We start from the raw sequence: 55,524 nt of genomic DNA, 5'->3' as shown, positions 1-55,524 counted from the left end.
CGCCCGGCTGCCCACGCGCTGCCGGCCCTGCCTCGCCCCCCGTTGGACGCCCCGGAAAGCCCGCCCATGACCGCCTCCATGCCGCACGTGATGAACACCTACGGCCGCCTTCCCGTGGCCCTGTCGCATGGCCAGGGCTGCCGGGTGTGGGACACCACCGGCAAGCGCTACCTCGACGGCCTGGGCGGCATCGCGGTGAACACGCTCGGCCACGCTCACCCGCGGCTGGTGCCGGCCCTGCAGGCGCAGATCGCGCGCATGATCCACTGCTCCAACTACTACGAGAGCCCGCTGCAGGAACAGCTGGCGGCGCAGTTGTGTGCCCTGTCGGGGCTGTCCTCGGCCTTCTTCTGCAACTCCGGGCTGGAGGCCAACGAAGCGGCGCTGAAGATCGCCCGCAAGTACGGCCACGACCGCGGCATCGCCCGCCCCGAGGTGGTGGTGTTCGAGAAGGCCTTCCACGGCCGGTCCATCGCCACCCTGTCGGCCACGGGCAACCCCAAGGTGCAGGCCGGCTTCGAGCCGCTGGTCGAGGGTTTCGTGCGGGTGCCGCTGAACGACATCCAGGCCATGCGCGAGGTGGCGGCCACCCGCCCGGACGTGGTGGCGGTGTTCCTGGAGACCATCCAGGGCGAGGGCGGCATCCACGCGGCGCGCGCCGACTACCTGCGCGCGGTGCGCGCGCTGTGCGACGAGCGCGGCTGGCTGCTCATGCTCGACGAGGTGCAGTGCGGCATCGGCCGCACCGGCAAGTGGTTCGCGCACCAGTGGGCCGGCATCCTGCCCGACGTGATGCCGCTGGCCAAGGGCCTGGGTTCCGGGGTGCCCGTGGGGGCGGTGGTGGTGGGCGAGCGGGCGAAGGACGTGCTGGGCCCCGGCAACCACGGCACCACCTTCGGCGGCAACCCGCTGGCCATGCGGGCCGGCATCGAGACGCTGGCCATCATGGAGGCCGACGGCCTGCTGGACAACGCCGCCACCGTGGGCGCGCGCCTGAAGGCCGGGCTCGAGCGCGAGCTGGGCGGCCTGCCGGGCGTGGTGGAGGTCCGCGGCGCCGGCCTGATGATCGGCGTGGAGCTGGACCGCCCCTGCGGCGTGCTGCTCACGCGGGCGCTGGAGGCCGGGCTGCTGTTGTCGGTGACCGCGGACAAGGTCATCCGCCTGGTGCCGCCGCTCATCCTGACCGCTGACGAGGCCGACGAGATCGTCGCTTTGCTGTGCCCGCTGGTGAAGGCCTTCCTGGCCGAGCCGGCGGCCTGACGCACGCGCCTGGCGCCTGCCCCGAACCCGACCCGATGCAACCCGGCCATTCGCTCATGAAGCACTACCTGCAGTTCAAGGATCTCCGCGCCCAGGAGTACGCCTACCTGTTCGAGCGGGCGCGCGTGATCAAGCAGCGCTTCAAGAACTACGAGAAGTACCAGCCGCTGGTCGACCGCACGCTGGCCATGATCTTCGAGAAGGCCAGCACCCGCACCCGCGTGAGCTTCGAGGCCGGCATGTACCAGATGGGCGGCTCGGTGGTGCACCTGACCACCGGCGACAGCCAGCTCGGCCGCGCGGAGCCGATCGAGGACTCCGCCCGCGTCATCAGCCGCATGGTCGACCTGGTGATGATCCGCACCTTCGAGCAGACGAAGATCGAGCGCTTCGCCGCGCACTCGCGGGTGCCCGTGATCAACGGCCTGACCAACGAATTCCATCCCTGCCAGATCCTGGCCGACCTGTTCACGTTCCTGGAGCACCGTGCGCCCGTGAACGCCCAGGGCTACGACCTGGGCGGCCTGAAGGGCAAGGTGGTGGCCTGGGTGGGCGACGGCAACAACATGGCCAACACCTGGCTGCAGGCCGCGGAGATCCTGGGCTTCACCGTGCACGTGAGCACGCCCAGCGGCTACGAGGTGGACCCGAAGGTGGCCGGCATCCGCGACACCGGTTGCTTCAAGGTCTTCGCCGACCCGCTGGAGGCCTGCCGCGGCGCCCACCTCGTGACCACCGACGTGTGGACGAGCATGGGCTACGAGGCGGAGAACGAGGCCCGGCTCAAGGCGTTCGCGCGCTGGTGCGTGGACGCGCCGATGATGGCCGTGGCGCAGCCGGACGCGCTGTTCATGCACTGCCTGCCGGCCCACCGTGGCGAGGAGGTGGCCGCCGAGGTCATCGACGGCCCGCAATCGGTGGTCTGGGACGAGGCCGAGAACCGCATGCACGTGCAGAAGGCCCTCATGGAATATCTGGTGCTGGGCCGCATCGGCCGCTGAAGCCCGTCATCGGATCAGTATGGCGTCAGGCGCGGATGAGACGCTGGCGCCAGGAGACACAGGGCACATGAAGCTCGCATTGATCACCGACCTGCATGCCAACCGCGAGGCCGTGCAGGCGGTGCTGGACCATGCCCGCGCGCAGGGCGCCGGGCGCCATGCCTTCCTGGGCGACTACGTCGGCTACGGGGCCGATCCGGCCTGGGTGGTGGACACCGTCATGGCCTACGTGGCCGAGGGCGCCATCGCCGTCGGCGGCAACCACGACGCGGGTGCCGCCCAGGGCCCCTCGCCCACCATGCGGCCCGACGCGCGCCGGGTGATCGAGTGGACCCAGGCGCAACTTGACGAAAAGCAACTGGCCTGGTTGCGCGGCTTGCCGCTGTCGCACACCGAGGGCAACATGCTTTTCGTGCACGCCAACGCCTTCGCGCCGGCCGAATGGGAGTACATCCAGGGCCGGCTGGAGGCGGTGCGCAGCCTGCACGCCACGCCCTGCCACTACACCTTCTGCGGCCACATGCACGAGCCGAAGCTGTTCCACCTGTCGGGCACCGGCAAGGCCGGCGACTTCGTCCCCACGCCGGGCGTGCCCATTCCCGTGCCGCCCCACCGGCAATGGCTGGTGATCCCGGGCTCCGCCGGGCAGCCGCGCGACGGCAACCCGGCCGCGTGCTACGCCATGCTGGACACCGACGAGCAGGCCCTGACCTTCCACCGCGTGCCCTACGACCACGAGACGGCGGCCGACAAGATCCGGCGCGCCGGGCTGCCCGCGGTGCTGGCGGACCGGCTCGCGCATGGAGAGTAATTCCTTCGCCTGGGGCAGCCGCGGCGACGGTGCCGCCCTGCCCTCGCCCCTGGCCGCCGGCCAGGTGATCGACGGCTTCCGGCTCGACGAGGCACTGCACACCGGCGGCATGGCCACGCTGTGGCGCGTGACGCGGCTGCAGCCCGACATGAGCCCCGCGCCGGCCGAATTCCCGCTCATCATGAAGGTGCCGCGCATCAAGGGCGGCGAGGACCCGGCCACGATCGTCGGCTTCGAGGTCGAGCGGATGATCATGCCCATGCTGTCCGGCACGCATGTGCCGCGCTTCGTGGCCAAGGGCGACTTCACCCGCCAGCCCTACATCGTGATGGAGCACATCCCGGGGCCCTCGCTGCGGCCCCGGCTCGACGACGCCCCGCTGTCGCTGGACGAGGTGGTGGAGATCGGCTCGCGCGTGGCCACCGCCCTGCACGACCTGCACCGCCAGCATGTGGTGCACCTGGACATCAAGCCCAGCAACATCCTGTTCCGGCCCGATGGCACCGCGGTGCTGATCGACTTCGGCCTGTCGCGCCACGACCACCTGCCCGACCTGCTCGACGAGGAGTTCACCCTGCCCATGGGCACGGGGCCCTACATGTCGCCCGAGCAGGTGCAGTTCGTGCGCAACGACCCGCGCAGCGACCTGTTCGCGCTCGGCGTGATGCTGTACCACCTGACCACCGGCGAGCGCCCCTTCGGCGCGCCCAACTCGGTGCACGGCCTGCGCAAGCGGCTGTACATCGATCCGGTGCCACCGCGCGCGCTGCGGCCCGATTGCCCGCCCTGGCTGCAGGAGGTGATCCTGAAGTGCCTGGAGGTGAAGCCGGAGAACCGCTACCCCAGCGCCGCGCAGCTGTCGCTCGACCTGCAGAACCCCGCCCAGGTGCCGCTGACACGCCGGGCCGAGCGCCTGCAGCGCTCCAGCGCGTTCAAGCGTGCCAAGAAGTGGTTCTTCGCCCTCGGCTCCGAGCCGGACGCGCGGCCGGTGACCGCCACCGAGCTGGTCAAGAAGAGTCCCATCATCCTGGCCGCGGTGGACGTGGAATCGGCCAGCCGCCGGCTGCTGGACGAACTGCGCGAGACGGTGCGCCGCATCGTGCTCACCGAGCCGGGTGCGCGCCTGGCCTGCGTCAGCGTGATGCGCACGGCGCGCATCGGCATGGACGAGCTCACCGACGACCAGGGCCGCAGCGTGCACGTGAAGCAGCTGGTCGGGCTGAAGCACTGGGCACGGCCCATCAGCAAGTCGCTCAACCTGGACGAAGGCCGGCTCACCTTCCATGTGCTGGAAGCGCCCGACGCGGCCACGGCCATCGTGGACTTCGCCCGCCGCAACCAGATCGACCACATCGTGATGGGCGCGCGTGGCAACTCCGCCCTGCGCCGTTACCTCGGCAGCGTGTCCTCGCAGGTGGTGGCCGAGTCCGACTGCACCGTCACGGTGGTGCGCGCCGCGGGTCCGGACGCCCCGGGCGACGACAGCACGCTGGGCGGCGACAGCACGCTGGGCCCGGCGGCGTGAGCACCGCGGCCGCGGCGTCCAACCCCTGCATCGGCTGCGGCGCCTGCTGCGCCAGCTTCCGGGTGGACTTCGCCCGGGACGAGCTGCTCAGCGAGGGCGGCAGCGTGCCGGACGGCCTGGCCGTGGACGTGACCGACACCACCTGCCGCCTGCGCGGCACGGACCACGCGCAGCCGCGCTGCGCCGCCCTCACCGGCCGCGTGGGCGTGGACGCCCGCTGCGGCATCCATGAGTGGCGGCCATCGCCGTGCCGCGAGTTCGGGCTGCTCAGCCCGCACGGCCGCGGCGACGACGCCTGCGACCGGGCGCGTGCCCGGCATGGCCTGGGGCCGCTGGGCTAGGGCCTGCGCTCAGAGCGAACGGGCGGGATCGGCGCCCCAGCCGCGCAGGGCCCGCGCGGCGTGCCGGGCACCCTGCTCGGTGCGGGGGTGGACGACCACGGCCCACTGGTGGCGGTGCAGCGCGTCTTCCACGCGGCGGATCACGCGCCCATGGTCCGGGCGCAGGGTGATGAAGCCGGCCCACATCCCGCCGCTGAACAGGCCCATGACCCCCAGGAACAGCAGCGTGAAGCCCGGCGAGGCGGCGGCGGCCGTCCACTGCGCGATCAGCAGCGCCCCGATGGCGAGGCCACCGGCCAGGCCGAGCAGGCCCAGCGTGAGGTGGCTGCGCAGCGCGGTCGACCAGATGCCGCGGGTTTCCGGCTCCAGCACCTTGTCCACATGCCGGGCGTGGGGGCTCAGCACGGCTACCGGGCCATCGGCCTGCCGGTCGGCGCGCAGCTGATCGGCGGCGGCGTGGGCATCGAAGCGGCTGGCGAAATCGGCGGCGACGACGGTGAGCGAACGCTCCCCGAACAGCAGGCGGGTGGCGGGTGAGGCAGTCATGGGGCGGCTCCGGCAGATCGGAAGATGCCTCCATTGCAGCGCCGCGGGCACGCGCCGCCCACCGGACGGGGCCGGGGCTGCGCGTGGGACGATGCCGACGGGCCGGGGCCGTCGGCAGGCGCCTACTGCACCGGGTAGCCGGCCAGCCGCGCGGGGTCGGGGATGCGGATGTCGCGCTTGTCGATGGCGATCAGGCCCTCGGCCTCCAGCTCGTGCAGCACGCGCGAGAAGTACTCGGGCGTGAGCGACAGCCGCGAGGCGATCGTCGCCTTGCTCACCGGCAGCGACACGCGCATCTCGCGCGCCGGCGGGCGCGCGTCGCGGCCGGGCGGCAGCGCGCCGGCGGCGGCCAGGGTCATCTCGGCGGCGTCGTCCGCGTCCTCGGGCAGGTCCCGCAGCAGGTAGCCGATGACGCGCTGCATGCCGCTGTGCAGCGCGTAGGCCTGCACGTCGTGGATCAGCCCGTGCAGGCGCCGCGAGATGCCGGCCAGCATGCGCAGCGCGAAGCGCGAATCGCGTTCGATTTCAGCCAGCACCGCCTGCTTGCTCACGCTGAGCAGCAGCGTGTCGGCCAGCGCCTGGGCGTTCACGATGTAGGGCTTGCCGGTGAACATCAGCGCCTCGGCGAAGGTGTTGCCCGGGCCGATCAGCTCGATGACCTTCTCCTGCCCGGCCGGCGAGATGGCGAACAGCTTCACCTGGCCCACCACGGTGACGTGGAACTCCTCGCACGGCTCGCCCAGGCGGAACACGTCCTCGCCGCGTGTCAGGCGGCGCAGCCGGCAGCCCTCGGCCAGGCGCTTCAGTTCGTCCGGAGACATCTCCTGGAACAGGGGCAGCACCGACAGGTAGCGGGGCACATCGAAATTTCTGGCCTCCATGCGGGCTCCTCCTGGCGGGGCGGGGGTATCGAACGCCGCGGATTGTGCGCACCGGGCCGGGGCGACGGATTGACCCCTGTCAAGCCAGCTCACGGGCGGGTCAGCGCCGCGTACACGCCCGCCAGGCGCCGTGCCAGATCTCGCGGCTGGTGCACCAGCGCATAACCCTGCTGGCCGAACAGCAGGGGCAGGTAGTCGTGTGCATCCTGGTCGATGGTCACGGCGAACGGGGTGCAGCCGGCGGACCGGGCCTCCTGCAGCGCATGGCGGGTGTCCTCCAGGCCGTAGCGGCCCTCGTACACGTCCAGGTCGTTGGGCTTGCCGTCGGTCAGCAGCAGCAGCAGGCGCTGGCGCTCCGGGCGCTCGGCCAGCCGCGCGGTGGCGTGCCGGATGGCGGCGCCCATGCGCGTGTAGTAGCCCGGCCGCACGGCGCCGACGCGGGCGCGCGCCAGCTCGCCCCAGGGCTCGTCGAAGCCCTTGAGGTGCTGGATGCGCACGTGCTGGCGGCGCACCGAGCTGAAGCCCAGCATCTCGAAGCGGTCGCCACCGGCCGCCAGCGCCTCGCCGAACACGTACAGCGCGTCGCGGATCACCTCGATGACGCGCAGCGCGTGGCCGCGCCCGCCGATGTGGGCGTCGGTCGACAGCGACAGGTCGGCCAGCAGCAGCGTGGCCAGGCTGCGTTCGTCGTGCACGCGGCGCTGCCACACGGCGGGCGATTCGCTGCGCTGGCTGGCGCCCTCGGTGGCATGGCGCACCCAGGCGTCCAGGTCCAGCTCCTCGCCGTCGGGCTGGGCGTGGCGGCGGGCGGGGGCGGCACGCAGCAGCTCCAGCCGGCGCCGCACCTGGCGCGCCGTCACCTTCAACGCCGCGGGCGGCACGAAACCGGCGGCCTCGCGCGCCACCAGGCGCTGTACGGCGCAGTGCGCGGGCAGCAGGCGTTGCTGGCGCCAGTCCCATTCGGGCAGGTGCTCGCCCGGGCCGAGCGGCAGGTCGTCCGCCGCGGCGCTGGGCAGGTCGAGGTCGAAGCGCACGCGGGCGGCGGGGCGGGCGCCCTTCGCGTCCGCCACCGCGAGCGTGTCCATGTCCCGCGCAGCCGCCAGCGCGTTGCCGTCGTCGTCGTCGTCGTCGGCGCGCTGCACCTTGGTGAACTCACCCCAGGAGAGGATGGACTCGGCGCGGAAGAACATCATCAGGGGCGCCGCGTGGCGCTCGTCCTTCACGCGCTCCGCGTGGCGACGGGTGCCGTCCTCGGGCACGTCGCGCGCCGGCGCACCCTCGGCCTGCGCGGGCTCACCGTCCCGCCGGCCGGCCGCGACGTCGCCGGCCACGGGGCGCCCGGCGTCCATCCAGAGCCAGACGGGCGCGGCATCGGCGGGCAGCCAGCGATCGTCGCCCGCGGCGGGCGGCTGGCCGCGCAGCGTGGCCTGCACGCGCTGCTCGGCCAGGGCGGCGTCGCGCTTGAGCCGCGCCGGGTCGGGCCGCAGCGCCAGCTGCGCGGCCAGCAGCCGCGCGTGGCGCTCGCGCAGCCCGGGAAAGGCCGCCAGCGCATCGGCGGTGGCCACCCGGTTGTCGGCCAGCCAGCCGGCGCCAGGCTGCCAGTGGGCCGCCAGCGCGGCCAGCCACAGGTACAGGTCGCGGTTCAGGGCCCGGTCGGGGAACACGGCCAGCCGCGGCGGCAGGGCCAGCACGTCGGGCTGCAGCTCGGGCCGGGCCGCCCGCAGGCCGCTGCCGCCCACACGCTGCAGCCAGCCGCGCGGGCCGCCGATGGCACGCTCGGCCACCGGCGCCACGCGCACGGCGGCGGCGCCGCCCCCGGCTCGGAACAGCATGGCCAGCGGCCGCTGCATCTCCTCCAGGCGCACCACGGCGGCGGGGTCCACCCGCTCGCTGAACCGGGTGATCACGCGGTGCCATTGCTGGCCGACCCACTCTTCCATCGTCAGGCCCTCCGGCGCTCGCCGTCCGGACGCACCGGGAAGGCAAGCACGTTGTCGGCGGAGGCATCCGCCGGCCGTTCACGGCGCGCCCGCAGCGTCTCGCGCAGCGCGTCGGCGCCCACCGCCCAGTGCAGCAGCGGTTCGCGCTGCTGGGCCTGCTGGGAATGGTCGCAGGCGTCGACGCACAGGCCGCATTGCACGCAGGAGAACTTGCGCCGCTTCATCTGGCGCGGGTTCAGGTGCATGGGGCACGCATGGTCGCAGGCGTTGCCACGCGGCGCGTCGCAGGTGCGGCAGTCGCTGGGCCGGGCACGTGCCAGGCCGAGGGTGAGCGCGCGGCGCAGCGCCGAGCGGGGCGGCGCCTCGCCACCGCGGGGAAAGCCCACCACCCGCCCGTGCGGGTTGGCCATCCACACCAGGCTCTGGAACAGGCCCACCGCGCAGCCGAAGCGGCAGAAGAAGTGCCGCGCCAGGCCGAACTCCGCCGCGAACACCAGCGTGCCGATGCCGATGAAGCGCGCCTGGTTGGGCGTGAGCGTGCCGGCCACCAGGTTGCCCCAGATCTGCGCCGGCGGCAGCAGGTAGGTCAGCAGCGTGATGGCCCAGAGGAAGCCGAAGCCCAGGCACAGCGCGGCGAACACCGGCCACCAGCGCCGCTGCGGCACGCGGCCGGCCACCGGCGTGGCCTGGCGGTCCCACAGGCTGGTGCGGCCGCAGGCGCGCTGCAGCGTGTCGTTGAGCAGCTCCACCAGGGAGAAGTGCGGGCACAGCCAGCCGCAGTACATGCGGCCGTACTTCCACGCCACGCCGAGGAACACGGCGATCACCGCGATGGCGGGCAGGAAGGCGCGCCACAGCATGTTCGCCGCCATCTCGCCGGCGCCGATCTGGCCGGCACGGAAGGCATCGATGCCGAGCGTCCAGCGCTGGCCCAGGAACCACAGCTGCGCCTCGTTGAGGTCGAAGCGCAGCAGGTCCAGCGCAGGGGCCAGCAGGAACAGCGCGAAGAACGCGACTTGAAAGGTGCGGCGGCGGCGTTGCATCAGTGAGGAGTCAGGAGTCAGGAGTCAGGCAACAACACCACCGCCGCGAAAACGTCAGGGACCGGGACACATGCCGGTCATGGGGAAGCGAGCACCGCGTGCACCACCTCGTCCAGCGCCTCGGCGGTGGGCGCGTCGTCGGTGAGGGCGTCCACGATGGCCGCGCGGCAGGCCGCATGCAGCGGCACGCCGGACACCACGAGGCGGGCCGCCATCACCAGCAGGCGGGTGCTGGCGGTCTCCTCGAGGTCGTGGTCGGTCAGGCGCCGCAGCGCCTCGCCCAGGCGCACCAGCGAGCCGGCCAGCGCCGGCGAGGCGCCGGCCTCGGCCTGCAGCACCGCCAGCTCCACCGCCGGGGCGGGGTAGCCGAAGTTCAGCGCCACGAAACGCTGGCGGGTGCTGGGCTTCAGGCTCTTGAGCAGGCTCTGGTAGCCCGGGTTGTAGGACACCACCAGCATGAACTCGGGTGGGGCGGCCAGCTGCTCGCCGGTGCGCTCGATGGGCAGCACGCGGCGGTCGTCGGCCAGGGGGTGCAGCACCACGGTGGTGTCCTTGCGCGCCTCCACCACCTCGTCGAGGTAGCAGATGGCGCCCTGGCGCACCGCCCGGGTGATGGGGCCGTCCACCCACACCGTGCCCTGCGGCCCGATGAGGTGGCGGCCCACGAGGTCGGCTGCCGAGAGGTCGTCATGGCAGCTCACGGTGACGAGCGGGCGCTGCAGACGGGCCGCCATGTGCTCCACGAAGCGGGTCTTGCCGCAGCCGGTGGGCCCCTTGATGAGCAGCGGCAGGCGTTGCCGGTACGCGTGCTCGAACAGGGCCACCTCGCCGGCCTGCTCCGCGTAGTACGGTGCAGGCGTCAGTCGGGTCGTCTCGCTGTGGTCCATGGCGGCTCCTTGCATGTGCCCGCGGCGTCAGGCGCGCTGGGCAGGTTGCGTCTTCAGGTAGCCACCGCCGGCGGGGGCCGCCGCCTCGTCGGCTTCGGTCACCGGCTCGCCGCCGATGAAGAAGCTGGCGAAGTACAGCAGCTGGCCGACCAGGAACACCACGCCACCGGCCACGCGGGTCCAGTAGAAGAAGCGCAGCTGGTCCTGGGTCGCCATGAAGCCCATGGCGCCTTCGGTGGGCATGCGTTGCAGCCAGACCTGCAGGATGCCGGCGCCGGTGAGGGCGAGCACCATGATGGCCATGCCGATCGTCATGATCCAGAAGCTCCACATTTCCGCGGCCTGGGCCTTCTTGCTGTTGGCCAGGCGGCCGCGCAGCGTGGGCATGGCGTAGCTGATCAGCGTGATGACGACCAGCACGTAGGCACCGTAGAAGGCCAGGTGGCCGTGGGCCGCCGTGATCTGCGAGCCGTGGGTGTAGTAGTTCACCGGGCTGAGCGTGTGGATGAAGCCCCACAGGCCGGCGCCGAGGAAGCCCATCACCGAGGTACCCACGGCCCAGAGGACCGCGGCCTGGTTGGGGTGTTCACGGCGGCGACGCTGCACCATGTTGAAGGCGAACACCGTCATCATGAAGAAGGGGATGGGCTCCAGCGCGCTGAAGATGCTGCCGATCCACTGCCAGTAGCCGGGCAGGCCGATGAAGTAGAAGTGGTGGCCGGTGCCCAGGATGCCGGTCATCAGCGCGAAGGCGATGATCACGTACAGCCACTTGTCGATCACCTCGCGGTCCACGCCGGTCGTCTTGACGAGCACATAGGCCAGCAGCGCACCGAGGATCAGCTCCCACACGCCTTCGACCCAGAGGTGGACGACGAACCACCAGTACATCTTGTCGCGCACCAGGTTGTGCGGGTTGACGAAGCTGAACAGGAAGAAGATCGCCAGGCCCCACAGGCCCATCAGCAGCACCAGCGAGATCGCCGTCTTGCGGCCCTTCAGGACCGTCATGCTGATGTTGTAGAGGAAGCCGAGGGCCACCACCACGATGCCCAGCTTGGTGGGCAGCGGCTGCTCGAGGAACTCGCGCCCCATCGTCTGCAGCAGCTCGTTGCCCGTGAGCTCGGCCAGCTTGGCATAGGGCACGGCGAGGTAGCCCACGATGGTGAGCGCACCGGCCACGAGGAAGATCCAGAACAGCGCGATCGCCAGCTTGGGCGAGTGCAGCTCGGTCTCGGCCTCGTCAGGCACCATGTAGTACGCCGCGCCCATGAAGCCGAACAGCAGCCAGACGATCAGCAGGTTGGTGTGGACCATGCGGGCCTGGTTGAACGGCACGTACGGGAACAGGAAGTCCCCGATGACGTACTGCAGGCCCAGGCCGATGCCGAAGATGATCTGCCCGGCGAACAGCGCCAGTGCAGCGATGAAATAGAGCTTGGCGACCGCCTGGCTCTTGTACTTGAGAACGGGGGTGTGCATCGTCTCGCTCCTCAGCCTTCGATGTTCGGCGGCCACTTCTCAGTGTTGATCTGGCTCGTCCACTTGAGGAACTCCACCAGGTCATCGAGCTCTTGGTCGTTGAGGTTGAACTGCGGCATCTGGCGGCGGCCCGGCGAGTGCGTGGGCTGGGCCTTCATCCAGGCCTTGATGAAATCGCCGCCGCGGCGCGGGTAGACGTTGCCCAGCTCCGGCGCGAAGTACGCGCCTTCGCCCAGCAGGGTGTGGCAACCGATGCAGTTGCGCGTCTCCCAGATCTTCTTGCCCGCCACCACCGCCGGGGTGATGGCCTGCGCGTTGGAGCGCTCGGGAATGCGCCGCTCGGTGTGGAACACCAGCGCGGCAAAGAGCAGTGCAAAGAACACTGACCCGCCGTAGAACATGTTGCGGGCCATCTGCTTGGTGAACCCGCTGCTGACCTGGCTCATGAAGAAGCCCTCCTATCCTCGTGAAGAGATGTGCATATCCTCGTATTCCGGTCGGATACTTTCCTTGAACCGGTTCAAGGAACCCGCCGCGGACCCGGCGGGACTGACATTCGTCAAAGCCGGAACACACCCACCGCCTGCACGAGGCGGCCCGCCTGGTCCTCCAGGCTGCTGCTGGCGGCCGCGCTCTGCTCCACCAGCGCGGCGTTCTGCTGGGTCACCTGGTCGAGCTGGGTGACGGCCGCGTTCACCTGCTCGATGCCGCGCGTCTGCTCCTGCGCGGCATGGCTGATCTGCGCGATCAGCGTGCTCACCTCGCGCACCTGGTCCACCACGCGCTGCATGGCCTGGCCCGCCTCGCGGGCCTGCGCATGGCCGCCCTCGATGCGCTCCACGCTGCCCTGGATGAGCGACTTGATCTGCCGCGCGGAGGTCGCGCTGCGCTGCGCCAGGCCGCGCACCTCCTCGGCCACCACCGCGAAGCCGCGGCCGTGCTCGCCGGCGCGCGCGGCCTCCACCGACGCGTTCAGCGCCAGGATGTTGGTCTGGAAGGCGATGCCCTCGATCACGGCCACGATCTCGGTGATCTCGCGGCTGGACGCGGCGATCTCGCCCATGGTGTGCACCACCCGGCCCACGGCCTCGCCGCCCTGGCCGGCCACGGCGCAGGTCTGCTCGGCCTGGGCGCGCGCCGTGTCGGCGGAGTCCGCGTTGTGGCGCACCGTGCCGGCCAGCTGCTCCATGGAGGCGGCCGTCTGCTGCAGGTTGGCGGCCTGCTCCTCCGTGCGCTGGGACAGGTCCGTGGTGCCGCTGGCGATCTCGGTGGCGCCGGTGGCGATGCTCTGGCTGCTCGCCCGCACCTGGCCCACCAGGCTGGCGAGCTGGCCGGTCATGCGCTGCAGGGCCCCCATCAGCCGGGCCGTCTCGTCCCTGCCCTCCACCTCGACGCGCGTGCTCAGGTCGCCCTGGGCCACCGCTTCGGCCACCTGCACGGCACGGGCCAGCGGCCGGGTGATCGACCGGGCGAGCAGCCAGGCCAGCGCCAGGCCCGCCACGATGGCCGCCAGCGCGGCGCCCAGCAGCGTCTGGCGCATGGCGTCGATGCGCTGCAGCACGCCGGCGCCGCTGTCGCGGGCCACCGTGGACTGCAGCGTGTTCAGCGCGTCCACCTCGGCCTGCAGCGCGTCGATCGCGGGCAGCGTCTGGGTCTTGAGCAGGCGGGTCGCCCCCTCCCGGTCGCCAGCCTGCAGCAGGCGGTCGACGTCGGTGAACGACTTCACATAGGCGGCGCGCAAGGGCTTGATGCGCTCGAGCATCTGGCGCGCGTCGGGGCGCCGCACCAGTTCGTCCAGCACGGCGAGCGACTCGGTGACCACCTTCTTGTTGCCGTCGATCTTGCCGCGCAGGTGCTGCACCTGCTCGGGCGTGTCGGCGAAGAACAGCTCCATGGTGCGCCGGGCATTGGCGCGCGTGGTGGCGGTGATGCGGCTGGCCGCCTCGGCCTTGGCCCAGTCCTGCGTGACGATCGCGTCGACGTCGGCGCGCATGCCGCGCAGCTGCGCGAGGCTCAACCCCACGACGCCGGCGATGATGGCCAGCAAGATGCCGAAGCCCAGCGCGAGGCGCAGGCCCAGACTCATACGATGAACCAGATGCATGGGACTCCTCCTGATGTGTCGATGCACTCTCCGATGCATCGGCACGGGGGAACCCGGGATTCAGCCGGCCCCGACCCCGCGCTTGACAATCCGCAAACGCGGGGCCGGGTGGCCGCTCAGTGGGAGGTGCCCTCGCTGCGCGTGATCTTGTTCCACACGTTGTACTTGCCCACCGGCTTGCGCATGGGCAGTCGCTTCACCTCCTTGAGGGTCTGGGCGTCGTACACCACCAGCGCGCCGTCCATCTCCCACACGCTGGCCAGGGCGTAGCGGCCGTCGCGCGTGAACTCGATGTGCGCCAGCGTCTTGCCCGGCTCGCGCAGGCTGGCCACGGGCTGCAGAGTGGCCTTGTCGATCACCGTCAGCGTGTCCTTGGCCTTGGGCGACATCATCGAGTCGGCCCAGGCATAGCGGCTGGCCTCGTGGCTGCGCAGGAAGAAGCCCGGCCCGGGCGTCGGGATGGTGGCCACCGGCCGGAAGTCCGCCAGGTCGATCACGTCGATGCCGCTGCCCTTGAGGTTGGGGCTGGCCAGCACGGTGCGGCCCTGCCAGGTGAAGGCGATGCCCGAGCCCAGGTGCGGCATGCCGGCCAGGCCCAGGTCGGCCACCTTGCGGCGGGCGTCCAGGTTGATCACCTGCGCGCTCACCGCGTCGCCGCGCGCGCCGCTGGCCGGGCGCGTGGCGCCCAGCACATGCCGGTAGGGCGGGTCGAAGAAGAAGTCGTCCAGCGGGCCGTCCAGCGCGGTGCGCAGCGGCGTGCTGGCCCGCCCGGCGGCCAGGGCCGAGCGCGGCCCGTAGGGCAGCTCCCACAGCTCGGCGGTGTCCTTCAGGGCCACGACGAAGCTCTGGCGCGGTGCGGCGTCGTACACGGCCGACACGCGCGAGCTCTCGCTGCCTCGGGCGTTGGTGGCCGGCAGCGTCTGCACGAGCCGCAGGTCGCTGTCGAACAGCACCACCGTGTGCGGCAGGTAGTTGGCGGCCGCCACGAAACGGCCGTCGGCGCTGACGGCGATGTTGCGCATGTTGAGGCCGGCGCGCACTTCCGCCACCACCTTCAGCCGCCAGAGGTCGTACTTGGTGATCCAGCCGTCGCGCGAGCCGAAGAACACATGGCGCCCGTCCGGCGTGAACTTCGGTCCGCCGTGCAGCGCATAGCGGCTGGCGAAGCGGTGGATGACCTCGAAGCGGTCGCCGTCGAGCAGCGACACATGGTGGTCGCCGCCCTCCACCACCACGAACAGGTTCATGGGGTCGGCGCCCCAGGCCGGCCGCACCGGCTCGTTCGCCGGCAGCGGCGTGGCGATGCGCGAGGCGCGGATGTCGGCATCGCTCCAGCGGGGCTGGGGCAGCACCGGCGTGCGCACGTAGGCGGCCAGCGCGGCCACCTCGGGCTCGCTGAGCACGCCGCCGAAGCCGGGCATCTGGGTGGCGTCGCGGCCACGGGCGATGGTGGCCAGCGCGTCCGCGGGCTTCAGGCGCTCCAGGCTCTCGGGCAGCAGCGCCGGGCCCATGCCGCCGGTGCGCTGGGCGCCATGGCAGGCCGCACAGTGCTGGCGGTACAGCGCCGCGGCGTCCACGGGGGCCGCGGCGGCGGAGGCGGCCGGTTCGGCCGGCACCGGCAGCGAGCGCGCCTGCGCCAGGTCCACCCCCATCCACACCATGGAGGCGGCCAGGGCCAGCTTGGCCACGGTGGCAAGGCGTTCACGCATGGCTGGGCTCCTCGTGGGGCAGGCCGCTCTCCGCCCGGCCCGGGCCGATCTCCTCGTCGCTCAGGTAGCAGCCCGGGTCTTCCGCCCAGGGGTTGCCGGTGGTCTGCTCGGCACGCACGCGCGTGTTGCCGCCGCAGATGCGCAGCCAGCGGCAGCCGGCGCAGCGGCCTTCCACCGGGCGGGGCTGCTGCTTCAGGCCGGCCATCAGCGGGTCGGAGGTGTCGGCCCAGATGGCCGAGAAGGGGCGCTCGCGCACGTTGCCCAGGCGGTGGTGCCACCACATGGTGTCGGGGTGCACGTCGCCCACGTTGTCGATGTTGGCCACGTGCAGGCCCGAGGCGTTGCCGCCCCAGGCCATCAGGCGCTGCTCGAGCGCCGGGGCCCACTGCGGCCAGCGGGCCGCCACCCACTGCAGCAGGTAGACGCCGTCGGCGTCGTTGTTGCCGCTCACGTACTCCTCGTCGCGGCCGTCGCGTGCGGCCTCCCAGGCGCGCTCGAACAGCGTGTCCAGCGCGGCGCGGGTGGCGTCGTGGTGGGCGTCCTTGCGGCGGTGCACGTTGCCGCGGCCGGCGTAGTTGAGGTGCGAGAAGTAGAACTTGGCGATGCCCTCGTCGCGCATCAGGCCAAGCAGGGCCTCGAAGTCGTGGCCGTTGACCTGCGTCATGGTGAAGCGCAGGCCCGTCTTCACCCCGCGCTCGGCCAGCAGCTTCAGCGCGCCCAGGCTGCGGTCGAAGGCGCCGGTCAGGCGGCGGAACTTGTCGTGCGTCTCGCGCAGGCCGTCCAGGCTGATGCCCACGTAGTCGAAGCGCGCGGCGGCGATGCGCTCGGCCAGCGGCGCGTCGATGAGCGTGCCGTTGGTGGACAGGCCGACGTAGAAGCCCATGTCCCGCGCCCGCGCGGCGATCTCGAACAGGTCGGGCCGCAGCAGCGGCTCGCCACCGGACAGGATGAGCACCGGCACGCGGAAGCGCTTCAGGTCGTCCATCACCGTGAACACCTCGGGCGTGGACAGCTCGCCCGGGTAGTCATGGTCCGCCGAGAAGGCGTAGCAGTGGGTGCAGGTGAGGTTGCAGCGGCGGATGAGGTTCCAGATCACCACCGGGCCGGGCGGGCCCGAGGGGGCCCGCTCGCGCGCGGTGGGCCAGGCGCCGTCGCGCTCGGCGGCGGCGAGTTCGCGCAGGTAGTGGCTGATGCGCAGCATGGCGGTCTTTCGGTGGGGTGGGCGTCGGCGAGCGCAGGGGCACTCAGGTCAGGCGCAGGCCGGTCTTCTTCAGCACGGCGGTGGAGTACAGGATCTCGTGTCCGCGGCAGGCGTCGCCCAGCAGCGCGGCCACCCGGGTGGCCTGCTGCTCGACCTCGGCGCGCTCGCGGCCATGCAGCATGACGAACAGGTTGTAGGGCCAGTCGGGCAGGTGGCGCGGGCGGCGGTAGCAGTGGCTGACGCCCGGCAGCGCGGCGATGGCCTCGCCGAGCGCGTCCACGCGCGCATCGTCCACGTCCCACACGCTCATGCCGTTCGCGGTGAAGCCGAGCTTCACGTGGTGCGGCACGGCGCCGATGCGGCGCACCACGCCGCTGGCGAGCATCGCGGCCAGGCGCTCGCGCACCTCGTCGCCGGAGATGCCCAGCACGGCGCCGATCGCCTCGTACGGCCGGGCCACGAGCGGCAGGCCCGCCTGGGTGGCGGCCACCAGGGCGCGGTCGAGTTCACTCAGCGGCATCGTGCGCCTCCATCGTTGCGGGCGTGGCGGCGGGCCACAGGGGCAGCCGCAGTTCCACCAGAAATTCGCGTTCCTTGGGGAAGGCCCACACCGGCAGGCCGGTGTCCGCCTCGATGCGCGCCAGCGCGGCGTCCGCCGCCTGCGGCGTCTCGGCCGCGACCACGAACCACATGTTCAGCCGGTGCTCGCGGCGGTAGTTGTGGGCCACCTCCGGCAGGGCGTTGACCTGCTCGGTGACCGCGGCGAAGCGCTCCTCGGGCACGGCCATGGCCGCCAGCACGAAGCGGCCGCCCGCGCGCTCGATCTGGTAGAGCGGCCCGAAGCGCGTGAGCAGCCCTTGCGCGAGCAGCTGGCGCAGGTGCTCGATGACCCGGTCCTCGCTCCAGCCCAGCGCCTGGCCCACGGCCGCGAAGGGCCGGTCCACCAGCGGAAAGCCACCGTGCAGGTGCGCCACGAGGCGGGCGTCGTCAGACGAAAGCATGCAATGTCTCCCTGGCGGGCACCGGCAGGCGGAACCGCCGGCCTCCCGTCTGTTTGTAGCGCCGCGTCGAGAACAGCACGGCACGCGGCAGTCCCGTGAGGCCGGCGGCCGCCGTGGCCCGCTCCACGGTGGCCAGCGTCTCCTCGCGGTGCCGGCCGTGCGCCATGGCGTAGAGGTTGTAGGGCCAGCCCGGCGCACGCGCCCGGCAGTACACGAGGTTCAGCCCCGGTACGCCGGCCAGCGCCAGGCCGCGCGCGTCGACCTCGTCGTCGGGCACGTCGAACACCGTCATCGCGTTGGCCGACCAGCCCAGCTCGTGGTGCCGCACCACCACGCCGAAGCGGCTGAGCGTGCCGCGGTCCAGCCAGCCGGACAGCGTGGCCAGCACCGCGTCCACCGGCCGGCCCAGGGCCTCGGCCCAGGCGTCGTAGGGACAGACCACCAGCGGCAGCCCCTCTTCGGCCAGCGCGGCCAGCGGCAGGTCGGCGTCGGCCAGGGGCGCCGCGCGGCGCCGGGCCGGCGTGCCCGCCGTGGCCGCCTCGGGCGCCAGGCGCAGGTCGAAGCCCAGGTCGATGCGGTACGGGCGCCGCATGGGCAGGCGCAGGGCCGGCACGCCGGTGGCCGCCTCCAGCTCACGCAGGGCCTGCTCCACGCCGGGCACGTCGCCGCCGGTCAGCACGAACCACAGGTTGAAGCGGTGCTCGCGGGCGTAGTTGTGGTTCACGCCCGGGTGGGCCGACACGGTGGCCGCCACGGCGTCCAGCCGCTCGGGCGGCACCGCCATGGCGCACAGCAGCGCGGCGCCGCCCGCGCCCGGGGCGAACACCGCGCCGATGCGGCTGATCGCGCCGTCGTGCTGCAGGCGGGCGCACTGGGCCAGCACTTCCGCGGGGGACAGGCCGCTGCGTGCGGCCACGACGTCGAAGGGCCGCCGCACGAGCGGGAAGTCGCGCTGCCAGGCGTTCAGCAGGTCGATCACCGTCGCGCCCTCAGAAGCCCACCCGGTGGGCGCGCGAGGTGAAGAAGATGCCGCTGGGCGCATCCACCGCCAGCGTGGCGGTGGTGGCCAGGCTGCGCGTGTCGATGACGCTGACGCGGTTGTCGTCGCGTGCACTCAGCCACACCGCCTCGCCGCGGGGCGTGAACTCCATGTGCAGGATGGCCTTGCCCGGCTGCAGCGTGGCCACCACCTGGCGGCTCGGGGTGTCGATCACCTGCACGCGATCGTAGTCGGGCAGGGCGAAATTCACCCACACCTGGCGGCCGTCCGGCCGCGCCATCACGAACACCGGCTGGCCGGCCACCGGGATGCGGCCCACCTCCTGCCAGCTCTCGGTGTCCACCACCAGCACCTCGTGGCGGCCGATGGCGGGCAGGTAGGCGTGGCGGCCGGCCACCGCCCAGCCGCGCAGGTGCGGCATCTTGTAGACCGGCAGCGCCGCCTGGCCCTTGCCATAGCCGCCCAGGATGCGGCGCACCACCGGCTTGTCGGCCCACAGGTCCACGCAGGCCAGGCCGTCCTCGCCGAACAGGCCGGCGATGTAATGACGGCCGTCGGGCGTGACCAGTGCGTCGTAGGGCTGGCGGCCGATGCCGTCCAGCCGCGTGACGCGCGGGCGGGCCAGGTCCGAGCAGTCGGCGATCCAGATCGCGTCGGCGTCGAACAGGCTGTAGGCGAACCGCCGGCCCGGCAGGTCCACCAGACCGACCACGCGCGACAGGCGGCCGGGCTCGAACTCGGCCGGCAGGTCGGCCCGCAGCGTCAGGGTCTGCGCGTCGAACACCTTCACGCCGCCGGGCGTGTAGTTCTGCGCGGCCACCAGCGTGCCGTCGGCGCTGATGGCACCGCCGATGGAGTTGCCCGCCTGCTGCACGCGCTGCACGACGCGGGCGGTGAGCAGGTCGACCTGGGTCAGCGCGCCGTCGCGGCCGAACACATAGGCGAAGCGGGTGTCGCGCGAGAAGACCACCGAGGCGTGCGACAAGTCGCCCAGGCCGGTGATCTCCGCCAGCACGCGCGGCTGGCTGGTGTTCACCAGGCTCAAAGCGCCGCGGGCGCGCTGCACCACCACGCCGAGGTCGCCGGTGCCCATCAAGGCCGGCAGGGGGCTGGGCAGCGGCGCCGGGGCGGCGGCGCTGTCGGCCACGGCCCGGGCGGAGGTGGCGCAGGCGATCGGGGCGGCGGCCGCGGCGGCGAGCCAGTGGCGGCGTTTCATCGGGGGGTCCTTTCCTCGGGCATGCCCTGGGCCAGCGTGTGCGCGATCCAGCGCGCCTCGGCCTCGGTGAGCAGGCCACGCCAGGGCGGCATCGGCGTGCCGGGGCGGCCATGCACGATGACCGCGGTCATGGAATCGAGCGGCTTGTCGGCCAGCGCCTGCGGCGTGAGCGCGGGGCCCAGGCCGCCGGTGAGCTGCATGCCGTGGCAGGCGCCGCAGTCCTGCCGCACCATGCGCACCAGCTGCTGCTGGCGGGCGGCGGGGGGCGCCGCCGGGGCGGCCGGCACGGCCTCGGTGGCCGGGGCCGTGCTGGCCGCAGCGGCGGCCAGGGTGGCCTGGCACAGCAGCCAGGCGGCGGGAAGAAGCAGGTGGCGCGTTCTCATGGCAGTGCAGCCATGGTCGGCGCCCAGGGGGTGGAGCGTCCTTGAACCAGTTCAAGCGGCCCGCGGTGGGGCCGCCTCTGCCCGGGGCCTCCCCCTCACTCGGCGGTGTGCGCCAGGGGCAGGCGGCGGCGCTGGCCGCCCTCGGCCGGCTCGACCAGCCACAGCGCGTCGCCGGCGGGGTCGAAGCGCGGCTGGGCCTCGTGGCGCAGCCCGTCGGGCCAGGCCCAGCGGCGCGCCACGCGGCGCGCGTCCAGGCTCCAGGCCTGCACCTGCGGCGCCTGGCCGGGCGTGGCGGCTGCGATGACGACCGCGAGCAGCGCGCCCGCCTCGTCCGCCGCCCAGGCGCGCACCGGCCCGGGCAGGGCAATGCGGCGCCGGTGCAGGAAACCCCGCACGGGCACGCCCTCGCCGAAGCGGTAGTCGTGCACCAGGCCGTCGTAGCGGTCCTCGGCGTGGGGGTCGAGCGAGATGTCCCAGAGCTCGGGCAGGTCGCCCGGCACCACCACCAGCGCCTGGCGGGCCGGCCAGTGCAGCCACTGCACCGCGCCGCCGGCCAGGCGCCCGTCGGCCGCGGCCAGGGGCCAGCGCTGCAGCACGGCGCCGTCGCGGCCCTGCAGGCGCAGCTCGGGCGGCGCGCCCGCATGCACCTCGGCGCGCACGCCGCCCGGCAGGGCCACCGCCTGCACGGGCGCAGCGGACGAGGCGAACGCGGCGCCCGCGGCGCACCACAGCCCGGCGACGCACAGCCACGGGGCGACGACGCGGGCCACGCTCATGGCGTGACCTCGACCACGCCCTGCATGTCGGGGTGCGGCCCGCAGAGGTAGGGGTAGCGGCCCGGCTTGTCGAAGCGGCGCTCGTAGTGCTCGTCGGGCAGGAACCGCTCGCTCTCGAAGCCTCCCGGCCCCGTGAACAGCACCGAATGGCTGGTGCGCTTCTCGCGGTTCACCCAGCGCACCACCGTCCCCGCCTTCACCACCACGCTCGCCGGCTCGAAGCGCATGTGCTCCACCACCACCGTGACCACCGGATCGGCCGCCGACACGGCGCCTGCGATGAGTGCACACGCGAGCGTCGATGCACACCGACCGAACCAAGCGGCCACCGTGGATCCGGCTCCGCCGGTCCACTGGTGGCGCCCCCCTGGGGGGGAGCGCCGCAGGCGCTTCGGGGGGGTCACAGCTTATTTGCGGTGATGTCGGCCTTGGCATCCAGGCCCAGCGTGTAGCCCAGCGACACATGGTGGAAGCGGCCGCTGGTGTGGTCGTCGTGGATGGCGAAGCCGAAGTTCACCACCTTGCCCGGCGCCAGCGCGATGTCGCCGTCACCGCCGGCGAGCTTGCGGGTGAACACCACCGTCCACTGCCCGCCCTTGTTCTCGCCCTTCACGTCGACCAGCGCCTTGCCGCCTTCCATGACGCGCTTCTCCGCGACATGGCCGTCGACCTTGCCGCCCTTGCTCGTCCACTGCACCAGGTCGTAGTACTTGCCGGAGGCCACGGAGCCGCCGGGCACGTACTTGGTCTTCTGGTCGTCCTTGCCCTCGGGCATGGTGCGCGAGTCGGTGTGGCAGGTCTCCCAGCAGCCCGACAGCGCCGCGCGGTCCACCTTGTTGTCCTCCAGCATGAAGGCCAGCTTGACGGCGTTGTCCTTGTCCATCTTGGGCGCGCCACCGGGGGGCTGCTTCCAACTGAAGCGCAGGTACAGGTTGGCGCCGTCGTGGGAGGCCTGCACGCTCACGGGGATCGCGCCTTCCTTGCCCGCGATGGGCTTGGGCTCGTTCTTCTGCCCGCTGGCGATCTTCTTGCCCATGTCGCCCGTCTCGTCGTGGTGACAGCTGGCGCAGGACTCGCCCTTCTTCAGCGCACGCGCACCGCCGTGCTCGGTGCCCTTGGTCACCCACTCGATGGGGGAGGCGCCAGGGTAGAAGACGGTGATGGTCTTGGCCGGCACCTTGCCCCAGTCGGGCGCGGCCGCCTGGGCGGTGCCGTGGGCCCAGAGCAGGCCGCCCGCGGCGGCGAGGGCTGCCACGCGCAGGGCGCGGTCGGCCACGGTGTCGATGGAGTTCACGCGGTTGGCTTTCATGGTCATTCCTCTTCTTCCATGCCCTGGGGCTTGTGGTGGGCGATTCCCTTGTGGCAGTCGATGCAGGTCTCGTTGTTCTTCTGCGCCAGCTCGTGCGACTTGCGTGCACGGGGCTTCTGCGCTTCCGAGTTCATCGACTTGAAGTCGTGGCAGTTGCGGCACTCGAGCGAGTCGTTGGCCTTCATGCGGGCCCACTCGCGCTTGGCCAGGGTGAGGCGCTTTTCCTCGAACTTCTCGGGCGTGTCGATGGTGCCGGTGATCTTGCCCCACACCTCGCGCGAGGCCTGGATCTTGCGCAGCATCTTGGGCCCCCACTCCTTCGGCACGTGGCAGTCGGGGCACGTGGCCCGCACGCCCGTGCGGTTGGTGTAGTGGATCGTGTTCTCGGCGTATTCCTTGTAGACGTTGTTCTTCATCTCGTGGCACGAGATGCAGAACGCCTCCTTGTTGGTCATCTCGACCGCCGTGTTGAAGCCGCCCCACAGCACGATGCCCGCCACCACGCCCACGATGAGCAGGCTGAGGAGCGACATCTGGCTGGGGCGCTTGAGTGCGCGCCACAGGCGACCGATGGGGCCGGGTTGCTTGTTCGGATCGGCCACGGTGGGCTCCTCGCGTCGTCAGTATCGAAAGGGGGGCGGGCAGCGCCACCCAACGTGTGGCGCCGCCCGTCACGTCATCAATAGATGTCGTGCTGCGTGTTGAAGACGTTGAACTTGCCCGTCGGCGTCACGATCGCGGGATCGGTGATCACCTTCTTGAGCTTCAGCGTCTTGTCGTCGTAGACCACGATGGCCGACTGGTCGGTCTTGCCGCCCCACAGGCTGATCCACACCTCGTCACCCGCCTCGTTGTATTCGGGGTGGGTGGCGCGGCGCAGCGCCTTGGTCTCCGGCAGGCCGGAGTCCTTGGCCACGTCGAGCTTGACCGGGGTCTTGCCCAGGTCCTTCAGGTCGTACACGTAGACGGCCTCGGCGTTCTCACGCTCGGGGTTCATCGGCATGTCGGCCCACAGGTGCGTGGACTTCGGGTGCGTCTTGACGAACAGGTTGCCGGCGCCCGCGGTCTTCAGCTCCTGCACCACCTTCCAGTTGTGCTGCTTGTACTTGGCGAACTTCTTGTCCTCGCTCGGCGTGGAGATCAGCGTGATCGCCGCGTCGCCCAGGTGGCCCGTGGCCCACACCGGCCCGAACTGCGGGTGCACGAAGTTGGCACCGCGGCCCGGGTGCGGGATCTTCTTGGTGTCCACCAGCGCGGCGAGCTTGCCGGTCTTGGTGTCCACCGCGGCGATCTTGTGGCTCGCGTTGGCCGCCACCAGGAAGTAGCGCTTGCTCATGTCCCAGCCACCGTCGTGGAGGAACTTCGCCGACTCGATCGTCGTGGTCTTGAGGTTCTTGATGTCGGAGTAGTCGACCAGCATGATCTGGCCGGTCTCCTTCACGTTCACCACCCACTCGGGCTTGATCAGCGAGGCGACGATCGAGGCCACGCGCGGCTCGGGGTGGTACTCGCCGTCCACCGTGTTGCCGCGGGTCGAGACGATCTTCATCGGCTTGAGCGTCTCGCCGTCCATGATCGAGAACTGGGGCGGCCAGTACGTGCCACCGATCAGGTACTTGTCCTCGAAGCCCTTGAACTTGGACGTGTCCACCGAGCGCGCGTCGGCACCCAGCTTCACCGTCGCCACCGTCTTGGGCGTCTCGAACCACAGGTCGATCAGCGTCACCAGGCCGTCGCGGCCCACGGTGTACACGTAGCGACCGGAGGCGGACAGGCGGGAGATGTGCACCGCGTAGCCGGTGTCCAGGATCTTCCAGATCTGCTTGGTGTCGCCGTCCACCAGCGCCAGCTTGCCCGCGTCACGCAGGGTGATGGCGAAGATGTTCTTCAGGTTGACCTTGCTCTGCTGGGCCTTGGGCCGCTCGCTCACGGGCACCAGCAGCTTCCAGCTGGCTTCCATGTCCTTGAGGCTGAACTCCGGCGGCACGTCCGGCGTGCGCTGGATGTAGCGCGCCATGACGTTGATCTCGTCCTTGGTGAGGATGTCGTCGTAGTTCACCATGCCACCCTCGGTGCCGAGGGCGATGATCTTCTCCAGGCGCGCGGTACCCAGCTTCAGCGTGCCGCCTTCCTGGGTGGAGCCGTCGGCGGCCTTCTTCGACCAGTGCGGCTCCAGGTTCTTGCCGGTGGCGCCCTTGCGCAGCACGCCGTGGCAGCCCGCGCAACGCTCGAAGTAGATCTTCTTGCCGAGCTCCACCTCGGCGGGCGTCATCTCGGGGGACGCGGCGGCCTGTTGGGCCTGTGCGCCCACTGCCGTCACGGCCAGCAGGGCCGCGGCCAGTCGGGACAAGTTCGGGATCCTCATCGGTACTCTCCATGTGGCGGGCCGCCCCTCGTTGGGCGCCCTGGCAGCTCGTGTCCACCGGCAACCACATGTCGCCTTCCAAGGTGGGCTCGGCGTGGCTGCGTAGGTCGCGCATCGAGCGGAGCCCATGGTTCCGTGCGGGGCCCCGGGCGTCCTTGAACTGGTTCAAGGACGGTCCAGGGGGCCTGCCCGGAACATGGCGACCATCGGTTGAAGGCCAATGGAGGCTTGTGATGCGCAGTTGGGAGAGCTACGGGCCGCAGGCCACCTTGTCCGCGGGCCTGCCGCCCGCGCATGACGAACCGGCGTCCCCTGCGCGCGTGACCCTGGTGGGCGCCGGCCCGGGCGACCCCGAGCTGCTGACCATGAAGGCCTGGCGGGCGCTGCAGTCGGCCCGGCTGGTGCTGTACGACCACCTGGTGGACAAGGCCGTGCTGGCCCACGTGCCCGAAGGCGCCGACCTCATCTACGTGGGCAAGGAATCCGCGCACCACACGCTGTCGCAGGAGGCCATCATCAGCCTCATGGTGCGGCTGGCCCGCTCGGGCCGCGCGGTGCTGCGCCTGAAGGGCGGCGACGGCTACATCTTCGGCCGCGGCGGCGAGGAGGCCGAGGCCCTGGCCGCGGCCGGCGTGCCCTTCGAGGTCATCCCGGGCATCACCGCGGCGCAGGGCATCGCGGCCTCGGTGGGCATCCCGCTGACGCACCGCGACCATGCCGACACGCTGGTGCTGGTCACCGGCCACCGCCGCAACGACGGCGAGCTCGACCTCGACTGGCCCACGCTCGCGCGCCCGCGCCAGACGGTGGTGGTGTACATGGGCGTGGCCACGCTGCCGCTGATCAGCGCGCGCCTGATCGCCCACGGCATGTCGCCCGACACGCCGGCGGCGCTGATCGAGCGCGGCACGCTGCCCGGCGAGCGCTGCGTCACCGGCACCATCGCCACCCTGCCTGTGCTGGCGCAGGTGGAACGGGTGAAGTCCCCTGCCCTGCTGATGATCGGCCCGGTGGTGGCGCTGCACGAGGTGCTGGCGCGGCCGGTGGCCACCGCGCAGTTGCTGGCGGCGCAGTAGTCGGCTGGCACCCGCCAGCCACGAAAAAGGGGCGCCCTGCCGGGCGCCCCTTGGCTTTGACGACGGAAAGGGACAGTCGGCCGGCTCAGTCCGCCTGGCGGCGCAGGAAGGCCGGGATCTCGATCTCGTCCATGCCGTTGCTCGACAGCGCCTCCACCTTGGCCGCCGCCTGGGTGCGGCCCGTGCGCCAGACGCTGGGCGTGGCGAACTGGTGGTAGTCGTTCTGCGGCGCGGCCGCGGCGGCCATGCCCGTGGCGCCCAGCGGCGCCGTGCCGGCCACCGGGGTGTTCAGCAGGGGCAGGTTGTCGGTGCCGGTGCGCAGCACGGGCTGGGCCTGGGTCTGCACCACCGTCAGCGGGGCCTGGGCGCGGCGGGCCGACGACAGGCCGGTGGCGATCACCGTGACGCGCAGCTGGTCGCCCAGGCTCTCGTCGTAGGCCGTGCCGAAGATGACGTGGGCGTCCTCCGCGGCGTAGCGCTTGATGGTGTTCATCGCGTTGCGGCTCTCGCTGAGCTTGAAGTTCGCCTTGCTCGCCGCGATGAGCACCAGCACGCCGCGTGCTCCGGACAGGTCGATGCCCTCCAGCAGCGGGCAGGCCACGGCGGCCTCGGCGGCCTTGGTGGCGCGGTCGGGGCCCGAGGCCTGGGCCGTGCCCATCATGGCCTTGCCGGGCTCGCTCATCACCGTCTTCACGTCCTCGAAGTCCACGTTCACGAGGCCCGGGATGTGGATGATGTCGCTGATGCCGCCCACGGCGTTCTTCAGCACGTCGTTGGCGTGGGCGAAGGCCTGGTCCTGCGTGACGTCGTCACCCAGCACCTCGAGCAGCTTCTCGTTGAGCACCACGATCAGCGAGTCGACGTTGGCCTCGAGCTCGGCCACGCCGGCATCCGCCTGCTTGCAGCGGCGGCCGCCTTCGAAGTCGAAGGGCTTGGTCACCACGCCGACGGTCAGGATGCCCATCTCCTTGGCCACGCGGGCGATCACCGGCGCCGCGCCGGTGCCCGTGCCGCCGCCCATGCCGGCGGTGATGAACAGCATGTGGGCGCCGGAGATGGATTCGCGGATGCGGTCCACCGCCTCTTCGGCGGCCGACTTGCCCACGTCGGGCTTGGAGCCCGCGCCCAGGCCGCTGGCCCCGAGCTGCACCAGCTGCGCCGCGCTGCTGCGGTTGAGCGCCTGGGCGTCGGTGTTGGCGCAGATGAACTGCACGCCCTGCACCCCTTGCGCGATCATGTGATCGACCGCGTTGCCGCCGCCGCCGCCCACGCCGATCACCTTGATCTGCGTGCCTTGGTCGAATTCCTCGATCATCTCGATGGGCATGTGAACCTCCGTCGTCTGTTGCAGTTGCCGTACTGTGTGGGTGTCCCAAGATCCGGGCCCTCGTCGGTGGGGCCCTTCGTCGAACGCGTGTGAAACCTAGAAGTTGCCGAGCAGCCAGTCCTTGGCCTTGCCGAACAGGGTCTTGACCGAGCCGGCCTGCTGGGCGGCCTTGTAGCCGCGGGTGTGCGCCAGGCGGGCCTCCTCCAGCAGGCCCATGACGGCCGCCGAGCGCGGGTTGGCCACCATGTCGAACAGCGCGCCCGAGTAGGTGGGCAGGCCCTTGCGCACGGGCTTCAGGAAGATGTCCTCGCCCAGCTCCACCATGCCGGGCATCACGGCCGTGCCGCCGGTGATCACGATGCCCGAGGACAGCAGCTCCTCGTAGCCCGAATCGCGGATCACCTGGTGCACCAGCGAGTAGATCTCCTCGACGCGCGGCTCGATCACGCCGGCCAGCGCCTGGCGGCCCAGCATGCGCGGCACGCGGTCGCCCAGGCCCGGCACCTCGACCTGCTCGGACGGGTCGGCCAGCAGCTGCTTGGCCACGCCGTACTCCACCTTGATCTCCTCGGCGTCCTTGGTGGGCGTGCGCAGCGCCATCGCGATGTCGCTGGTGATCAGGTCGCCGGCGATGGGGATGACGGCCGTGTGGCGGATGGAGCCGCCGGTGTAGATGGCCACGTCGGTGGTGCCCGCGCCGATGTCGACCACGGCCACCCCCAGGTCCTTCTCGTCGTCGGTCAGCACGGCGGCGGCCGAGGCGGTGGGGGCCAGGCACAGCTGCTCCACCTCCAGCCCGCAGCGGCGCACGCACTTGACGATGTTCTCGGCCGCGCTCTGGGCGCCGGTGGCGATGTGCACCTTCACCTCGAGCCGGCTGCCGCTCATGCCGATCGGCTCCTTGACCTCGTGGCCGTCGATCACGAACTCCTGCGATTCCACCAGCAGCAGCCGCTGGTCGTTCGGGATGTTGATGGCCTTGGCCGTCTCGATGACCCGGGCCACGTCGTTGGGCGTGACCTCGCGGTTGTCGCGCACGATCACCATGCCGGTGGAGTTCTGGCCGCGGATGTGGCTGCCGGTGATGCCGGTGTAGACGCTGGTGATCTTGCAGGCCGCCATCATCTCGGCCTCCTTCAGCGCCTGCTGGATGCTCTGCACCGTGGCGTCGATGTTGACCACCACGCCGCGCTTGAGCCCGTGCGAGCTGGCCACCCCCAGCCCGGCCACGCGCAGCTCGCCCGTGGGCATGACCTCGGCCACGACCGCCATCACCTTGGCGGTGCCGATGTCGAGCCCGACGACGAGATCCTTGTATTCCTTGGCCATCTGGCTGTCCCTCTAAGGCTGGGCCTCGCCCGCGGCGGCCGACGCCAGCGGACCCTTCATCGTCAATGCGTAGCCGTCGCCGTGCCGCAGGTCGGCATGGCTCCAGCCGCGCCGCTGCCGCGCCGCCACCTGCGTGACGGTGCGGGCGAACCGCGCCACCCGGGCGTGCAGCTCGGCCTCGCTGCCCCGGCCCAGCTCCAGGCTGGCGCCGTTGTCCAGCTCCAGCGTCCACGAGCCCCGGCGCGACACCGCCAGCCGCGTGACGCCCAGGTCGAGCGGGCGCAGCACCGGCACCAGCGCCCGGTGCAGCGCCAGTGCCGTGGCGGCGGTGGCGTCGTCCGGCCCGGCGAACTCGGGCAGCAGTTCCTCGTCCACGTCTCCCAGGTTGGCCTCGAAGACCTCGCCATGCGAGTTGACGAGCCGGTCGTTGCCCTCGTCGCCCTTCCACACGGCCACCGGGTGGTGCTCCTCCAGCACCACCACGAGGCGGTTCGGGAACACGCGCCGCACCACCGCATGGCGCACCCAGGGCACGTCCTCGAAGGCGCGGCGGGCGCCCTGCAGGTCGAGCGTGAAGTAGTTGCCCGTCAGGCGCGGCGCGGCGATGGCGCGCAGCGTGGCCGCGTTGTTGCGGGTGACCTCGCCCTCCAGCCGGATGCTGCGGAAGGCGAAGGCCGGCTGCCGGGCCAGCCACGCCAGCGCCGCCGCCACCACCACCGCGCCCGCCAGGGCGACGATGGCCAGCGCCGTGGCGTTCATCACGCGCACGTCGGGGGGCAGCGGGGTGGCGACGGTGCTGGCCATGGCGATCAGGCGGCGGCCTCGGGGGCGTGCGGGCGCGCGCTGTCCAGCGTGGCGCCTGCCAGCAGGTGCAGGCACAGCCGCTCGTAGTCCATGCCGGTGGAGGCGGCCGACTTGGGCACCAGCGAGTGGCTGGTCATGCCCGGCGAGGTGTTCATCTCCAGCAGGAAGGGCTTCCTGTCGGAGGCGCGGATCATCAGGTCGGCGCGGCCCCAGCCGCGGCAGCCGAGCAGGCGATAGGCCTCCACCACGATGCGCTGGATCTCGCGCTCCTCGGCCTCGGGCAGGCCGGACGGCACCAGGTACTGGGTGTCGTCGGAGACGTACTTGTGCTCGTAGTCGTAGTTGCCGCCGGGCGCCACGATGCGGATCACCGGCAGCGCGACGGCGGCGCTGCCCTCACCCAGCACGGGGCAGGTGACTTCCTCGCCTTCGATGAATTCTTCGCACAGCACGTCGGAATCGAATTGTGCCGCGTGAGTGACCGCTTCCATCATGCCGGAATACCCGGCCACCTTGGTCACGCCGAAGGACGAGCCCTCGCGCGCGGGCTTCACGATGAGCGGCAGGCCCAGGCCGTCGGGCACCGTGCGCACCACCTCGCGGCCGTGCTGGCCGGCCGCCAGCAGCTGCCACGCCGGCGTGGGCAGGCCGGCGAAGGCCCAGATGCGCTTGGTCATCACCTTGTCCATGGCGATGGCCGAGGCCATCACGCCGGAGCCGGTGTAGGGGATGCCCAGCAGCTCCAGCGCGCCCTGCACCGTGCCGTCCTCGCCGTGGCGGCCGTGCAGCGCGATGAAGCAACGGTCGAATCCCTCGTCCTTCAGCGCCTGCAGCGGGCGCTCGGCGGGGTCGAAGGCGTGGGCGTCCACGCCTTGCGACTGCAGCGCGGCCAGCACGCCCGCGCCGGACATCAGCGACACGGGGCGCTCGGCGGAGTCACCGCCCATCAGCACCGCCACCTTGCCCAGGCCCCGGATGTCGATGGTCGTCATGCCACCACCTCCTGCGCACCGGCCACGCCGGCCGCGCCGGCCAGCTCCACCACCCGCGCCGGCACGGCGCCGATGGAGCCCGCGCCCATGGAGATGACGACGTCGCCGTCGCGGGCGAAGCCCAGGATCTCCTCGGGCAGGCTGCCCACCTCGTCCACGAACAGCGGCTCGGCCTTGCCGGCCACGCGCAGCGCACGCACCAGGGAGCGGCCATCGGCCGCCACGATCGGCGATTCGCCGGCGGCGTACACCTCCGTCAGCAGCACGGCGTCGGCCTGTCCCATCACCTTCACGAAGTCCTCGAAGCAGTCCCGGGTGCGGGTGTAGCGGTGCGGCTGGAAGGCCAGCACCAGGCGACGTCCGGGGAACGCACCGCGCGCGGCGGCGAGCACCGCCGCCATCTCCACCGGGTGGTGCCCGTAGTCGTCGATGAGGGTGAACTGCCCGCCGTCGCGCGCCGGCACGTCGCCGTAACGCTGGAAGCGGCGTCCCACGCCGTCGAAGGCGGCGAGCGCGCGGGCGATGGGCGCGTCGGGCAGCTCCAGCTCGGTGGCCACCGCGATGGCGGCCAGCGCGTTGCGCACGTTGTGCTCGCCCGGCAGGTTGAGCGTGATGGCCAGCGGCGGCATGGCCACGCCGTTGCGCCGCTCGCAGGTGAAGCGCATCTGGCCGCCGGGCAGCGCCTGCACGTCCACCGCGCGCACCTGGGCGTCCTCGCCGAAGCCGTAGGTGACCACCGGCCGCGACACCATGGGCACGATGCTGCGCACACCGGGGTCGTCGATGCAGACGATGGCCGCACCGTAGAACGGCATGCGGTGCAGGAAGTCCACGAAGGCCTGCTTGAGGCGGGCGAAGTCGTGGCCGTAGGTGTCCATGTGGTCGGCGTCGATGTTGGTCACGACGCTGAGGATGGGCATCAGGTTCAGGAAGGACGCGTCCGACTCGTCGGCCTCCACCACGATGAAGTCACCCGAGCCCAGGCGCGAATGGGCGCCGGCCGAGTTGAGCTTGCCGCCGATGACGAAGGTGGGGTCCACGCCGGCCTCGGCCAGCACGCTGGTGACCAGCGAGGTGGTGGTCGTCTTGCCGTGCGTGCCGGCGATGGCGATGCCACGCTTGAGCCGCATCAGCTCGGCCAGCATCACGGCGCGCGGCACCACCGGCACGCGGCGCGAGCGCGCGGCGATCACCTCGGGGTTGTCGCCCTTCACGGCGGTGGACACGACCACGGCCTCCGCGCCCTGCACATGCGCCGCGTCGTGGCCGATGTGCACACGGATGCCCAGCTCCGCCAGGCGGCGCGTGGTGGCGCTGTCGGCCTGGTCCGAGCCGGTGACGGCATAACCCAGGTTGTGCAGGATCTCGGCGATGCCGCTCATGCCGGCGCCGCCGACGCCCACGAAATGGATGTGCTTGACCGCGTGTTTCATCGCTGCTTCTCCGTCAGCCGTTCGATCTCGTCGGCCACGCGCGTGGCGGCCGCCGGCCGCGCCAGTGCACGCGCCTTGTCCGCCATGGCCAGCAGCTGCGGCCGGTCCAGGCGCTGCAGCAGCTCGGCCAGCGACTGCGGGCCGAGCTCGGCCTGCGGCAGGTGCACCGCCGCGCCACGCTCGGCCATCCACAGCGCGTTGTCGCGCTGGTGCGAGGTGGTGCTCACCACCAGCGGCACCAGCACGCTGGCCACGCCCGCCGCGCACAGCTCGCTCACCGTGATGGCGCCGGCGCGGCAGACCACCACGTCGCAGCCCGCCAGGCAGGCGGCCATGTCGTCGATGAAGGGCACCACTTCCGCCGTGACGCCGAGCGTGGCGTAGCGGCCGCGCACCTCGTCGTGGTGGGCCGCGCCGGTCTGGTGCAGCACCAGCGGGCGCTGCTCCAGCGGGATCTGCGCCAGCGCCGCGGGCACGTTCTCGTTGAGCACCCGGGCCCCCAGGCTGCCGCCCACCACCAGCAGGCGCAGCGGGCCCTCGCGGCCGGTGAAGCGCAGCGCCGGCGGCGCCATGCCCTCGATCTCGCGCCGCACCGGATTGCCGGTGACCAGGGCCTGCCTCACCTTGGCCGCGGCCGTGCCGTCGAAGCCGAAGGCCACCCGGTCGGCCACGGGCAGCAGCGCCCGGTTGGACAGCAGCAGCGCGGCGTCCGCGTTCACCAGCACGAGCGGCTTGCCCAGCAGCGAGGCCATCATGCCGCCCGGGAAGCACACGTAGCCGCCCATGCCGAGCACGGCGTCGGCCGAGCGGCGGCGCAGGATGCGCGCCGAGTCCCAGAAGGCCTTGAGCAGGCGCAGGCCGCCCGTCATGGCCTGCCACAGCCCCTTGCCGCGCAGGCCGCTGAAGGACAGGCGGTCCATCTCGATCCCCGACGGCGGCACGAGCCGGTTCTCCATGCCGCCTTCGGTGCCCAGCCAGGTCACCGTCCAGCCGCGCTGCTGCATCTCGTGCGCCACGGCCAGGCCGGGAATGACGTGCCCGCCCGTGCCCGCGGCCATGATGACCAGGTGCTTGCCCATGGCGGCGGCGCTCATGCGCGGCCTCCGCGCATGAGTTGCCGATTCTCTTGGTCGACGCGCAGCACGATGGCCAGGGCCACCAGGTTCATCAGCACGCCCGAGCCGCCGTAGCTGAGCAGCGGCAGCGTCAGGCCCTTGGTGGGCAGCAGGCCGAGGTTCACGCCCATGTTGATGAAGCTCTGGCCGCCGAACCACACGCCGATGCCCTGGGTCATGAGGCCCGCGAACACCCGGTCCAGGGCGATGGCCTGCCGGCCGATGTGGAAGATGCGGCGGGTGAGCCAGAAGAAGGCCACGATGACCGCCAGCACGGCCACGAAGCCCAGCTCCTCGCCGATCACGGCGAGCAGGAAATCGGTGTGGGCCTCGGGCAGGTAGCTCAGCTTCTCGATGGACTGGCCCAGGCCCTGGCCGAACCACTCGCCGCGGCCGAAGGCGATGAGCGAGTGGGTGAGCTGGTAGGCCTTGCCCTGCGCGTAGTCAGGGTTCCAGGGGTCGAGGTAGGCGAAGATGCGCTGGCGGCGGAACTCGCTGAAGGCGATCATCAGCACGAAGGCGCCCACCAGCACCATCACGCTGAGCACGAACATCCGGCCGTTCACGCCGCCCAGGAACAGGATGGCCAGGGCGATGGCCGCGATCACCATGAAGGCGCCCATGTCGGGCTCGGCCAGCAGCAGCATGCCCACCACGCCCAGCGCCACCGCCATCGGCCACACGGCCTTGAAGAAGCGCTCCTTCACGTCCATCTTGCGCACCATGTAGCTGGCGGCGTACATGGCCATGGCCAGCTTGGCCAGCTCGCTGGGCTGGAAACTCATGAAGCCCAGCGGGATCCAGCGCCGGGCGCCGTTCACGCCCTTGCCGATGAAGGGCACCAGCACCACGATGAGCAGCGCCAGCGACACGGCGAACAGCCACGGCGCCCACTTCTCCCACACCGCGATGGGAATGCTCAGCGTGACGAGCGCCGCCACGAAGCCCACGCCGATGAACAGCGCCTGGCGCGCCAGGAAGTAGGTGGGCGGGTAGCTGGCGAACTTGGGGTTGTCGTGCAGGGCCACCGAGGCCGAATACACCATCACCAGGCCCAGGGCCAGCAGGCCGGCGACCACCCAGGCCAGGGGCTGGTCGAAGCCGGAGACGGCGGTGGGCTTGCCGCTGCCCACCGAGACCCAGTCGCGGATCGGCAGGCGGTCCACGCCGGGCGCGCGGCCCAGCCGCTCGCGCAGGCCCTGGCCGAGCGCGCCCAGGCGCTCGCGCCAGCCCGGCGTCGCGGCGACGGCGTGCGCGCCCCGGCTCATTCGAGCACCTCTCCGCGCTCCAGCGCCAGCTCGCGCACGGCGGCGGCGAACACCTCGGCGCGGTGCGCGTAGTGGCGGAACATGTCCAGGCTGGCGCAGGCGGGGCTGAGCAGCACCGCGTCGCCGGCCTGCGCCTGGGCGAAGCACCAGCGCACAGCGGCCTGCAGGCTGTCGTGCCGCTGGATGGCCACGCCGGTGGCGGCCAGCGTGGCTTCGATGGTGGCGGCGTCGCGGCCGATCGTGGCCACCGCACGGGCGTGGCGGGCCACGGGGGCGGCCAGCGGGCCGAAGTCCTGGCCCTTGCCGTCGCCGCCGAGGATGACCACGAGGCGGCCGCTGCCGAGGTCGGCACCCAGCCCTTCGAGCGCGGCCACGGTGGCGCCCACGTTGGTGCCCTTGCTGTCGTCCACCGCCTCCACGCCGCCCACGCTGCCGATGGGCTCAACGCGGTGCGGCTCGCCGCGGTACTCGCGCAGGCCGTGCAGCATGGGTGCCAGCGGGCAGCCGATGGCCGTGGCGAGCGCCAGCGCCGCCAGCGCGTTGGACGCATTGTGCCGGCCGCGGATGCGCAGCGCATCGGCGGGCATCAGCCGCTGCAGGTGGATCTCGGCCTCTTCGCCCTTGCGCAACTTCACGGTCTCGTCCGCGGGCAAGGCGCGCACCAGCCAGGCCATGCCGGCCTCGGTGACGAGGCCGAAGTCGCCGGGGCGACGCGGCGCATCGAGGCCGAAGCGCAGCACGGCGCGTGCCACCGGCTTGGCGGCCTTGCCGCGTGCGCCCTTCACGACCACCGGCGCGGGCACCATGGCCTCGACGCGCGCATCGTCGCGGTTGATGACCATGACGGCCGTCTCGCCGAAAATGCGCGCCTTGGCGGCGGCGTAGGCGTCCATGTCGCCGTGCCAGTCGAGGTGGTCCTGCGTCACGTTGAGCACCGTGGCGGCGCTGGGCTCGAAGCCCTGCACACCGTCGAGCTGGAAGCTCGACAGCTCCAGCACCCACACCTCGGGTAGCACCTCGAACACCGGCTCGGCCGGCGGCGGAGGGGGAAGCGCCGGCGCGGCGTCCTCCTCGTCGCCCTCGGCGTGCAGCCGCAGGTCGATGGCCGCCTCGCCGATGGACACGGGCAGGCCGACGTCGACACGATCTCCCGCGCCGCTGACGTCCACCGGCACATCCACCCGGTCACCGGCGGCGCCGCTCATCTCCATGGCGACGTCCACCTCGTCCGCGACGCCGGTCACGTCCACCGCCAGGTCGATGGCATCCGGCGTGTGGCCGGCGCCGTCCAGCGGCATGGGCACGGTGCGGTCGTCCAGCGGGCGGCCGTCCACCAGGGCGCCAGGCAGCGTGGGCGTGTCCTCGTCGGCCGCGTCGGGCGAGGGGGCGAGGTCCATCGGCCCCGTCGCCTCGTCGGCGGGCTCGGCCGCCGGCTCGCGGTCCAGCGCGTCGGCCAGGGTGTCGAGCATGGTCGGGCCGATGTTGCCGGCCAAGCCCACCCGCAGGCCGCAGCGCTCCACCAGGCGCGCGGTGAGGGAGGTGGTGGTGGTCTTGCCGTTGGTGCCGGTGATGGCCAGCACCTTGGGCGCGTAGCGGCGCGTGGTCTTCAGGTCGGCCAGGGCGCGGGCGAACAGATCCAGCTCGCCCTGCACCGGCAGCCCGCGCCCGCGTGCCACCGCCAGCAGCGGCGCGATGCGCGGGTCCAGCGGCGACAGGCCGGGGCTCTTGAGCAGCAGGCGCACGTCGGCGAGGTCGCCATCGCCCTGCAGGCGCACGGCGTCGAGCGCGCCGGTGAGCAGCTGCGCCTCGGGCGCGGCCAGGGCCAGTGCGGCCGCCTGGGGCGGCTGCTCGCGCGAGTCCCACACGCGCACCCGCGCGCCGTGGCGGGCGCACCAGCGTGCCATGGCCAGGCCGGAGTCACCGAGGCCCAGCACCAGCACCGACAGATCGCGCAGGAAGTTCATGGGCGAGCGTCCCTCACCGCAGCTTCAGGCTGGCCAGGCCCACCAGGCACAGCAGCATGGTGATGATCCAGAACCGGATGACGACCTGCGTCTCGTTCCAGCCCGACTTCTCGAAGTGGTGGTGCAGCGGCGCCATCAGCAGGATGCGCCGGCCCTCGCCGTACTTCTTCTTCGTGTACTTGAACCAGGCCACCTGCGCCATCACCGACAGCGCCTCGGCGACGAACACGCCGCCCATGATGCCCAGCAGGATCTCCTGGCGCGTGATGACGGCGATGGTGCCGAGCGCGCCGCCCAGCGCCAGCGCGCCCACGTCGCCCATGAACACCTGCGCGGGATGGGCGTTGAACCACAGGAAGGCCAGGCCCGCACCCGCGATGGCGGCGCAGAAGATCATCAGCTCGCCGGCGCCCGGAATGTGCGGAAACAGCAGGTAGCGCGAGTACACCGCGTTGCCCACCACGTAGGCGAAGATGCCCAGCGCGGACGCCACCAGCACCACCGGCATGATGGCCAGCCCGTCCAGCCCGTCGGTGAGGTTCACCGCATTGCTCGCGCCCACGATGACGAAATAGGTGAGCGCGATGAAGCCGAACACGCCCAGCGGGTAGCTGATGCTCTTGAAGAAGGGCAGCATGAGGTCGGCCTTGGGCGGCAGGTCGTTCGAGAAGCCGCTCTGCACCCAGCGCAGGAACAGCTCGAGCACGCGGATGTTGGAGGTCTCCGACACGCTGAAGGCCAGGTACAGCGCGGCGATGAGGCCGATGGCCGACTGCCAGAAGAACTTCTCGCGCGAGCGCATGCCCTCGGGGTCCTTCAGCACCACCTTGCGCCAGTCGTCCACCCAGCCGATGGCGCCGAAGCCGAAGGTCACCAGCATGGTGATCCAGACGAAGCGGTTGCTCCAGTCGCTCCACAGCAGGGTGGACACGCCGATGCCGATGAGGATGAGCGCGCCGCCCATGGTGGGCGTGCCGCGCTTGGCCAGGTGCGTCTGCACGCCGTACTCGCGGATGGGCTGGCCGATCTTCAGCTCGGTCAGGCGGCGGATCACCCACGGCCCGAACACCAGGCCGATCAGCAGCGCGGTCATCGCCGCCAGCACCGCCCGGAAGGTGAGGTACTGGAAGACGCGCAGGAAGCCGAACTGCTCGGGATAGAGCGATTGCAACCACTGGGCCAGGCTAAGCAGCATGGGCCACCTCCTGTGTACGGGCCAGGCTAAGCAGCATGTGGGTTCCCTCCTCCGGCCTGTCCCTGGGCCTGCAGGGCCTGCACCACGCGCTCCATGCGCATGAAACGCGAGCCCTTGACCAGCACCGACGAGAACGGCGGCGCCTCGTCCTCGGCCAGCGCCGCCAGCAGGTCGTCGACGCTGTCGAAATGGCGCGCGCCCGTGGCCACGCCGTCGGGCAGCGCGGCGTGGCGCATCAGCGCGCCCACGCACCACACGGTCTCGATGCCGGCGGCCTGCGCATGGCGGCCCACCTCGGCATGGAAGGCCGGCCCCTGGGCGCCCACCTCGCCCATGTCGCCCATCAACAGCCAGCGCGGGCGCGGCAGCTCGGCCAGCACGTCGATGGCCGCGCGCACGGAATCGGGGTTGGCGTTGTAGGTGTCGTCCACCAGCGTGCGCGGCTGGCCACGCACCAGCAGCGGACGCACCTGCGAGCGGCCCTTGACGGGGCTGAAGTGCGCCAGGCCCTGCACGATGTCCTGCAGGCCGATGCCGGCGGCGAGCGCGCAGGCCGCGGCGGCGGCGGCGTTCTTCACGTTGTGTCGGCCGGCGATGTGCAGCGGGAAGTCCACGCGCCCCACCGGCGTGTGCAGCCGCACGTCCCAGTCGTCCACGCGCCAGCGGGCGCCGGCGTGCACGTCGGCCGCGGCGGCCCGGCCGCCTGCGCCGTCGCCATCCAGGGCGAAGGTGAGCGTGCGGCGGCCCGCGGCGAGCGTGCGCCACAGCGGCGCCCATTCCTCGTCGGCCGGGAACACCGCCGTGCCGTCCGCGGGCAGCGCGGCGATCACGGCGCCGTTCTCGCGCGCCACGGCCTCCACGCTCTGCATGAACTCCTGGTGCTCGCGCTGGGCGTTGTTGACCAGGGCCACGGTGGGCCGTGCGATGGCCGCCAGCTCGGCGATCTCGCCCGGGTGGTTCATGCCCAGCTCGACCACGGCCGCCCGGTGGCCCGACTCCAGGCCCAGCACGGTGAGCGGCACGCCGATGTGGTTGTTCAGGTTGCCGGCCGTGGCCAGGCTGGCGCCGCCGTGCGCGGCGCGCAGGATGGCCGCCACCATCTGCGTGACGGTGGTCTTGCCGTTGCTGCCGGTGACGGCCACCAGCGGCAGCGTGAAGCGCTGGCGCCAGGCGCTGGCCAGGGCCTGCAGCGCCGCCAGCGGGTCGTCCACCTGCAGGCCGGGCAGGCCGGCCTCGGCGATGCCGTGCGAGGCCAGGGCGGCCACCGCGCCCGACACGCGCGCCGCGTCGAGGAAGTCGTGCGCATCGAAGCGCTCGCCCTTGAGGGCCACGAACAGGTCGCCCTGGCGCAGGGTGCGGGTGTCGGTGTGCACGCGGCAGAACACCACGTTCGGGTCGCCCACCACACAGGCCCCCGGCAGCAGGGCCGCGGCGTCGCGCAGGCGCAGCATGGGCACGGGCGCGCCGCTCATGCAGCGCTCCTGCGGGCCAGGGCCTCGGCCGCGTGGACGGCGTCGGAGAACGGCTGCTTCACGCCGTCGACCTCCTGGTAGTCCTCGTGGCCCTTGCCGGCGATGAGCACCACGTCGACCGGCGCGGCCGCGGCGATGGCGTCGGCGATGGCCTGCGCGCGGTCCAGGCGGGTGTCGGTCTTGAGCGTGGCGGCCGCCGGTGGGATGCCGGCGACGATCTGGTCCACGATGGCCTGGGGCGATTCGCGGCGCGGGTTGTCGCTGGTCACCACGACGCGATCGGCCAGGCGGGCGGCGATCTCGCCCATCAGCGGGCGCTTGGTGGCGTCGCGGTTGCCGCCGCAGCCGAACACGCACCACAGGCGGCCGCCGCGCGCCTGCGCCAGCGGGCGCAGCGCGCCGATGGCCTTCTCCAGCGCGTCCGGCGTGTGGGCGTAGTCGACCACGGCCTCCGGGGCCCCCTCGCCGGCACCGATGCGCTGCATGCGGCCCGGCACCGGCGTGACGCGCGCGGCGGCGCGGCAGGCGTCGTCCAGCGGCAGGCCGAGCGCCCGCAGCCCGCCGATGACCACCAGCAGGTTGCTCACGTTGTAGTCGCCGATCAGGCCGGTGGCCAGGGACACGCGCTGCGGCCCCTCCACCACGTCGAAGGCCAGCCCGCCGTGCTCGTAGCGCACCGCGTCAGCGTGCAGGCGGGCCTCGCCGCCCACGCACACGGTCCACAGCGCGAGGCCCTTGCCCGCCAGCTCGGCCACGAGGCGGGCGCCCTGCGGGTCGTCCACGTTGATCACCGCGGCGCGCAGGCCCGGCCAGCCGAACAGGTGGCGCTTGGCGGCCCAGTAGGCGGCCATGTCGCCGTGGTAGTCCAGGTGGTCGCGCGTGAAGTTGGTGAACAGCGCCACCTCGATGGCCGTGCCGGCCAGGCGGTGCTCCACCACGCCGATGGACGAGGCCTCGATGGCGCAGGCCGCGAAGCCCTGGTCCGCCATGCGGCGGAAGCCCTGCTGCAGCACCACCGGGTCGGGCGTCGTCAGGCCGGTGAAGGTGATGTCGGCGGTCTCGGCGCCGGGCACGGCGGCCGGGCGCGGCGGCTCGCCGATGCCCAGCGTGCCCACCACCCCGCAGCGCAGGCCGAGCTGGGTGAGGCACTGGGCCGTCCACCAGGCGGTGGAGGTCTTGCCATTGGTCCCGGTGGTGGCCACCACCTTCAGCGCGCCGCTGGGCTGGCGGTAGTAGGCGCTGGCGATCACGCCGGTGGCGGCCTTGAGCTGCGGCAGCGCCGCCACGCGCGCGTCCTCGAAGCCGAAGGCGTCCACGCCCTCCTCTTCCACCAGGCAGGTGGCGGCCCCGCGCTCGAGCGCCTGCTTCACGTGCTGGCGGCCGTCGCTGGCGTAGCCCGGCCAGGCGATGAAGGCATCGCCCGGCTGCACCTGGCGGCTGTCCGTGCGCAGGGCGCCGGTCACCCAGCTGCTCAGCCAGCGGGCAGCGGCGTCGGGGCTCTTCAGGTGCGTCAGGGGCATGGTGCGGGCGGGCGGTGTCACTGGCGCCGGATGGGCGCGGCGCCGGTGGCCTCGGCCACGGCGATCGAACGGGTGCCGGCGGTGACCGGCGGCTTCATGTCGAGATCGGGCGGCACGCCCAGCGTGCGCAGCGCCTGCTCCACGACCACCTTGAACACGGGCGCGGCCACCAGGCCGCCGAAGTACACGCCGCTGGGCTCGTCCACCATCACGGCCACGACCACGCGCGGGTTGTCGATGGGCGCGATGCCGGCGAACCAGGCGCGGTGCTTGTCGCTGTTGTAGCCGCGGCCTTCCTGCTTCTCCGCCGTGCCCGTCTTGCCGCCGGCCGAGTAGCCGATGGGCTGGGCCAGCGGGGCGGTGCCGTCGGTGCTCACCGTGCCGCGCAGCAGCTGGCGCATGGTGCGCGCCGTCTCCGGCTGGAACACGCGCACTCCCGGCAACGGCTCCTCGCCCTGGATGAGGGTGAGCGGGGCCAGTTCGCCGTCGCGCGCGATGGCGGTGTAGGCCCGCGCGATCTGCAGCAGCGACGCCGACAGGCCGTAGCCGTAGCTCATGGTGGCCTTCTCGACCGGCTTCCAGGTCTTGTGCGGCCGCAGCTTGCCCGTCGCGGCGCCGGGGAAGCCGATCTGCGGCTTGGTGCCGAAGCCCAGCGCCGCGAACATCTCGCCCATCTCCTTGGTGTCCAGCCGCTGGGCCATCTTCACCGTGCCCACGTTGCTGGACTTCTGGATGACCTGGGCCACCGACATCACCGGCCGGCCGTGGTTGCCGTCGTTCACCAGCAGCGGGCCGACGCGGAAGGGCTGCGTGTCCAGCACCGTTTCGGGACGCACCAGGCCCTTTTCGATGGCCATGGAGGCAATGAAGGGCTTCACCGTGGAGCCCGGCTCGAAGACGTCGGTGATGGCGCGGTTGCGCAGCTGGGCGCCCGTGAGGTGGCGGCGCTCGCCCGGCAGGTAGCTGGGGTAGTTGGCCAGGGCGAGGATCTCGCCGGACTGCGCGTCGAGCACCACCACGCTGCCGGCCTTGGCCTTGTGCTGCTGCACGGCGTCGCGGATGCGCTGGTAGGCCAGGGCCTGCACCTTGGAATCGATGGTCAGCTGCACGTCGCGGCCGTCGCGCGGGTCCACCGTCTCGCCGAGCTCCTCGACCACGCGGCCGAGCCGGTCGCGCAGCACCCCGCGCGATCCGCCGTGGCCCTGCAGCTGGCGCTGGAAGGCCAGCTCCACGCCCTCCTGGCCCTTGTCCTCGATGTCGGTGAAGCCCACCACGTGCGCGGCCGCCTCGTTCTCTGGGTAGCGGCGGATGTAGCCCGGCTCCAGCGTGAGGCCCTTGATCTTCAGGGCCCGCACCTGCTGCGCCACGCCGTCGTCGACCTGGCGCTTGAGCACCACGTAGGCGCCGCCGTCGGCCATGCGCGCGTCGAACTCCTTCAGCGGCATGCGCAGCAGCGACACCAGCGCGCGCTTCTGCGCGTCGCTGGCCTTGAAGTGCTGCGGGTTCACCGAGATGGTGGGCGCATTGACGCTCACCGCCAGGATCTGGCCATGGCGGTCCAGGATGCGGCCGCGGCTGGCCGGCAGCTGCAGCGTGGCGGCAAAGCGCTCCTCGCCCTTCTTCTGGAAGAACTCGGACTCGATGACCTGCACGTACAACGCCCGCCCGGCCAGCGCCAGGAAGGCCATGCCGACGGCGAACACCAGGAACTTGCTGCGCCCGGGCGGCGTCTTGGCCGCCAGCAGCGGGCTGGTGGAGTAGTTCACGCCGCGCACGGACGTGGCCCCGGCGGCACGCTGGCGCTGCACCGGCTTCACGGCTGCCCCCCCTGCCCCGCGGCCGAGGCCGGGGTCGACGCGGCGCGGCTGTCGCTCACATAGACCGTCATGTCAGGCGTGGCCAGGCGCATGGCCAGCTTCTCGCGCGCCGTGCGCTCGACCTTGAGGTGGGTGGCCTCTGTGCGGCGCTCGGCATCCAGGCGCTTGGCGTCGGCGGCGAGCTGGGTCTGCTCCGCCTTGGCGCGCTCGATCTCGACGAACAGGCGGCGCGACTCGTAGCTGGTCTTCACCAGCCACAGGCCGCTGGCCACGAGCAGCACCAGCAGGATGATCGACAGGCGCGTCACGCCGCGGCTCCCTTGGCGCTCAGCCGCTCGGCCACGCGCAGCACGGCGGAGCGGGCGCGCGGGTTGGCGGCGATCTCGGCCGCGCCCGGCTTGATGCGCGCCAGCGGCTTCAGCCGCAGCGTGCGGCGCGGCGGCGCGAACGGTGCCCGGCGGTCGATCTCCTCGCGGCTCTCGTGTGCGATCCGCGTCTTCACGATGCGGTCCTCGAGCGAGTGGAAGCTGATCACGGCCAGCCGGCCACCGGGGGCCAGCAGGTCGATCGCCGCGCTCAGGCCCTGCTCGAGCTCTTCAAGCTCGGCGTTGACGAGAATCCGTAGCGCCTGAAATGTGCGCGTTGCAGGGTCCTGGCCCGGCTCGCGGGACTTGACCGAGCGAGCCACGAGCTGGGCCAGCTCGGCCGTGGATCGAACAGGGGCCCCGCTGTCCCGGCGAGCAACAATCGCCTTTGCAATCGATGCAGCAAACCGTTCTTCGCCATAGTCACGTACCACCTGGGTGATGAGGCGCTCGTCGGCGCGCTCGAGGAAATCGGCCGCGCTCTCGCCACGGGTCGGGTCCATGCGCATGTCCAGCGGGCCGTCGAAGCGGAAGCTGAAGCCCCGCGCCGGGTCGTCGATCTGCGGCGAGCTCACGCCCAGGTCGAGCAGCACACCGTCCACCGCCGCGATGCCGCACGCCGCCAGCGACTCGCGCAGCGTGGCGAAGCTCTCGTGCACGATCTGGAAGCGCGGGTCGGTGATGGCCGCGTCGCCCGTGGTGGCCGCCGCCACGGCCTCCGGGTCCTTGTCGAAGGCCACCAGGCGCCCGCCCGGGCCCAGGCGGGCGAGCAGCGCCCGGCTGTGGCCGCCGCGGCCGAAGGTGCCGTCCACGTAGGTGCCATCGGGCCGCGTGAACACGCCGTCGATGGCCTCGTGCAACAAGACCGTGGTGTGCTGAAGCCCCTCGTCCGACGAGGACGTCGGCCGATCCCCCGAGGGGATGCGGGCCAGCTTGGGAGCGGCCCGGCGCTCGGCCCGCGCCTTGGTCGACTTCGGTGCTGACATCGGCGGCCTCAGATGACCAGCTGGCGCAGCGCGTCAGGCATGGGCTGGGCGAGGGTGGCTTCCTCGTTGGCGAGGTAGCGCTCGCGGTCCCAGATTTCCAGGCGGGCGCCCATGCCCACGAGCATGAGTTCCTTCTCGAGCCGGGCCCAGCCGCGCAGTTCGGGCGACAGCAGGATGCGCGAGGCGCTGTCCATGTCCACGTCCATGGCGCTGCCCAGGTACAGGCGGCGGAAGCCGTCGGCCTCCATGGGCAGGGCCAGGATCTTGGCGCGGAACTCCACCCAGGCCGGACGGGGGAAGAGCAGCAGGCAGCGCGAGGGGCTCTTGGTGAGCGTCATCTGGCCCTGGCACAGCGCGGCCAGCGCGTCGCGATAACGGGACGGCACGGTGACCCGGCCTTTCCCGTCCAGCGACAACGCGGACTCACCCTGAAACACAAAGTCGGACACGACAACCCACTAAATTGCACTTTCTCCCACTTTATCTCACCCCGATCCCACGGGTCAACGAAACAGGAAGAAAAATTTCAATGAAATCAGGCACTTAGCGCCGATTGCTGCAGCGCACCTCAGCAAAAAGTCATTGCGAAATAAGGACTTGTGGCGGGGTGTCAAAGTGATTGATGAGAAGCGAAAGGCGGCCTCCCGGAGCCGCCACCGGGCCAGCCGCCCGCGCCTTTCCCCGGGCACAGCAGTTGCTCCCCTGTCCGCTGGTGTGTCGGGAAGGGAGGCCAGGTCATGCCCACCCAGGGTCAGCGGTGGGGCAGCGGCCGCTGGGTAGCCAGCCGGGTCGCCGCCCGCGTCGGCGCCGTGCTGGTGGCCGCCCTGCTGCTGGCCGCCGGCCTGGCCGCCTGGAGCCTGCGCGAAGATGCGCGGCGCAACGCGCAGGCCACCGCCGAGGACCACAGCTACGCCATGGCGGCCCAGGCGGCGCACGCCTTCGCGGCCGCGGACGGCCTGGTCGCCGGTGTCGCCCGGCAGATCCACGGCCTGGCCATTCCCGACCCGAGCGCCCTGGCCGAGCGGTTCGGCCGCTATGAGGACCACCTGACGCTGGCCACCTTGCGGGCCGGCTTCCCGTCGGTGGACGCGTTGGCGGTGTTCGACGCCCAGGGCCAGCTCGTGGTGGCCGCGCGCGGCTTCCCCGTGCCGAGCATCAACGTGAGCGACCGGGAATGCTTCCAGGCGGTCCGCGGCGCCGAGGGCTCGGACCGCCACGTGGCGGCGCCGGTGCTCTCGCGCAGCACCCACATCTGGATGATCTATGTCTGCCGCCGGCTGCAGACGTCCGACGGGCGGTTCATGGGAGCGGTGATGGCCGGCCTGTCGTCGGAGTCCTTCGCCGACTTCTACGAGGCGATCCGGCTCGACCGCGCCGCGCCACAGCCCGACGTCACCGCCATGTCGCTGCTGCGCCGCGACATGACGCTGATGGCCCGTGCGCCCCACGACCCGGCCGCCCTGGGGCGACCGCTCAGCACCGAAGGCGCCTACGGCGAGCTGCCGGGCGTGCCCGCGGTGCCGGCCCGCGCCGAGGCGCCGCCGTTCCGCCCCTGGGACGCGGAGGCGGACAACAGCCGCCATGTGCAGGTGGTCGCCCGCGCGGTGGAGGGGTTCCCCGTCACCGTGGCGGTGGCCATGCACGACCGCCTCGTGTTCGCCGCCTGGCACCGCCAGGCGCGCGGCATCGGCGCGTTCGCGCTGGCGTCCGCCGGCTTCCTGCTGGCCACCTTCAGCGTGCTGGTGGGGGTGCTGCGGCGCCAGGAGCAGCGGGCAGCGGAGGTCGAGCGCCTGCGCGAACAGGCCGAGCGGGCCAGCCGGGCCAAGAGCAGCTTCCTGGCCACCGTGAGCCACGAGGTGCGCACGCCGCTCAACGGCATCCTGGGCACGGCCGACCTGCTGGTGCGTGCGCCGCTGCCACCGCGCGAGCGTGAACTGGCGGGCACCCTGCTCGCCTCCGGCCGGCACCTGATGGCCATCCTGAACGACATGCTCGATCTGACGAAGATCGAGGCCGGCGAGATGGACGTGCTGGCGGCGCCCTTCTCGCCGCAGGAGGTGCTGCAGGAGGTGCGCGCCACCTTCGAGCACACGGCCCGGCGCAAGGGCCTGGCGCTGGTGGCGGGCGTGGCGGCGGAGGTGCCGGCCAGCGTCTGCGGCGACGCCCAGCGCGTGCGGCAGGTGCTGGGCAACCTGGTGGACAACGCCATCAAGTTCACCGACCGCGGCGAGGTGACGCTGCACCTGTCGCGCGGCCCCGGCGAGCGGCTGCGCTTCGAGGTGCGCGACACGGGCGTGGGCATCCCGCCAGCGGCGCGCGCGCGGGTCTTCCAGCCCTTCGCGCAGGCCGACGGCTCCATCACCCGTCGCTTCGGCGGCACCGGGCTGGGCCTGGCGATCTGCCGGCGCCTGGTGGAGCTGATGGGCGGCGAGATCGACTTCGCCGCGCGGCCCGGCGGCGGCACCTGCTTCTGGGTGGAACTGCCGCTGCCGGCCCAGGCGGCGCCCGCGACCGGGGAGCCGGCGGTGGTCGCCCCCGAGCCGCCCCCGCCGCAGGACGGCACGGACTGGGCGTTCGTGCACAGCAGCCCGGTGCCGCTGGGCGACGCGCCCGGGCCTGCGGGCGGCACGCCGGCACCGACCACCGGCACGCCGCCGCCCGTGGCCGAGGTGCTGGTGGTGGAGGACAACGCGGTGAATGCGCTGGTGGTGGAGGCCCAGCTCGACCGGCTGGGCTGCCGCTGCGACGTGGCCGCGGACGGCGAGGAGGCCTTGCGCCGCCTGGGCAGCCGCCGCTACGACCTGGTGCTGATGGACTGCATGCTGCCCGGCATCTCGGGCTTCGAGGTGGTGCGACGCTGGCGGGCGGAGGAACTGCAGCGCGGACAGCCGCGGGTGCCGATCGTCGCGCTGACCGCCAACACCCTGGCCAGCAACGCCCAGGAAGCCCAGCAGGCGGGCATGGACGACTTCCTCACCAAGCCCTGCACGCTCGACAAGCTGGAGGCCGCCCTGCGGCGCTGGCGCGCCGCCGAGGCGCGACCCGACCCCGGCACCCCCCTTGCCCACGGGGTGCGGCACCCCTAGGAACCGACTGCCTCGCCCGCCCCCGGCTGCCCAGAATGGCAGCCCGCCTCCCCCGGCCCACGGGGCCCTCTTTCCCGCCGCCCCACCTGCCGTCCCATGCGCACGCTCTTCCTCGACAAACCCGCCCCCCGCAGCCGCTGGTGGGTCTGGGTGCTCGCCACCGCCGCGGTGGTGGAGGCCGCGGCGCTGTCGGCGTACATGCTGCGTCCGGCGCCGCCCGCCATCGAACAGGGCTACCTGGCCCCGGCCCAGCAGTGCGCGAGCCGCGGCCAGTCGGCCTACAGTGCACGCGGCGAATGGCCGCTCACCGTGGACGGCCGCGATGCCGCGACGCTCGTCAAGTCACGCTGCACGCTGGATCCGGACGCCTTCCGCGCTCCGCTGACCGCCGGGCCCTGAGGGCGGCGGCGCCGGCTCCGCCCCGTCGCGGCCTCACCCCGCGCTGTCGGGCGGGGCCTGCCATGCCGCGCGCAGCCGGCCTGCCAGCGCCTCGTCGGCACGCTGACGCCGGGCGTCCGCCGGCCCGGGCTCGGCCCACGCCGGGCGGGCGCGTGCAGGCGCCAGGCCGTCGGCGCCGGAGAGCGCCCGGGCCAGCGCCCGCCACCGCGTGCTGCCCGCGACCGCCGCATCGCCCGGCCCGGCGTCCTGCCCCGTGTCCGGCCGCAGCGGCTGCACCGCCCCATGGCCCCGCTCGGCCAGCGCCTCCTGCAGTGCCGCCAGGCGCGCGGCCAGCAGCACGAGCACGGCGTCCTCGGCCTGCACGTCCTGCCGGCCCGTGGCCCGCAGCGCCACCAGCCGGCCGAGCGGCCCCAGCCCCTGGGCCGCGGCGCCGCCCAGCGCCGCGCCGATGGACGTGCCCACGCCCAGCGTCAGTCCGTGCAGGGCGATGTCCAGCCCCAGGCCGAGGGCCGCGCCCACCAGGGCGCCCGCGCCCAGGTGGCGCACCACCTGCTGCAGCAGATCGGGGTTGAACAGGTCCGCCTCCCAGTCGCCCTGCAGCGCCGGCAGGCCGGCCAGCTCGGCGTCGCCGGGCTCGAAGCCGTGCAGTTGCAACAGTTGCCAGGCGGCCTCGCGCGCCCCGGTGGCCACCCGGTCGCGGAAGGCAGCCAGGCGGTCAGCGCGCCGGGCCGCGTCCGCCAGCTCCTCACGGGACAGGGTCTCGCGCAGGGCCGCCAGGCCCAGCAGGTGGTGCGCGATCAGCCGCCAGCCGGCGGCCTGCCGCTGCACGGCGGCCTCGGCCAGCGCGTCGGCCAGGGCCTCCAGCGGCTCGCGCCGGTCGGACAGCAGGGTGGCCAGGTCGCGGTACAGCCGCGCCTCCGCGCCCATGAAGGGGGCCACCGCGTCGAACTGCGCCTGCACATGCAGCCCGTGCTCGGCCAGCGTGGTGCGCCAGGCCGACCAGCGGCTGGACGGGTCGCGCAGCTGGTTCAGCACCGGCATCACCGGCCGGCCGCTGTCGTGCAGCAGGGCGACCTCGGCGTGGTGCTTGGGCAGCACCGGTTCGCGGGTGTCCACCACGTAGAAGGCGGCGTCCGCGGCCAGCAGTGCGCGCAGCACCTTGGCCTCCTGCTCGAACTCGGCCTGCGCCTCGGGACGCGACAGCGCGGCGCGCAGGCGCTCGGCCGGCGTGCGCCCGGGCTGCGCGCGCACCAGGGCCAGCAGGCCGACCGGGTCTTCCAGGCCCGGCGTGTCCACCAGCCGCACGGGCGGCGCGCCGGGCAGCGCCAGCACCACCGCCTCGGCGTGCCGCGTGGTGCCGGGGCGGTCGGACACCTCGCCCACGTCGCGCCGGCGCGTCAGCGTGCGCAGCAGCGAGGTCTTGCCGGCATTGGTGTGGCCCACCACCGCCACGGTGAGCGGCGCCTCAGCCATGGCCGGAACGCGGTCCCGCCGCGCCCGCCCGGCCATGCAGCCAGGCGCCGGCGGCGGCGGCGTCGTCGAACACGGGCACGTCCGGCGGCGCGCCGGCCACCGCCGTGGCCGGGTCCGCCAGCCAGGCACGCCAGCGGGCGGCGCCGGCCCCTTGCGCCAGCAGCGCCACCGCGCTGCCGGCCTGCGCCACGCCGGCCAGCACGCGGGCCGTGCCGCGGTCCGGCGTGGCCGGGCCATGCACCACCAGCAGCAGCCGGGCGGGCCGCTCGAGCTGTGCCCGCTCGCGCAGGGCCTGGCGGTCCTCCGCGCTGCCGTCCAGGCGTTCGCACCAGGCGGGCAAGGCGGCCATCAGCCCGGCGGGCGGCCAGGGGGCCTGCGGCGGTAGCTCAAAGCCCACCAGCGCGGGCGCGCCGTGGGCCGGCGGCACCGCCGCGCGGGCGGCGCGGGGCGGGCGGCGTTCGGCGTCGGCCACCCGGGGCGCCTCGGCGGCAGCCAGCCGGTCCAGCAGGCGACGCCAGTAGGGGTCGGCGGGATCGATGCCGGCCAGGCGGTGGCGGCGGCGCCGCCAGACGGACAGACAAGCGGCCGCGGCCAGCCCGCGCGGCAGTGCGCCGTACACCACCAGGCAGCCGATCAGCCAGCCCACCCAGGGCCGCGGGTCGCCCGGCGGCCCCTGGCCGGGGGCCGCCTGGGCCGCCGCCACCGCCGCCGCGTCCGGCACCGGGAAGCCCAGCGCCGCCGGCCCGGCGCCCAGCACCTGCACCACCTGGGCGAAGAAGCCGGCTGGCAGGATGGTGGTCTCCCAGCCCAGGGTGTAGGCGCGCAGGCCGAAGTCCACCAGCAAGCCGGCGAGCAGCACGGTGAACACACCGAGCCACAGCAGGTGCTGCACGAGGCCCAGGGCCCAGGGCAGCAGCCGCGCCTCGGCGAGCGCCTGCCAGGCCACCGGCAGCCAGGTGACGCCCGCCGGGCCCCGCAGCCCCGGCAGGCGGGCGGCCGCCGCCAGCGTCCAGCCGGCCAGCCCACCCCCCAGCGCCAGCCGGCCACTGGCCAGGGCGAGCCCCCACAGCACCAGGCTCAGCGTGGGCAGCGCCAGCGCCAGGGCCACCGCGCCCACGGCATTCAGATGCCGGCCCTCGCCGGCCAGGCGCTCCAGCAGGTGGGCGCCCAGCAGCCCGGCGAGCCCGGCCGCCGCCGCCAGCAGCCACGGCAGCGCGCGACGGGCCCGGCGCAGCGGACCCTCCACGCCGAGCGGGCCGGCCAGCAGGCGGGCCCGCCGCGCCAGCCGCACGGCAGGCGCACCCGGCAGCGCCGCCGCCTGCGCCATGGCCGGCTGGTCGTCCACCGCCGCGCCGGCCAGCTCGGCCGCGCGCACCGCCCGCAGCAGCATCGCGTCCCAGCCGGGGCCGGGCGGCAGCGCGGTGCCGGCGGCCGGGGCCGGTGGATCCAGGCGTTCTGTCATGGCGGCCCAGTATCGTGCAGCGGCCACCGGGCCGGGGGCCGTCTTGATCTTGATCATGCGCAAGCAGGGCGCCCGCCGCGCGGTTAGTCTGCACGCTCCGCGGCCTGCTGCCCGCCCGATCCTGCCCCCCATGACCGTTCGCCACCTGGACCAGCTGCTGCAACCCACGAGCGTGGCCGTCATCGGCGCGTCGGACCGCCCGGCCAGCGTGGGCGCCACGGTGTGGCGCAATCTGCGTGCCGGCCGCTTCGCCGGGCCGGTGATGGCGGTGAACCCGCGGCTGCGGCGGCTGGACGGCGAACCGGTGGTGTCCAGCGTGGCCGCCTTGCCCCAGGTGCCCGACCTGGCGGTCATCTGCACCCCGCCGGCCACCGTGCCCAAGCTCATCGCCGAGCTGGGCCGGCGGGGCACCCGGGCCGTCATCGTCATGACCGCCGGCCTGGACCCGGCCACGCGCCAGGCCATGCTGGACGCCGCGCGCCCCCACCTGCTGCGCGTGCTGGGGCCCAACTGCCTGGGCCTGCTGTCGCCGCACCTCGGGCTGAACGCCAGCTTCTCGCATGCCCATGCGCTGCCGGGCGACGTGGCCTTCGTGTCGCAGTCCGGCGCCCTCGTCACCGCGGTGCTGGATTGGGCGCGCGCGCGGCGCATCGGCTTTTCGCACATGGTCTCGCTGGGAGAACACGCCGACGTGGACTTCGGCGACCTGCTGGACCACCTGGGCAGCGACCCGCGCACGCGATCGATCCTGCTGTACATCGAGAGCATCGAATCGCCGCGCAAGTTCATGTCGGCGGCCCGGGCGGCCGCGCGCAACAAGCCCGTCATCGTCGTGAAGGCCGGCCGCGGCACCCGCGGGGCGGCCGCCGCCGCCTCGCACACGGGCGCCCTCGCCGGCTCGGACCTGGTGTTCGACGCGGCCATCCGCCGCGCCGGCATGCTGCGCGTGGACACGCTGCAGGAGCTGTTCATGGCCGCCCAGACACTGGCCCGGTTCCGCGGCGACGGCCCCTGCCCCGATGCCGGCCTCACCATCATGACCAACGGCGGCGGGGCCGGCGTGATGGCGGCCGACGCCGCCGAGCTCGCGGGCATCCCCCTGCGTGACATGACCCCCGCGCTGCGTGAGCGCCTGGATGCCGTGCTGCCGGCCACCTGGTCGCGCGCCAACCCCATCGACATCATCGGCGACGCCCCCGCCGAGCGCTACACGGCCACGCTGGAGGCACTGTTCGACGACCGCGAGACCGGCGCGGTGCTCTTCGCCCACGCGCCCACCGCGATCGTGCGCAGCGACGACATCGCCCGCGCCTGCGCCCCGCTGGTGCGCCAGCATGCCGGCCGCGTGCTGGCCTGCTGGCTGGGCGACGCCGCCGTGGCCGACGCCCGCCATGTGTTCGAGGACGCCGGCGTGGCCGACTACGCCACCCCGGAGGAGGCCGTGCGCGCCTTCGGCATGCTGCGCACCTACCGGGCCAACCAGGCGCAGCTGCGCCAGGTGCCCACCGCCAGCGAACACGCGCCGCCGGACACCGCCGCGGCGCGCGCCGCCCTGGCGGCCGCACGCGCGGCCGGCCATGAGATGCTCGACGAAGTGCAGGCCAAGGCGGTGCTGGCGGCCTACGGCATCCCCACCGTGCCCACGCGCGCCGTGCCGGCGGACCCCGACAGCGCGGTCGAGGCCGCCGACCTGCTGGGTTATCCCGTCGCCCTGAAGATCCTCTCGCCGGACATCTCGCACAAGTCGGACGCCGGTGGCGTGGCGCTGCGGCTGGCCGACGCGGCGGCCGTGCGCGACGCGGCGGTGGCCATGCTGCAGCGGCTGCACGCGGCCCTGCCCGGCGCGCGGCTCGAGGGCTTCTCGGTGCAGCCCATGGCCCAGCGGCCGATGGCCGTGGAGCTCATCGTGGGCGCCTCGGTCGACCGCCTGTTCGGCCCCGTCATCCTGTTCGGCCAGGGTGGCACGGCCGTCGAGGTGCTGGCCGACCGCGCCATCGGCCTGCCGCCCCTGAACCGCGTGCTGGCCGGCGAGCTGATCGCCCGCACCCGCGTGGCGCGCCTGCTGGCCGGCTACCGCGACCACCCGCCGGCGCGGCAGGAGGCCATCGCCGACGTGCTCACGGCCGTCTCCCAGATGCTGGCCGACCTGCCCGAGCTGGCCGAGCTGGACATCAACCCGCTGTGGGCGGACCACGAGGGCGTGCTGGCGCTGGACGCGCGCATCCGCCTGGCGCGGCCCGGCGAGCGCGGGTCAGGTGCCGGCGCCTTCGCCATCGCCCCGTACCCGGCCGAGCTCACCACCACGCTCGACTGGCACGGCCAGCCGCTGCGCATGCGCCCGATCCGCCCCGAGGACGAGCCGCAGCACCGCGCCTTCATCACCGCGCTCGACCCCGAGGACGTGCGGCTTCGCTTCTTCCAGTCGCGCCGCGAGCTGCCCGCCAGCGAGATGGCCCGGCTCACGCAGATCGACTACGAGCGCGAGATGGCCTTCATCGCGGAGCGCCCGTCGGCCGACGGCGGATGGGACACCCTGGGCGTGGCGCGCGCGGTGGCCGACCCCGACAACGTCGAGGCCGAGTTCGCGGTGATCGTGCGCAGCGACCTCAAGCACCAGGGCCTGGGCCGCCTGCTGATGGACCGGCTGGCCGCCCACCAGCGCCAGCGCGGCACGCAGCGCCTGGTGGGTTACGTGCTGCGGGAGAACGGTGCCATGCGCCAGCTCTGCGACGACCTGGGCTTCGAGGCCGACGCCGCCAGCGAGGAGCCCGGCGTGGTGCGCTTCGTCATGCCGCTGTCACCGCCGCCCACGGCTTGAGCCGCGTCAAGACGCCGCACCGGTTCACGCCTAGGATCGGACTTCTTCACCCTGGATGGAGACCGCCCATGGACATGTCGCACGACAAGTCGGCCCTGGCCCAGAGCCTGCGCCGCATGATCGACGAGGCCGACGAGCTGCTCAAGAGCGCCGCTGAGACCGGTGACGAGGCCTACGACGCGGTGCGCGACCAGTTCGCCCACCAGGTGCGGCAGATGCGCGACCAGCTCGACGACCTGGAGCAGGCCGCCGTGTACCGCGCCCGCCGCGCCGCCCGTGCCACCGACCTGGCGGTGCGCGAGCACCCGTACGGCGCGATGGGCATCGCCGCGGCGGTGGGCCTGCTGATCGGCTTCCTCGCGGCGTCGCGCCGGTGAGCGCCGCGCCGACGGACGACGCACCGCGCCGCGGCGAGCCGCCCCCGCCCGGGGTGCTAGACGGCCTGCGCGAGGCCGCCCAGCGCGTGGTGGCCGACGTCATCGACATCGGGCGCACCCGGCTGGAGCTGGCCACGCTGGAGCTGGAGCAGGAGCGGCTGCGCCTGGCGCGCCTGTGGCTCGGTGCCACGGTGACGCTGTTCCTGCTGTTCGTCGGCGTGGTGCTGGCCGCCGCCTGGATCGTGCTGCTGTGCCCGCCCGCCTGGCAGGCCACCGCCCTCGGCGGGCTGACCGCCGTCTTCCTGGGCGCCGCCGCGCTCGCCGCCTGGCGCTGGAAGGCCGAGGCCGAGCGCCGGCCGCCGCTGCTGCACGGCACGCTGGCCGAGCTGCACGCGGACGAGAAGGCCCTGCGCGGCGAGGCAGCATGAGCGCTCCCGTGCCCCCCGGCACCGCCCGCGCGGCCGACACGCTGGAGCAGCGGCGTCAGGTGCTGCTGGCGCGCAGCGCCGCCCAGCGCCTGCGCCTGGGCCGCCATGTGCGACGCCTGCAGCGGCAGGCGTCGCCGCACACCCTGGCGGCCGCGGCCCTGCGGCGGGTGGCCACGCCGCGCACCGTCGCCGTCTGGGGGCGCTGGGCGCTGCTGGCCTGGAAGGCCTGGCGCGTCTGGCAGGGCTGGCGCCGGCCCCGTGCAGCCCGGCGCCCGGGCCCCCGCGCATGACGGCCGGCCCGGCGCTCTTTCGCGCGCACGGCGTGGGCAAGGTCTACCGCACCGGCGAGGTGGAGGTGGTGGCCCTGCGCGACGTCGACCTGGACATCGGCCGCGGCGAGTTCATCGTGCTGCTGGGGCCGTCCGGCAGCGGGAAGTCCACCCTGCTCAACATCCTGGGCGGCCTGGACGTGCCCAGCAGCGGCACGGTGATGTTCGGCGACGAGGACCTCACCCGGGCCGACGAATCGGCACTCACCGCCTACCGCCGCCGCCACGTCGGCTTCGTGTTCCAGTTCTACAACCTCATCCCCAGCCTGACCGTGCGGGAGAACGTGGCGCTGGTCACCGACATCGTCGAGCACCCGATGCCGGTGGACGAGGCCATCGACCGGGTGGGCCTGACGCCCCGGCGCGACCACTTCCCCGCCCAGCTCTCCGGCGGCGAGCAGCAGCGCGTGGCCATCGCCCGGGCCATCGTCAAGCGGCCGCAGGTGCTGCTGTGCGACGAGCCCACCGGCGCGCTGGACTACCAGACCGGCAAGCTGGTGCTGGAAGTCATCGCCCACGTGAACGAGGAGCTGGGCACCACCGCGGTGGTGATCACCCACAACGCGGCCATCGCGCAGATGGCCGATCGCGTGGTGTACCTGGGCGACGGCCGCATCCAGCGCGTGGAGACGAACCCGCGCAAGGTGAAGCCGGCGGACCTGTCGTGGTGACTGCCGGGGTGAGCGCCGTCCCGTCCTCCCGGCCCGGCGGGCCGCCGTGATGAAGGCACTCGACCGCAAGCTGCTGCGTGACCTGCGCCTGCTGTGGAGCCAGGCGCTGACCATCGCCCTGGTGGTGGCCAGCGGCGTGGGCGGCTTCATCACCAGCCTGTCCGCGGTGGATTCGCTGGCCCTGGCACGCGACCGCTTCTACGCCAGCGACCGTTTCGCGGACGTCTTCGCGAGCGTGCGCCGCGCGCCGCTGGCCGCGGCCGAGGCGCTGCGCCAGGAGCCCGGCGTGGCCGACGTGCAGACCACCGTGGAAGAGCTGGTGCGGGTGAGCCTGCCCGGCGTGGACGACCCCATCATCGGCCAGCTGATCGGCCTGGACGCGCGCGCGCCGCAGGGCATGAACCGCGTGCGCCTGGCCGCCGGCCGCTGGCCCGAGCTGGGCCGCACGGGCACCGGCCCGGTGGAGGTGCTGGCGTCGGAGGCCTTCGCCCAGACGCACCACCTGGGGCCGGGCAGCACGCTCACCGCGCTGGTCAACGGCCGCCAGCGCACCCTGGTGGTCACCGGCACCGCGCTGTCGCCCGAGTTCGTGTTCGCGGGCCTGTGGGGCATGCCGGACACGCGCGGCTTCGGCGTCTTCTGGATGGACCAGGAGGTGCTCGCCGCGGCCTACGACATGGACGGCGCGTTCAACCGCATCGCGGTGAAGCTGGCCCCGGGCGCGTCGGAGCAGGCCGTGGTGGATGCCCTCACCCGCCGCCTGGGCCCCTACGGTGGGCGCGAGGCCCACGGCCGCGCCGACCAGACCTCGCACGCCATGCTGGACAACGAGATCAAGGAGCAGCGCGTGCTGGGCACGGTGCTGCCCGCGATCTTCCTGGGCGTGGCGGCCTTCCTGCTCAACGTGGTGGTGTCGCGGCTGGTCGCCACGCAGCGCGAGCAGATCGCCGCGCTCAAGGCGCTGGGCTACCCGAACCTCGCCATCGGCGCCCACTACCTCAAGCTGGTGCTGGTCATCGTGGGGCTCGGGCTGGTGC

Annotated in this window: 51 protein-coding genes (1 of these 51 only partly in view); 14 read left to right on the top strand and 37 right to left on the bottom strand. The window is 72.8% G+C overall.

The genetic code is table 11. The features are described from left to right. The first annotated feature begins 66 nt into the window (after positions 1–66). The 5 genes from ACE3UN_RS14630 (at position 67) to ACE3UN_RS14610 (ending at position 4,938) form a co-directional block, all read left to right on the top strand. The gene (locus ACE3UN_RS14630) at positions 67–1,260 is read left to right on the top strand and encodes an aspartate aminotransferase family protein (RefSeq protein ID WP_374675703.1); all 1,194 of its coding nucleotides are present in this window, start codon (positions 67–69) and stop codon (positions 1,258–1,260) included. A 35-nt stretch (positions 1,261–1,295) separates the two neighbouring features. Then, the gene (gene argF, locus ACE3UN_RS14625; protein ID WP_374675702.1) at positions 1,296–2,261 is read left to right on the top strand and encodes an ornithine carbamoyltransferase; all 966 of its coding nucleotides are present in this window, start codon (positions 1,296–1,298) and stop codon (positions 2,259–2,261) included. Positions 2,262–2,328: 67 nt separating this feature from the next. Beyond that, on the top strand, positions 2,329–3,072 hold the full coding sequence (locus ACE3UN_RS14620) for a metallophosphoesterase (protein ID WP_374675701.1): 744 nt from the start codon (positions 2,329–2,331) through the stop codon (positions 3,070–3,072). Beyond that, positions 3,062–4,597, top strand: a complete 1,536-nt coding sequence (locus ACE3UN_RS14615) for a serine/threonine protein kinase (RefSeq protein WP_374675700.1) — start codon at positions 3,062–3,064, stop codon at positions 4,595–4,597. Before ACE3UN_RS14620 ends, ACE3UN_RS14615 begins: the two co-directional genes overlap by 11 nt. Further along, positions 4,594–4,938, top strand: coding sequence for a YkgJ family cysteine cluster protein (locus ACE3UN_RS14610; protein WP_374675699.1), 345 nt, complete (start codon positions 4,594–4,596; stop codon positions 4,936–4,938). Before ACE3UN_RS14615 ends, ACE3UN_RS14610 begins: the two co-directional genes overlap by 4 nt. A gap of 9 nt (positions 4,939–4,947) precedes the next feature. Here ACE3UN_RS14610 and ACE3UN_RS14605 read toward each other — a convergent pair whose 3' ends face one another. The 20 genes from ACE3UN_RS14605 to ACE3UN_RS14510 all read right to left on the bottom strand — a co-directional run bounded on the left by ACE3UN_RS14605 (position 4,948) and on the right by ACE3UN_RS14510 (position 24,781). Beyond that, entirely contained in the window at positions 4,948–5,484 is a 537-nt protein-coding gene (locus ACE3UN_RS14605) for a hypothetical protein (protein WP_374675698.1), read from the bottom strand. 122 nt (positions 5,485–5,606) lie between these two features. Next, on the bottom strand, positions 5,607–6,365 hold the full coding sequence (locus ACE3UN_RS14600; protein ID WP_374675697.1) for a Crp/Fnr family transcriptional regulator: 759 nt from the start codon (positions 6,363–6,365) through the stop codon (positions 5,607–5,609). Positions 6,366–6,454: 89 nt separating this feature from the next. Beyond that, complete coding sequence (locus tag ACE3UN_RS14595; RefSeq protein ID WP_374675696.1) at positions 6,455–8,305, bottom strand: nitric oxide reductase activation protein NorD; 1,851 nt, start codon at positions 8,303–8,305, stop codon at positions 6,455–6,457. Between the two features lie 2 nt (positions 8,306–8,307). Next, positions 8,308–9,348 carry a 4Fe-4S binding protein gene (locus ACE3UN_RS14590; RefSeq protein ID WP_374675695.1) on the bottom strand — a complete coding sequence of 347 codons (1,041 nt, stop codon included), beginning with the start codon at positions 9,346–9,348 and terminating at the stop codon, positions 8,308–8,310. A 77-nt stretch (positions 9,349–9,425) separates the two neighbouring features. Next, a complete protein-coding gene (locus ACE3UN_RS14585; protein ID WP_374675694.1) occupies positions 9,426–10,235 on the bottom strand; it encodes a CbbQ/NirQ/NorQ/GpvN family protein in 810 nt (269 codons plus the stop codon). Between the two features lie 27 nt (positions 10,236–10,262). After that, positions 10,263–11,717 carry a cbb3-type cytochrome c oxidase subunit I gene (locus ACE3UN_RS14580; RefSeq protein ID WP_374675693.1) on the bottom strand — a complete coding sequence of 485 codons (1,455 nt, stop codon included), beginning with the start codon at positions 11,715–11,717 and terminating at the stop codon, positions 10,263–10,265. A gap of 11 nt (positions 11,718–11,728) precedes the next feature. Next, positions 11,729–12,163 (bottom strand): cytochrome c, encoded by a 435-nt coding sequence (locus ACE3UN_RS14575; RefSeq protein WP_374675692.1) that lies wholly within the window; start codon positions 12,161–12,163, stop codon positions 11,729–11,731. Between the two features lie 113 nt (positions 12,164–12,276). Continuing rightward, a complete protein-coding gene (locus ACE3UN_RS14570; protein ID WP_374675691.1) occupies positions 12,277–13,821 on the bottom strand; it encodes a methyl-accepting chemotaxis protein in 1,545 nt (514 codons plus the stop codon). Between the two features lie 116 nt (positions 13,822–13,937). Next, a complete protein-coding gene (locus ACE3UN_RS14565; RefSeq protein ID WP_374675715.1) occupies positions 13,938–15,473 on the bottom strand; it encodes a cytochrome D1 domain-containing protein in 1,536 nt (511 codons plus the stop codon). A gap of 49 nt (positions 15,474–15,522) precedes the next feature. Beyond that, positions 15,523–16,731: a heme d1 biosynthesis radical SAM protein NirJ gene (gene nirJ, locus ACE3UN_RS14560; protein ID WP_374675690.1), complete on the bottom strand. Its 1,209-nt coding sequence runs from the start codon at positions 16,729–16,731 to the stop codon at positions 15,523–15,525. A 43-nt stretch (positions 16,732–16,774) separates the two neighbouring features. Next, positions 16,775–17,251 (bottom strand): Lrp/AsnC family transcriptional regulator, encoded by a 477-nt coding sequence (locus ACE3UN_RS14555; protein WP_374675689.1) that lies wholly within the window; start codon positions 17,249–17,251, stop codon positions 16,775–16,777. Further along, a complete protein-coding gene (locus tag ACE3UN_RS14550; protein ID WP_374675688.1) occupies positions 17,238–17,732 on the bottom strand; it encodes an Lrp/AsnC family transcriptional regulator in 495 nt (164 codons plus the stop codon). Before ACE3UN_RS14550 ends, ACE3UN_RS14555 begins: the two co-directional genes overlap by 14 nt. Further along, positions 17,719–18,711: an Lrp/AsnC family transcriptional regulator gene (locus ACE3UN_RS14545; RefSeq protein WP_374675687.1), complete on the bottom strand. Its 993-nt coding sequence runs from the start codon at positions 18,709–18,711 to the stop codon at positions 17,719–17,721. The genes ACE3UN_RS14550 and ACE3UN_RS14545 overlap by 14 nt, the downstream gene beginning before the upstream one ends. A 10-nt stretch (positions 18,712–18,721) precedes the next feature. Further along, positions 18,722–19,948 carry a cytochrome D1 domain-containing protein gene (locus tag ACE3UN_RS14540; protein WP_374675686.1) on the bottom strand — a complete coding sequence of 409 codons (1,227 nt, stop codon included), beginning with the start codon at positions 19,946–19,948 and terminating at the stop codon, positions 18,722–18,724. After that, on the bottom strand, positions 19,945–20,331 hold the full coding sequence (locus ACE3UN_RS14535) for a cytochrome c (RefSeq protein ID WP_374675685.1): 387 nt from the start codon (positions 20,329–20,331) through the stop codon (positions 19,945–19,947). The genes ACE3UN_RS14540 and ACE3UN_RS14535 overlap by 4 nt, the downstream gene beginning before the upstream one ends. A 95-nt stretch (positions 20,332–20,426) precedes the next feature. After that, positions 20,427–21,107, bottom strand: coding sequence for a hypothetical protein (locus tag ACE3UN_RS14530; protein ID WP_374675684.1), 681 nt, complete (start codon positions 21,105–21,107; stop codon positions 20,427–20,429). Next, the gene (locus ACE3UN_RS14525; RefSeq protein WP_374675683.1) at positions 21,104–21,436 is read right to left on the bottom strand and encodes a plastocyanin/azurin family copper-binding protein; all 333 of its coding nucleotides are present in this window, start codon (positions 21,434–21,436) and stop codon (positions 21,104–21,106) included. The genes ACE3UN_RS14530 and ACE3UN_RS14525 overlap by 4 nt, the downstream gene beginning before the upstream one ends. A 71-nt stretch (positions 21,437–21,507) precedes the next feature. Next, on the bottom strand, positions 21,508–22,416 hold the full coding sequence (locus tag ACE3UN_RS14520; RefSeq protein ID WP_374675682.1) for an ethylbenzene dehydrogenase-related protein: 909 nt from the start codon (positions 22,414–22,416) through the stop codon (positions 21,508–21,510). A 2-nt stretch (positions 22,417–22,418) separates the two neighbouring features. After that, entirely contained in the window at positions 22,419–23,018 is a 600-nt protein-coding gene (locus ACE3UN_RS14515; RefSeq protein ID WP_374675681.1) for a NapC/NirT family cytochrome c, read from the bottom strand. Positions 23,019–23,095: 77 nt separating this feature from the next. Continuing rightward, the gene (locus ACE3UN_RS14510) at positions 23,096–24,781 is read right to left on the bottom strand and encodes a cytochrome D1 domain-containing protein (RefSeq protein ID WP_374675680.1); all 1,686 of its coding nucleotides are present in this window, start codon (positions 24,779–24,781) and stop codon (positions 23,096–23,098) included. A 233-nt stretch (positions 24,782–25,014) separates the two neighbouring features. Here ACE3UN_RS14510 and cobA point away from each other — a divergent pair, with 233 nt between their 5' ends. Further along, positions 25,015–25,857, top strand: a complete 843-nt coding sequence (cobA, locus tag ACE3UN_RS14505; protein ID WP_374675679.1) for a uroporphyrinogen-III C-methyltransferase — start codon at positions 25,015–25,017, stop codon at positions 25,855–25,857. Between the two features lie 85 nt (positions 25,858–25,942). Here cobA and ftsZ read toward each other — a convergent pair whose 3' ends face one another. The 15 genes from ftsZ to mraZ all read right to left on the bottom strand — a co-directional run bounded on the left by ftsZ (position 25,943) and on the right by mraZ (position 43,881). Then, a complete protein-coding gene (gene ftsZ, locus ACE3UN_RS14500) occupies positions 25,943–27,184 on the bottom strand; it encodes a cell division protein FtsZ (protein WP_374675678.1) in 1,242 nt (413 codons plus the stop codon). 96 nt (positions 27,185–27,280) lie between these two features. After that, complete coding sequence (ftsA, locus tag ACE3UN_RS14495) at positions 27,281–28,513, bottom strand: cell division protein FtsA (RefSeq protein WP_374675677.1); 1,233 nt, start codon at positions 28,511–28,513, stop codon at positions 27,281–27,283. 12 nt (positions 28,514–28,525) lie between these two features. After that, entirely contained in the window at positions 28,526–29,317 is a 792-nt protein-coding gene (locus tag ACE3UN_RS14490) for a cell division protein FtsQ/DivIB (RefSeq protein ID WP_374675676.1), read from the bottom strand. 5 nt (positions 29,318–29,322) lie between these two features. Continuing rightward, complete coding sequence (locus ACE3UN_RS14485) at positions 29,323–30,309, bottom strand: D-alanine--D-alanine ligase (protein WP_374675675.1); 987 nt, start codon at positions 30,307–30,309, stop codon at positions 29,323–29,325. Beyond that, positions 30,306–31,742, bottom strand: coding sequence for a UDP-N-acetylmuramate--L-alanine ligase (murC, locus tag ACE3UN_RS14480; protein ID WP_374675674.1), 1,437 nt, complete (start codon positions 31,740–31,742; stop codon positions 30,306–30,308). The genes ACE3UN_RS14485 and murC overlap by 4 nt, the downstream gene beginning before the upstream one ends. Further along, the gene (gene murG, locus ACE3UN_RS14475; protein WP_374675673.1) at positions 31,739–32,836 is read right to left on the bottom strand and encodes an undecaprenyldiphospho-muramoylpentapeptide beta-N-acetylglucosaminyltransferase; all 1,098 of its coding nucleotides are present in this window, start codon (positions 32,834–32,836) and stop codon (positions 31,739–31,741) included. Before murG ends, murC begins: the two co-directional genes overlap by 4 nt. Continuing rightward, positions 32,833–34,125: a putative lipid II flippase FtsW gene (ftsW, locus tag ACE3UN_RS14470; protein ID WP_374675672.1), complete on the bottom strand. Its 1,293-nt coding sequence runs from the start codon at positions 34,123–34,125 to the stop codon at positions 32,833–32,835. The genes murG and ftsW overlap by 4 nt, the downstream gene beginning before the upstream one ends. After that, positions 34,122–36,089 (bottom strand): UDP-N-acetylmuramoyl-L-alanine--D-glutamate ligase, encoded by a 1,968-nt coding sequence (murD, locus tag ACE3UN_RS14465; RefSeq protein WP_374675671.1) that lies wholly within the window; start codon positions 36,087–36,089, stop codon positions 34,122–34,124. Before murD ends, ftsW begins: the two co-directional genes overlap by 4 nt. Positions 36,090–36,102: 13 nt before the next feature. Next, entirely contained in the window at positions 36,103–37,284 is a 1,182-nt protein-coding gene (gene mraY, locus ACE3UN_RS14460; protein ID WP_374675670.1) for a phospho-N-acetylmuramoyl-pentapeptide-transferase, read from the bottom strand. 26 nt (positions 37,285–37,310) lie between these two features. Continuing rightward, a complete protein-coding gene (gene murF, locus ACE3UN_RS14455; RefSeq protein WP_374675669.1) occupies positions 37,311–38,756 on the bottom strand; it encodes a UDP-N-acetylmuramoyl-tripeptide--D-alanyl-D-alanine ligase in 1,446 nt (481 codons plus the stop codon). Beyond that, entirely contained in the window at positions 38,753–40,276 is a 1,524-nt protein-coding gene (locus ACE3UN_RS14450; protein WP_374675668.1) for a UDP-N-acetylmuramoyl-L-alanyl-D-glutamate--2,6-diaminopimelate ligase, read from the bottom strand. Before ACE3UN_RS14450 ends, murF begins: the two co-directional genes overlap by 4 nt. 17 nt (positions 40,277–40,293) lie before the next feature. Then, positions 40,294–42,084 (bottom strand): peptidoglycan D,D-transpeptidase FtsI family protein, encoded by a 1,791-nt coding sequence (locus tag ACE3UN_RS14445; protein WP_374675714.1) that lies wholly within the window; start codon positions 42,082–42,084, stop codon positions 40,294–40,296. A gap of 5 nt (positions 42,085–42,089) precedes the next feature. Beyond that, on the bottom strand, positions 42,090–42,401 hold the full coding sequence (gene ftsL / locus ACE3UN_RS14440) for a cell division protein FtsL (RefSeq protein WP_374675667.1): 312 nt from the start codon (positions 42,399–42,401) through the stop codon (positions 42,090–42,092). Continuing rightward, positions 42,398–43,444 (bottom strand): 16S rRNA (cytosine(1402)-N(4))-methyltransferase RsmH, encoded by a 1,047-nt coding sequence (gene rsmH / locus ACE3UN_RS14435; RefSeq protein WP_374675666.1) that lies wholly within the window; start codon positions 43,442–43,444, stop codon positions 42,398–42,400. Before rsmH ends, ftsL begins: the two co-directional genes overlap by 4 nt. A gap of 8 nt (positions 43,445–43,452) precedes the next feature. Next, positions 43,453–43,881, bottom strand: a complete 429-nt coding sequence (gene mraZ, locus ACE3UN_RS14430; RefSeq protein WP_374675713.1) for a division/cell wall cluster transcriptional repressor MraZ — start codon at positions 43,879–43,881, stop codon at positions 43,453–43,455. Positions 43,882–44,181: 300 nt separating this feature from the next. Here mraZ and ACE3UN_RS14425 point away from each other — a divergent pair, with 300 nt between their 5' ends. Together ACE3UN_RS14425 and ACE3UN_RS14420 are read left to right on the top strand one after the other, a co-directional pair. Next, entirely contained in the window at positions 44,182–46,530 is a 2,349-nt protein-coding gene (locus tag ACE3UN_RS14425; protein ID WP_374675665.1) for an ATP-binding protein, read from the top strand. Positions 46,531–46,626: 96 nt separating this feature from the next. Continuing rightward, positions 46,627–46,929, top strand: coding sequence for a hypothetical protein (locus ACE3UN_RS14420; RefSeq protein ID WP_374675664.1), 303 nt, complete (start codon positions 46,627–46,629; stop codon positions 46,927–46,929). Positions 46,930–46,962: 33 nt separating this feature from the next. Here the strand turns inward: ACE3UN_RS14420 and ACE3UN_RS14415 are convergent, their stop codons facing one another. After that, on the bottom strand, positions 46,963–48,402 hold the full coding sequence (locus tag ACE3UN_RS14415; RefSeq protein ID WP_374675663.1) for a GTPase/DUF3482 domain-containing protein: 1,440 nt from the start codon (positions 48,400–48,402) through the stop codon (positions 46,963–46,965). Continuing rightward, positions 48,395–49,864 (bottom strand): DUF2868 domain-containing protein, encoded by a 1,470-nt coding sequence (locus ACE3UN_RS14410; protein ID WP_374675662.1) that lies wholly within the window; start codon positions 49,862–49,864, stop codon positions 48,395–48,397. Before ACE3UN_RS14410 ends, ACE3UN_RS14415 begins: the two co-directional genes overlap by 8 nt. 130 nt (positions 49,865–49,994) lie before the next feature. Between ACE3UN_RS14410 and ACE3UN_RS14405 the strand changes: the two genes are divergently transcribed. The 6 genes from ACE3UN_RS14405 to ACE3UN_RS14380 form a co-directional block, all read left to right on the top strand. Then, positions 49,995–52,682 carry a GNAT family N-acetyltransferase gene (locus tag ACE3UN_RS14405; protein WP_374675661.1) on the top strand — a complete coding sequence of 896 codons (2,688 nt, stop codon included), beginning with the start codon at positions 49,995–49,997 and terminating at the stop codon, positions 52,680–52,682. A gap of 68 nt (positions 52,683–52,750) precedes the next feature. Further along, positions 52,751–53,059, top strand: coding sequence for a YqjD family protein (locus ACE3UN_RS14400; RefSeq protein ID WP_374675660.1), 309 nt, complete (start codon positions 52,751–52,753; stop codon positions 53,057–53,059). Further along, positions 53,056–53,487 carry a phage holin family protein gene (locus ACE3UN_RS14395; RefSeq protein ID WP_374675659.1) on the top strand — a complete coding sequence of 144 codons (432 nt, stop codon included), beginning with the start codon at positions 53,056–53,058 and terminating at the stop codon, positions 53,485–53,487. The genes ACE3UN_RS14400 and ACE3UN_RS14395 overlap by 4 nt, the downstream gene beginning before the upstream one ends. Beyond that, positions 53,484–53,777, top strand: a complete 294-nt coding sequence (locus ACE3UN_RS14390; RefSeq protein ID WP_374675658.1) for a hypothetical protein — start codon at positions 53,484–53,486, stop codon at positions 53,775–53,777. Before ACE3UN_RS14395 ends, ACE3UN_RS14390 begins: the two co-directional genes overlap by 4 nt. Then, positions 53,774–54,487, top strand: a complete 714-nt coding sequence (locus ACE3UN_RS14385) for an ABC transporter ATP-binding protein (protein WP_374675657.1) — start codon at positions 53,774–53,776, stop codon at positions 54,485–54,487. Before ACE3UN_RS14390 ends, ACE3UN_RS14385 begins: the two co-directional genes overlap by 4 nt. A 49-nt stretch (positions 54,488–54,536) precedes the next feature. Next, positions 54,537–55,524: the 5' end (the start) of an ABC transporter permease gene (locus ACE3UN_RS14380; protein WP_374675656.1), read on the top strand. The gene runs 1,382 nt beyond the window's last position; 988 of the gene's 2,370 nt are visible here — the first part of the coding sequence; its start codon is at positions 54,537–54,539; the stop codon falls past the right edge of the window.

This window comes from Ideonella sp. (assembly GCF_041918995.1).
Taxonomy (GTDB): Bacteria; Pseudomonadota; Gammaproteobacteria; order Burkholderiales; family Burkholderiaceae_C; genus Ideonella.
Note: the sequence above shows the minus strand (reverse complement) of the source record. Positions and strands in the feature narration are given on the sequence as shown.

Coding starts and splice junctions, on each gene's coding strand:
- argF (WP_374675702.1), top strand. CDS start 1,296: ATGCAACCCGGCCATTCGCTCATGAAGCACTACCTGCAGTTCAAGGAT.
- murD (WP_374675671.1), bottom strand. CDS start 36,089: ATGAACTTCCTGCGCGATCTGTCGGTGCTGGTGCTGGGCCTCGGTGAC.
- ACE3UN_RS14385 (WP_374675657.1), top strand. CDS start 53,774: ATGACGGCCGGCCCGGCGCTCTTTCGCGCGCACGGCGTGGGCAAGGTC.
- ACE3UN_RS14400 (WP_374675660.1), top strand. CDS start 52,751: ATGGACATGTCGCACGACAAGTCGGCCCTGGCCCAGAGCCTGCGCCGC.
- nirJ (WP_374675690.1), bottom strand. CDS start 16,731: ATGCTGCGCATCAGCCACTACCTGCGCGAACTCGCCGCCGCCGAGCGC.
- ACE3UN_RS14575 (WP_374675692.1), bottom strand. CDS start 12,163: ATGAGCCAGGTCAGCAGCGGGTTCACCAAGCAGATGGCCCGCAACATG.
- ACE3UN_RS14490 (WP_374675676.1), bottom strand. CDS start 29,317: ATGGCCAGCACCGTCGCCACCCCGCTGCCCCCCGACGTGCGCGTGATG.
- ACE3UN_RS14485 (WP_374675675.1), bottom strand. CDS start 30,309: ATGACGACCATCGACATCCGGGGCCTGGGCAAGGTGGCGGTGCTGATG.
- ACE3UN_RS14550 (WP_374675688.1), bottom strand. CDS start 17,732: ATGCTTTCGTCTGACGACGCCCGCCTCGTGGCGCACCTGCACGGTGGC.
- ACE3UN_RS14555 (WP_374675689.1), bottom strand. CDS start 17,251: ATGCCGCTGAGTGAACTCGACCGCGCCCTGGTGGCCGCCACCCAGGCG.
- ACE3UN_RS14595 (WP_374675696.1), bottom strand. CDS start 8,305: ATGGAAGAGTGGGTCGGCCAGCAATGGCACCGCGTGATCACCCGGTTC.
- ACE3UN_RS14510 (WP_374675680.1), bottom strand. CDS start 24,781: ATGAGGATCCCGAACTTGTCCCGACTGGCCGCGGCCCTGCTGGCCGTG.
- ftsA (WP_374675677.1), bottom strand. CDS start 28,513: ATGGCCAAGGAATACAAGGATCTCGTCGTCGGGCTCGACATCGGCACC.
- ACE3UN_RS14390 (WP_374675658.1), top strand. CDS start 53,484: ATGAGCGCTCCCGTGCCCCCCGGCACCGCCCGCGCGGCCGACACGCTG.
- ACE3UN_RS14405 (WP_374675661.1), top strand. CDS start 49,995: ATGACCGTTCGCCACCTGGACCAGCTGCTGCAACCCACGAGCGTGGCC.
- ftsW (WP_374675672.1), bottom strand. CDS start 34,125: ATGAGCCGGGGCGCGCACGCCGTCGCCGCGACGCCGGGCTGGCGCGAG.
- ACE3UN_RS14585 (WP_374675694.1), bottom strand. CDS start 10,235: ATGGACCACAGCGAGACGACCCGACTGACGCCTGCACCGTACTACGCG.
- ACE3UN_RS14590 (WP_374675695.1), bottom strand. CDS start 9,348: ATGCAACGCCGCCGCCGCACCTTTCAAGTCGCGTTCTTCGCGCTGTTC.
- ACE3UN_RS14580 (WP_374675693.1), bottom strand. CDS start 11,717: ATGCACACCCCCGTTCTCAAGTACAAGAGCCAGGCGGTCGCCAAGCTC.
- ACE3UN_RS14535 (WP_374675685.1), bottom strand. CDS start 20,331: ATGAGAACGCGCCACCTGCTTCTTCCCGCCGCCTGGCTGCTGTGCCAG.
- cobA (WP_374675679.1), top strand. CDS start 25,015: ATGCGCAGTTGGGAGAGCTACGGGCCGCAGGCCACCTTGTCCGCGGGC.
- ACE3UN_RS14620 (WP_374675701.1), top strand. CDS start 2,329: ATGAAGCTCGCATTGATCACCGACCTGCATGCCAACCGCGAGGCCGTG.
- ACE3UN_RS14410 (WP_374675662.1), bottom strand. CDS start 49,864: ATGACAGAACGCCTGGATCCACCGGCCCCGGCCGCCGGCACCGCGCTG.
- ACE3UN_RS14630 (WP_374675703.1), top strand. CDS start 67: ATGACCGCCTCCATGCCGCACGTGATGAACACCTACGGCCGCCTTCCC.
- murG (WP_374675673.1), bottom strand. CDS start 32,836: ATGAGCGCCGCCGCCATGGGCAAGCACCTGGTCATCATGGCCGCGGGC.
- ACE3UN_RS14570 (WP_374675691.1), bottom strand. CDS start 13,821: ATGCATCTGGTTCATCGTATGAGTCTGGGCCTGCGCCTCGCGCTGGGC.
- ACE3UN_RS14520 (WP_374675682.1), bottom strand. CDS start 22,416: ATGAAAGCCAACCGCGTGAACTCCATCGACACCGTGGCCGACCGCGCC.
- ACE3UN_RS14450 (WP_374675668.1), bottom strand. CDS start 40,276: ATGCCCCTGACGCACCTGAAGAGCCCCGACGCCGCTGCCCGCTGGCTG.
- murC (WP_374675674.1), bottom strand. CDS start 31,742: ATGAAACACGCGGTCAAGCACATCCATTTCGTGGGCGTCGGCGGCGCC.
- ACE3UN_RS14425 (WP_374675665.1), top strand. CDS start 44,182: ATGCCCACCCAGGGTCAGCGGTGGGGCAGCGGCCGCTGGGTAGCCAGC.
- ACE3UN_RS14605 (WP_374675698.1), bottom strand. CDS start 5,484: ATGACTGCCTCACCCGCCACCCGCCTGCTGTTCGGGGAGCGTTCGCTC.
- mraY (WP_374675670.1), bottom strand. CDS start 37,284: ATGCTGCTTAGCCTGGCCCAGTGGTTGCAATCGCTCTATCCCGAGCAG.
- murF (WP_374675669.1), bottom strand. CDS start 38,756: ATGAGCGGCGCGCCCGTGCCCATGCTGCGCCTGCGCGACGCCGCGGCC.
- ACE3UN_RS14420 (WP_374675664.1), top strand. CDS start 46,627: ATGCGCACGCTCTTCCTCGACAAACCCGCCCCCCGCAGCCGCTGGTGG.
- ACE3UN_RS14415 (WP_374675663.1), bottom strand. CDS start 48,402: ATGGCTGAGGCGCCGCTCACCGTGGCGGTGGTGGGCCACACCAATGCC.
- ACE3UN_RS14530 (WP_374675684.1), bottom strand. CDS start 21,107: ATGAGCGTGGCCCGCGTCGTCGCCCCGTGGCTGTGCGTCGCCGGGCTG.
- ACE3UN_RS14540 (WP_374675686.1), bottom strand. CDS start 19,948: ATGAAACGCCGCCACTGGCTCGCCGCCGCGGCCGCCGCCCCGATCGCC.
- ftsZ (WP_374675678.1), bottom strand. CDS start 27,184: ATGCCCATCGAGATGATCGAGGAATTCGACCAAGGCACGCAGATCAAG.
- ACE3UN_RS14565 (WP_374675715.1), bottom strand. CDS start 15,473: ATGGGGGTGGACCTGGCGCAGGCGCGCTCGCTGCCGGTGCCGGCCGAA.
- ACE3UN_RS14600 (WP_374675697.1), bottom strand. CDS start 6,365: ATGGAGGCCAGAAATTTCGATGTGCCCCGCTACCTGTCGGTGCTGCCC.
- ACE3UN_RS14615 (WP_374675700.1), top strand. CDS start 3,062: ATGGAGAGTAATTCCTTCGCCTGGGGCAGCCGCGGCGACGGTGCCGCC.
- rsmH (WP_374675666.1), bottom strand. CDS start 43,444: ATGTCAGCACCGAAGTCGACCAAGGCGCGGGCCGAGCGCCGGGCCGCT.